General features: G+C 27.8%; 57 protein-coding genes, 1 tRNA gene, 1 pseudogene, 1 riboswitch and 1 other annotated feature. Of the genes and pseudogenes, 48 read left to right on the top strand and 11 right to left on the bottom strand.

Going from position 1 to position 57,671, the window contains the following annotated elements:
* Positions 1-4: 4 nt before the first annotated feature.
* Positions 5-2,455, bottom strand: coding sequence for a leucine--tRNA ligase (gene leuS / locus ACQRD5_RS04880; RefSeq protein WP_294166937.1), 2,451 nt, complete (start codon positions 2,453-2,455; stop codon positions 5-7).
* Positions 2,456-2,512: 57 nt separating this feature from the next.
* Positions 2,513-2,717, bottom strand: a binding site (T-box leader).
* Positions 2,718-2,870: 153 nt separating this feature from the next.
* Here leuS and ACQRD5_RS04875 point away from each other — a divergent pair.
* The 5 genes from ACQRD5_RS04875 (at position 2,871) to ACQRD5_RS04855 (ending at position 5,999) form a co-directional block, all read left to right on the top strand.
* Positions 2,871-3,239 (top strand): CoA-binding protein, encoded by a 369-nt coding sequence (locus ACQRD5_RS04875; protein WP_291627289.1) that lies wholly within the window; start codon positions 2,871-2,873, stop codon positions 3,237-3,239.
* Between the two features lie 31 nt (positions 3,240-3,270).
* Positions 3,271-3,633, top strand: coding sequence for a YccF domain-containing protein (locus ACQRD5_RS04870; RefSeq protein WP_291627291.1), 363 nt, complete (start codon positions 3,271-3,273; stop codon positions 3,631-3,633).
* A gap of 132 nt (positions 3,634-3,765) precedes the next feature.
* Complete coding sequence (locus ACQRD5_RS04865; protein ID WP_291627293.1) at positions 3,766-5,142, top strand: MATE family efflux transporter; 1,377 nt, start codon at positions 3,766-3,768, stop codon at positions 5,140-5,142.
* Positions 5,143-5,172: 30 nt separating this feature from the next.
* Positions 5,173-5,385 carry a hypothetical protein gene (locus ACQRD5_RS04860; protein WP_291627295.1) on the top strand — a complete coding sequence of 71 codons (213 nt, stop codon included), beginning with the start codon at positions 5,173-5,175 and terminating at the stop codon, positions 5,383-5,385.
* 386 nt (positions 5,386-5,771) lie between these two features.
* Positions 5,772-5,999, top strand: coding sequence for a hypothetical protein (locus ACQRD5_RS04855; protein WP_291627297.1), 228 nt, complete (start codon positions 5,772-5,774; stop codon positions 5,997-5,999).
* Here the strand turns inward: ACQRD5_RS04855 and ACQRD5_RS04850 are convergent.
* Positions 5,996-6,595 (bottom strand): J domain-containing protein, encoded by a 600-nt coding sequence (locus ACQRD5_RS04850; RefSeq protein WP_427746540.1) that lies wholly within the window; start codon positions 6,593-6,595, stop codon positions 5,996-5,998. The genes ACQRD5_RS04855 and ACQRD5_RS04850 overlap by 4 nt on opposite strands.
* Positions 6,592-7,491 carry a DUF5685 family protein gene (locus ACQRD5_RS04845; RefSeq protein ID WP_291627300.1) on the bottom strand — a complete coding sequence of 300 codons (900 nt, stop codon included), beginning with the start codon at positions 7,489-7,491 and terminating at the stop codon, positions 6,592-6,594. Before ACQRD5_RS04845 ends, ACQRD5_RS04850 begins: the two co-directional genes overlap by 4 nt.
* 172 nt (positions 7,492-7,663) lie before the next feature.
* On the opposite strand from ACQRD5_RS04845, the gene ACQRD5_RS04840 reads away from it, so the two are divergent.
* From ACQRD5_RS04840 to ACQRD5_RS04780, 13 genes are all read left to right on the top strand, one after another.
* The gene (locus ACQRD5_RS04840; protein WP_291627302.1) at positions 7,664-8,554 is read left to right on the top strand and encodes a polysaccharide deacetylase family protein; all 891 of its coding nucleotides are present in this window, start codon (positions 7,664-7,666) and stop codon (positions 8,552-8,554) included.
* Positions 8,555-8,733: 179 nt separating this feature from the next.
* A complete protein-coding gene (locus ACQRD5_RS04835; protein ID WP_291627304.1) occupies positions 8,734-9,822 on the top strand; it encodes a BMP family lipoprotein in 1,089 nt (362 codons plus the stop codon).
* Positions 9,823-10,130: 308 nt separating this feature from the next.
* Positions 10,131-10,808, top strand: a complete 678-nt coding sequence (locus ACQRD5_RS04830; protein ID WP_291627306.1) for a DUF554 domain-containing protein — start codon at positions 10,131-10,133, stop codon at positions 10,806-10,808.
* Between the two features lie 138 nt (positions 10,809-10,946).
* Positions 10,947-12,035, top strand: a complete 1,089-nt coding sequence (locus ACQRD5_RS04825) for a BMP family lipoprotein (protein WP_291627308.1) — start codon at positions 10,947-10,949, stop codon at positions 12,033-12,035.
* A gap of 131 nt (positions 12,036-12,166) precedes the next feature.
* The gene (locus ACQRD5_RS04820; RefSeq protein ID WP_291627310.1) at positions 12,167-13,687 is read left to right on the top strand and encodes an ABC transporter ATP-binding protein; all 1,521 of its coding nucleotides are present in this window, start codon (positions 12,167-12,169) and stop codon (positions 13,685-13,687) included.
* The gene (locus tag ACQRD5_RS04815) at positions 13,687-14,769 is read left to right on the top strand and encodes an ABC transporter permease (RefSeq protein ID WP_294364865.1); all 1,083 of its coding nucleotides are present in this window, start codon (positions 13,687-13,689) and stop codon (positions 14,767-14,769) included. Before ACQRD5_RS04820 ends, ACQRD5_RS04815 begins: the two co-directional genes overlap by 1 nt.
* Positions 14,769-15,716 carry an ABC transporter permease gene (locus ACQRD5_RS04810; protein ID WP_291627314.1) on the top strand — a complete coding sequence of 316 codons (948 nt, stop codon included), beginning with the start codon at positions 14,769-14,771 and terminating at the stop codon, positions 15,714-15,716. Before ACQRD5_RS04815 ends, ACQRD5_RS04810 begins: the two co-directional genes overlap by 1 nt.
* A gap of 336 nt (positions 15,717-16,052) precedes the next feature.
* A complete protein-coding gene (locus ACQRD5_RS04805) occupies positions 16,053-17,354 on the top strand; it encodes a homoserine dehydrogenase (RefSeq protein WP_291627316.1) in 1,302 nt (433 codons plus the stop codon).
* A 161-nt stretch (positions 17,355-17,515) separates the two neighbouring features.
* A complete protein-coding gene (locus ACQRD5_RS04800; protein ID WP_291627318.1) occupies positions 17,516-17,827 on the top strand; it encodes a rhodanese-like domain-containing protein in 312 nt (103 codons plus the stop codon).
* Positions 17,828-18,126: 299 nt separating this feature from the next.
* Positions 18,127-18,639, top strand: a complete 513-nt coding sequence (gene infC, locus ACQRD5_RS04795) for a translation initiation factor IF-3 (protein WP_291627358.1) — start codon at positions 18,127-18,129, stop codon at positions 18,637-18,639.
* Positions 18,640-18,659: 20 nt separating this feature from the next.
* Entirely contained in the window at positions 18,660-18,857 is a 198-nt protein-coding gene (gene rpmI, locus ACQRD5_RS04790) for a 50S ribosomal protein L35 (protein ID WP_016206790.1), read from the top strand.
* Between the two features lie 26 nt (positions 18,858-18,883).
* Positions 18,884-19,240, top strand: coding sequence for a 50S ribosomal protein L20 (gene rplT, locus ACQRD5_RS04785; RefSeq protein ID WP_291627323.1), 357 nt, complete (start codon positions 18,884-18,886; stop codon positions 19,238-19,240).
* A gap of 175 nt (positions 19,241-19,415) precedes the next feature.
* On the top strand, positions 19,416-20,333 hold the full coding sequence (locus tag ACQRD5_RS04780) for a patatin-like phospholipase family protein (protein ID WP_291627325.1): 918 nt from the start codon (positions 19,416-19,418) through the stop codon (positions 20,331-20,333).
* A 62-nt stretch (positions 20,334-20,395) separates the two neighbouring features.
* Here ACQRD5_RS04780 and ACQRD5_RS04775 read toward each other — a convergent pair whose 3' ends face one another.
* Complete coding sequence (locus ACQRD5_RS04775; RefSeq protein ID WP_291627327.1) at positions 20,396-20,932, bottom strand: hypothetical protein; 537 nt, start codon at positions 20,930-20,932, stop codon at positions 20,396-20,398.
* A 245-nt stretch (positions 20,933-21,177) separates the two neighbouring features.
* Between ACQRD5_RS04775 and ACQRD5_RS04770 the strand changes: the two genes are divergently transcribed.
* The 10 genes from ACQRD5_RS04770 to ACQRD5_RS04725 all read left to right on the top strand — a co-directional run bounded on the left by ACQRD5_RS04770 (position 21,178) and on the right by ACQRD5_RS04725 (position 31,177).
* Complete coding sequence (locus ACQRD5_RS04770; RefSeq protein WP_291627329.1) at positions 21,178-22,935, top strand: helicase-related protein; 1,758 nt, start codon at positions 21,178-21,180, stop codon at positions 22,933-22,935.
* Positions 22,936-22,981: 46 nt separating this feature from the next.
* Complete coding sequence (locus tag ACQRD5_RS04765; RefSeq protein ID WP_291627331.1) at positions 22,982-23,398, top strand: DUF3785 family protein; 417 nt, start codon at positions 22,982-22,984, stop codon at positions 23,396-23,398.
* Positions 23,399-23,459: 61 nt separating this feature from the next.
* Complete coding sequence (locus tag ACQRD5_RS04760) at positions 23,460-23,594, top strand: clostri-philic family protein (RefSeq protein WP_291627333.1); 135 nt, start codon at positions 23,460-23,462, stop codon at positions 23,592-23,594.
* A gap of 247 nt (positions 23,595-23,841) precedes the next feature.
* The gene (locus ACQRD5_RS04755) at positions 23,842-24,228 is read left to right on the top strand and encodes an NUDIX domain-containing protein (protein ID WP_291627335.1); all 387 of its coding nucleotides are present in this window, start codon (positions 23,842-23,844) and stop codon (positions 24,226-24,228) included.
* Positions 24,229-24,661: 433 nt separating this feature from the next.
* Positions 24,662-24,913, top strand: a complete 252-nt coding sequence (locus tag ACQRD5_RS04750) for a TM1266 family iron-only hydrogenase system putative regulator (RefSeq protein WP_291627337.1) — start codon at positions 24,662-24,664, stop codon at positions 24,911-24,913.
* A 54-nt stretch (positions 24,914-24,967) separates the two neighbouring features.
* Positions 24,968-26,077: a [FeFe] hydrogenase H-cluster radical SAM maturase HydE gene (gene hydE, locus ACQRD5_RS04745; RefSeq protein WP_291627339.1), complete on the top strand. Its 1,110-nt coding sequence runs from the start codon at positions 24,968-24,970 to the stop codon at positions 26,075-26,077.
* A 23-nt stretch (positions 26,078-26,100) separates the two neighbouring features.
* Positions 26,101-27,480 carry a [FeFe] hydrogenase H-cluster radical SAM maturase HydG gene (gene hydG, locus ACQRD5_RS04740; protein ID WP_291627340.1) on the top strand — a complete coding sequence of 460 codons (1,380 nt, stop codon included), beginning with the start codon at positions 26,101-26,103 and terminating at the stop codon, positions 27,478-27,480.
* A 12-nt stretch (positions 27,481-27,492) separates the two neighbouring features.
* Positions 27,493-28,701: a [FeFe] hydrogenase H-cluster maturation GTPase HydF gene (hydF, locus tag ACQRD5_RS04735; protein WP_291627342.1), complete on the top strand. Its 1,209-nt coding sequence runs from the start codon at positions 27,493-27,495 to the stop codon at positions 28,699-28,701.
* Between the two features lie 32 nt (positions 28,702-28,733).
* On the top strand, positions 28,734-29,969 hold the full coding sequence (locus tag ACQRD5_RS04730; protein ID WP_291627359.1) for an NAD(P)-dependent oxidoreductase: 1,236 nt from the start codon (positions 28,734-28,736) through the stop codon (positions 29,967-29,969).
* A gap of 296 nt (positions 29,970-30,265) precedes the next feature.
* Complete coding sequence (locus ACQRD5_RS04725; RefSeq protein ID WP_291627344.1) at positions 30,266-31,177, top strand: PucR family transcriptional regulator; 912 nt, start codon at positions 30,266-30,268, stop codon at positions 31,175-31,177.
* A 100-nt stretch (positions 31,178-31,277) separates the two neighbouring features.
* Here the strand turns inward: ACQRD5_RS04725 and ade are convergent.
* Positions 31,278-33,015 (bottom strand): annotated as a pseudogene (gene ade, locus ACQRD5_RS04720) (adenine deaminase).
* Positions 33,016-33,057: 42 nt separating this feature from the next.
* Positions 33,058-33,160, bottom strand: a riboswitch (purine riboswitch).
* A 127-nt stretch (positions 33,161-33,287) separates the two neighbouring features.
* Between ade and metA the strand changes: the two are divergent.
* The 15 genes from metA (at position 33,288) to ACQRD5_RS04645 (ending at position 47,669) form a co-directional block, all read left to right on the top strand.
* Complete coding sequence (metA, locus tag ACQRD5_RS04715; RefSeq protein WP_291627348.1) at positions 33,288-34,205, top strand: homoserine O-acetyltransferase MetA; 918 nt, start codon at positions 33,288-33,290, stop codon at positions 34,203-34,205.
* A gap of 140 nt (positions 34,206-34,345) precedes the next feature.
* Entirely contained in the window at positions 34,346-34,855 is a 510-nt protein-coding gene (locus tag ACQRD5_RS04710; protein WP_291627350.1) for a hypothetical protein, read from the top strand.
* Positions 34,856-35,060: 205 nt separating this feature from the next.
* Positions 35,061-35,459, top strand: coding sequence for a DUF2871 domain-containing protein (locus tag ACQRD5_RS04705; protein ID WP_291627352.1), 399 nt, complete (start codon positions 35,061-35,063; stop codon positions 35,457-35,459).
* A 160-nt stretch (positions 35,460-35,619) separates the two neighbouring features.
* Positions 35,620-36,309, top strand: coding sequence for a Crp/Fnr family transcriptional regulator (locus ACQRD5_RS04700; protein WP_291627360.1), 690 nt, complete (start codon positions 35,620-35,622; stop codon positions 36,307-36,309).
* 213 nt (positions 36,310-36,522) lie between these two features.
* Positions 36,523-37,530 (top strand): anaerobic sulfite reductase subunit AsrA, encoded by a 1,008-nt coding sequence (gene asrA, locus ACQRD5_RS04695; protein WP_291627354.1) that lies wholly within the window; start codon positions 36,523-36,525, stop codon positions 37,528-37,530.
* A 1-nt stretch (position 37,531) separates the two neighbouring features.
* Positions 37,532-38,326: an anaerobic sulfite reductase subunit AsrB gene (gene asrB / locus ACQRD5_RS04690; RefSeq protein WP_291627356.1), complete on the top strand. Its 795-nt coding sequence runs from the start codon at positions 37,532-37,534 to the stop codon at positions 38,324-38,326.
* An 11-nt stretch (positions 38,327-38,337) separates the two neighbouring features.
* Positions 38,338-39,300 (top strand): sulfite reductase subunit C, encoded by a 963-nt coding sequence (gene asrC / locus ACQRD5_RS04685; protein ID WP_291627357.1) that lies wholly within the window; start codon positions 38,338-38,340, stop codon positions 39,298-39,300.
* Between the two features lie 233 nt (positions 39,301-39,533).
* Positions 39,534-40,739: a glutamyl-tRNA reductase gene (hemA, locus tag ACQRD5_RS04680; RefSeq protein WP_294364198.1), complete on the top strand. Its 1,206-nt coding sequence runs from the start codon at positions 39,534-39,536 to the stop codon at positions 40,737-40,739.
* On the top strand, positions 40,697-41,365 hold the full coding sequence (locus ACQRD5_RS04675; protein ID WP_291630292.1) for an NAD(P)-dependent oxidoreductase: 669 nt from the start codon (positions 40,697-40,699) through the stop codon (positions 41,363-41,365). Before hemA ends, ACQRD5_RS04675 begins: the two co-directional genes overlap by 43 nt.
* Positions 41,366-41,374: 9 nt before the next feature.
* Positions 41,375-42,250: a hydroxymethylbilane synthase gene (gene hemC, locus ACQRD5_RS04670; protein ID WP_427746539.1), complete on the top strand. Its 876-nt coding sequence runs from the start codon at positions 41,375-41,377 to the stop codon at positions 42,248-42,250.
* Positions 42,251-42,254: 4 nt separating this feature from the next.
* Positions 42,255-43,742 carry a uroporphyrinogen-III C-methyltransferase gene (cobA, locus tag ACQRD5_RS04665; RefSeq protein ID WP_320901166.1) on the top strand — a complete coding sequence of 496 codons (1,488 nt, stop codon included), beginning with the start codon at positions 42,255-42,257 and terminating at the stop codon, positions 43,740-43,742.
* Position 43,743: 1 nt separating this feature from the next.
* Positions 43,744-44,712 (top strand): porphobilinogen synthase, encoded by a 969-nt coding sequence (gene hemB / locus ACQRD5_RS04660; protein ID WP_291630298.1) that lies wholly within the window; start codon positions 43,744-43,746, stop codon positions 44,710-44,712.
* 3 nt (positions 44,713-44,715) lie between these two features.
* Positions 44,716-45,993: a glutamate-1-semialdehyde 2,1-aminomutase gene (hemL, locus tag ACQRD5_RS04655; protein ID WP_294167591.1), complete on the top strand. Its 1,278-nt coding sequence runs from the start codon at positions 44,716-44,718 to the stop codon at positions 45,991-45,993.
* Between the two features lie 12 nt (positions 45,994-46,005).
* Positions 46,006-46,785: a sirohydrochlorin cobaltochelatase gene (locus tag ACQRD5_RS04650; protein WP_291630301.1), complete on the top strand. Its 780-nt coding sequence runs from the start codon at positions 46,006-46,008 to the stop codon at positions 46,783-46,785.
* 101 nt (positions 46,786-46,886) lie between these two features.
* Positions 46,887-47,669, top strand: a complete 783-nt coding sequence (locus tag ACQRD5_RS04645) for a formate/nitrite transporter family protein (RefSeq protein ID WP_291630303.1) — start codon at positions 46,887-46,889, stop codon at positions 47,667-47,669.
* Between the two features lie 105 nt (positions 47,670-47,774).
* Here ACQRD5_RS04645 and ACQRD5_RS04640 read toward each other — a convergent pair whose 3' ends face one another.
* A complete protein-coding gene (locus ACQRD5_RS04640) occupies positions 47,775-48,797 on the bottom strand; it encodes a branched-chain amino acid aminotransferase (protein ID WP_291630305.1) in 1,023 nt (340 codons plus the stop codon).
* Between the two features lie 202 nt (positions 48,798-48,999).
* On the opposite strand from ACQRD5_RS04640, the gene ACQRD5_RS04635 reads away from it, so the two are divergent.
* Positions 49,000-49,377, top strand: coding sequence for a RidA family protein (locus ACQRD5_RS04635; RefSeq protein WP_320901160.1), 378 nt, complete (start codon positions 49,000-49,002; stop codon positions 49,375-49,377).
* Between the two features lie 221 nt (positions 49,378-49,598).
* On the opposite strand, the gene ACQRD5_RS04630 is transcribed toward ACQRD5_RS04635, so the two are convergent.
* Positions 49,599-50,342: a TIGR03915 family putative DNA repair protein gene (locus tag ACQRD5_RS04630; RefSeq protein ID WP_291630309.1), complete on the bottom strand. Its 744-nt coding sequence runs from the start codon at positions 50,340-50,342 to the stop codon at positions 49,599-49,601.
* Positions 50,343-50,354: 12 nt separating this feature from the next.
* Positions 50,355-51,704, bottom strand: coding sequence for a putative DNA modification/repair radical SAM protein (locus ACQRD5_RS04625; RefSeq protein WP_291630311.1), 1,350 nt, complete (start codon positions 51,702-51,704; stop codon positions 50,355-50,357).
* 201 nt (positions 51,705-51,905) lie between these two features.
* Between ACQRD5_RS04625 and ACQRD5_RS04620 the strand changes: the two genes are divergently transcribed.
* From ACQRD5_RS04620 to ACQRD5_RS04610, 3 genes are all read left to right on the top strand, one after another.
* On the top strand, positions 51,906-52,958 hold the full coding sequence (locus tag ACQRD5_RS04620; RefSeq protein ID WP_291630312.1) for an ABC transporter substrate-binding protein: 1,053 nt from the start codon (positions 51,906-51,908) through the stop codon (positions 52,956-52,958).
* A 113-nt stretch (positions 52,959-53,071) separates the two neighbouring features.
* The gene (locus ACQRD5_RS04615; protein ID WP_291630313.1) at positions 53,072-53,629 is read left to right on the top strand and encodes a DUF3867 domain-containing protein; all 558 of its coding nucleotides are present in this window, start codon (positions 53,072-53,074) and stop codon (positions 53,627-53,629) included.
* 142 nt (positions 53,630-53,771) lie between these two features.
* On the top strand, positions 53,772-55,328 hold the full coding sequence (locus ACQRD5_RS04610; RefSeq protein WP_291630315.1) for an ABC-F family ATP-binding cassette domain-containing protein: 1,557 nt from the start codon (positions 53,772-53,774) through the stop codon (positions 55,326-55,328).
* Positions 55,329-55,467: 139 nt separating this feature from the next.
* On the opposite strand, the gene ACQRD5_RS04605 is transcribed toward ACQRD5_RS04610, so the two are convergent.
* From ACQRD5_RS04605 to ACQRD5_RS04595, 3 genes are all read right to left on the bottom strand, one after another.
* Positions 55,468-55,707, bottom strand: coding sequence for a hypothetical protein (locus tag ACQRD5_RS04605; RefSeq protein WP_291630316.1), 240 nt, complete (start codon positions 55,705-55,707; stop codon positions 55,468-55,470).
* Between the two features lie 97 nt (positions 55,708-55,804).
* On the bottom strand, positions 55,805-56,440 hold the full coding sequence (locus tag ACQRD5_RS04600; protein ID WP_320627669.1) for a hypothetical protein: 636 nt from the start codon (positions 56,438-56,440) through the stop codon (positions 55,805-55,807).
* A gap of 99 nt (positions 56,441-56,539) precedes the next feature.
* Positions 56,540-56,615 (bottom strand) — tRNA-Met (locus ACQRD5_RS04595).
* Between the two features lie 278 nt (positions 56,616-56,893).
* On the opposite strand from ACQRD5_RS04595, the gene ACQRD5_RS04590 reads away from it, so the two are divergent.
* The gene (locus ACQRD5_RS04590) at positions 56,894-57,631 is read left to right on the top strand and encodes an SDR family oxidoreductase (protein WP_427746538.1); all 738 of its coding nucleotides are present in this window, start codon (positions 56,894-56,896) and stop codon (positions 57,629-57,631) included.
* The last annotated feature ends 40 nt before the right edge of the window (positions 57,632-57,671 follow it).

Here is a 57,671-nt window from a genome sequence, read left to right as displayed (position 1 = left end):
TTTATTATTTAACTACTATATTTACTAATCTTCCTTTAATAACTATAACCTTAACTATATTCTTACCTTCAGTTGCAGCTATTACATTTTCATTAGCTAATGAAGCAGCTTTAATTCCTTCTTCATCTAGATCAGTAGGAACATTTATCTTAGCCTTTATTTTTCCATTAACTTGAATTGCAATTTCAACTTCATCTTTAACTAAAGCTTTAGCATCAAACTTTGGCCATTCTTGATTGAAGATTGAATAACCTAATCCGAATAAACTCCATTGTTCTTCAGCAAAGTGAGGAGCAAATGGTGCTAAAATCTTTAAGAAATCAATACAAGTTTTCTTTAAGAAATCTAAGTTCTTAATATCTTCTTGTAAATACTTAGATAAAGCATTTACAAATTCCATCATTCTAGCTATTGCTGTATTAAATTGCATTTTATCAGCATCTTCAGTTACTCCTTTAATTGCATTGTGTAACCAGAAGTTTAGTTCCTTTTCAGTTTTATCTACAGAAGTTTTGTTATTATCACCTTTTTCTATTGCTTCTCTAGCAGCTTCAAGGTATCTTTCAATTCTATCTACAAATCTAGCAACAGACTTAAGTCCATCATCACTCCAAGCTCCACCTTCAACGTAAGCAAAACCAAACATTAGATACATTCTAAACACGTCAGAACCGTATTCTGAAATATAATCATTTGGAGAAATAGTGTTTCCTTTTGATTTACTCATCTTTAATCCATCTGGTCCAAGTATTAAACCTTGGTGAGTTAAAGATTTAAATGGTTCATCGAAGTCTAGGTATCCCATATCTCTTAAAGCTTTAGTAATAAATCTAGCATATAATAAATGCATACAAGCATGTTCTGGTCCACCAACGTATTTATCTACAGGAAGCATTTTATTTACTATGTCTTTATCAAATGCCTTTTCTGTATTATTACTATCTGGATATCTTAATTGATACCAAGATGAGCAAACGAAAGTATCTAAAGTATCCACTTCTCTTTTAGCAGGTTTTCCACACTTTGGACAAGTTGTATTTACAAAAGAATCACATTTTGCAAGAGGTGATTTTCCATCTGGAGCAAACTCAACCTCATATGGAAGTTCTACTGGTAATTGATCTTCTGGTACAGGAACAGTTCCACAATGCTCACAATGAATCATAGGAATTGGAGCACCCCAATATCTTTGTCTAGATACTAACCAATCTCTTAATCTATAATTTACTTTTGCTGAACCAAGATTCATAGAAGCTAACTTTTCAACTATTTTTTCTTTAGCTTCTTCAGTAGTAAGTCCATCAAATTCTCCTGAATTAACTAATTTACCATATTCGCAATATGGAAGCTCATCATTTTCACCATTCTTACTAGTTATCACTCTTTCTATTGGTAAATTAAATTTAGTTGCAAAAGCAAAATCTCTTTCATCATGCGCTGGAACAGCCATAACAGCTCCAGTACCATAAGTTGCTAATACATAATCTCCAACCCAAATAGGTACTTCTTTATTATTAATAGGATTTATTGCATAAGAGCCTGTAAACACTCCAGTTTTTTCTCTAGATAAAGATTGTCTTTCTATATCAGATTGTTTTTTAGCTTCTTCTTTATAATTTTCAACAGATTCTTTATATTCATCAGTAGTTAATTTGTCAACTAATGGATTTTCAGGAGCTAAAACTACATAAGTTACTCCATTTAAAGTATCAACTCTTGTTGTAAATACATCAAATTTAATATCTGAATCTTTAACTTTAAATGTAACTTCAGCACCAGTAGATTTTCCTATCCAATGTTTTTGCATTGCTACTGTTTTTTCAGGCCAATCTAAAGTATCAAGTTTTTCTAATAGCTCATCAGCATAATCAGTAATTTTTAAGAACCATTGAGTTAAGTCCTTTTTAGTTACTTCAGTTGAACATCTTTCGCAAAGACCTTCTACAACTTGCTCATTAGCTAAAACTGTATTACAAGATGGACACCAGTTTACAGGAGCTTTCTTTCTATATGCTAATCCTTTTTCATATAATTTTAAGAATACCCATTGAGTCCATTTATAATAATCAGGATGACAAGTTATAACCTCATTTTCCCAGTTAAACATAGCACCCATTGCTTTTAATTGTTTTTCCATAGTTTCAATGTTCTTATCAGTTGAATCCTTTGGATGAATTCCAGTTTTTATTGCATAATTTTCAGCAGGAAGTCCGAATGCATCAAAGCCCATTGGTTGGAATACATTATATCCTTGCATTTTCTTCATTCTAGCCCATGAATCAACAGGTCCATAGTTAAACCAATGTCCTGCATGCAACTGGCTTCCTGATGGATAAGAGAACATTTCTAAAACATATAATTTTTCTCCATCCTTATTTGGGTCAAACTTATAAAGGTTAGTTTCTTCCCATTTATCTTGCCATTTCTTATCAATGGAAGTTCCGTATTTAGCCATTATTAATCCTCCTCTAAAATAACGATTGTAAAAGAATAAAAAAATCCCTCATCTCAATTAAGAGACGAAGGATATATTCGCGGTACCACTCTTATTAGAAAATATAAATTTTCTCACTCAAAAATATAACGGGTATAACCCGTACTTGCTTTAAACAAGTAAGCTCATAGGCAAGTTCTTATAGTCTATACACTGTTTTTCAGCACCCAACAGCTCTCTTAAGTACAGATTTTATAATACTACTCCTAATCATAGCAACATATATAAAATTTTAATATACACAATTATATATTTTATTATATTATAAGTCAACATTTAGAAAAAAGTTAAATAAAATATATTTATATGATTTTTTGTTGAGGAAAACAGTATATTTGTATATATTATAACTAAAGAATAATTGAGGAGGTTTATTATGGATATAAAAGTATTAATTAAAGAAAAAAATTGGGCTGTTATAGGTGATGTAACTAATGAGTCAAAATATGCATATAAGATTTTAAATAAATTCAAAGAAAAGGGGTACACAGTAAGTGGGGTTCATCCTAAGGGGGGAGAAGGAGTATTTAAGAGTATTAAAGAAGTTCCACATAAGATTGATGCAATAGATTTATGTATTAATTCTAAATTAGGAATAGAATATATAAAAGAAGCTAAATCATTAGGAATTAAGAATGTTTTAGTACAGCCAGGTGCTGAAAGTGAAGAAATATTAACTTACTGCAGAGAAAATAATATAAATGTAATAGAAAACTGTGCTTTAGTTCAATTAAGAAGTTTATAATTAAATAATAATATATAAGGGAGAGATTTTTTTGTCTTGTTTAGGAAACATTATTTGGTTTATTTTTGGTGGATTCTTTAATGCTTTAGGATGGTTCTTTATAGGTTGTTTGTGGTCCATTACTATAATTGGAATACCAATAGGTAGCCAATGCTTTAAAATGGCAAGATTACAATTAGCGCCATTTGGGAAAAAGATAGTGACTACAAATGATAGCAGTATGAGTTTAGTTTTAAATATACTTTGGATAATTTTTGGAGGCTTAGAACTTTGTATAGCAAATTTATTAAGTGCATTGTTCTTATGTATAACAATTGTTGGGATTCCTTTTGCTGTACAATCATTAAAATTAGCTAAATTATCTTTAATGCCATTTGGAAAAGAAATAGTGTAAATAATATTTGAATTTTTCTAGAAAATTATTTAAAGATACTTCTTTTGATAGTAGTATTATTTTCTGATATAAGCATAAATTAATAAGCGTATATTAAAGTTAAAAATACATTACAAAAGGAGATATTAATATATGACTAAAGTTAAGAAGAATCTTGGAGAAGGTTCCATAGGTAGATTATTAGTAAGTTTAGCTTTTCCAGCAATTATTGCTCAACTTGTTAATGTCTTATATAACATAGTTGATAGAATATTTATTGGAAGAATGGATAATGGAGAAATTGCAATGGCAGGAGTAGGTGTTGCTTTTCCAATAATAATGATTATTTCTGCTTTTTCAGCTCTTATTGGAATGGGTGGTGCACCTCTTGCAGCAATAAAAATGGGAGAAAAAGATAACAAAGGTGCCGAAAAAATCATAAGTAATAGTTTTTCTACATTAGTTATTATAGGAATAGTTTGTACAGTTACATTTCTTATTTTTAAAGAAAAGTTATTGTGGGCTTTTGGAGCTAGTGATTCAACTATTAAATATGCAATGGATTATTTAACTATTTATTTATTAGGAACAGTATTTGTTCAAATTGCACTTGGTATGAATCCATTTATTAATACTCAAGGCTTTGCTAAAATAGGAATGATAACTGTTGTTATTGGAGCTATAATAAATATAGTTTTAGATCCAATTCTAATATTTACTTTTAATCTAGGCGTAAAGGGTGCTGCTCTTGCAACTATAATATCTCAGTTTGTATCAGCAGCTTGGGTGTTGTTTTTCCTTTTTGGTAATAAAAGTATATTGAAGATACGAAAAGAGTATTTAATGCCAAAACTTAAGGTTATATTACCTATAACTGCTTTAGGAGTATCTCCTTTTATTATGCAAGCTACAGAAAGCTTAGTATTAATAAGCCTTAATAATAAGCTTCAAATTTATGGAGGAGATTTAGCTGTAGGAGCAATGACTATTATGAGTAGTATAATGCAAATTGTAACATTACCTCTTTTAGGATTGTCACAAGGAGCACAACCTATAATTAGTTATAACTTTGGAGCTAAAAAGATAGATAGGGTTAAAAAAACATTTAAGTTATTATTATCTAGCAGCTTAGCTTATACAGTTTTTATATGGAGTTCATTAATGATATTTCCAAAATTCTTTGTAGCTATATTTAATAATAAACCTGAACTTGTTGAAATAACTTCTTGGAGTATTAGAATATTCTTTGGAGGAATAATAATTTTTGGAGCTCAAATAGCATGTCAGCAAACTTTCTTAGCCTTAGGGCAAGCAAAGATATCACTTGTTATGGCTTTATTAAGAAAGATAGTGTTATTAGTTCCTTTAATATTTATATTACCTAGTATTGTTAGTGAAAGTAATAAATTAGCAGCAGTCTTAGCAGCAGAGCCTATTTCTGATATTATAGCTGCTTTAACGACTATAACTGTGTTTTTTATTTTTTATAAAAAGACTTTTAATAAAAATCTAAGTAAAAAAGTATTATAATTATAAAATTAATGGTTAGGGGAGAGAATTTTGAGTAGTGAGGAAAACAAAATTATTTTTAATGAAATAAAAAGTTATGAAGATGCTTATTATTATAACTCTGATCCCAATGATAGAGTGAAGTACAAAAAGAGCGAAATTAAATTAGAAAAGAAAAAATTTAATTTTGGAAAAGGTTTTTTAGAGTTTATAGGTGAAATAATTGAAGTTGCATTAGAAGTGTTATTTTCAATAATAGATTAAAAAAGACCCTATAGTATAGAGATGGATAAATATCATATGAGGTAACTTGGTGTTTATGAAGTTGCAATAAATATGATATTTATCCATTTATTTATATTTTTGTATGAATTCTTTGTAAGTAAAAAGATATTAGCAATGTTAATGCATAATCAAAAACTAAAAAAACAATTTCAGCTATTATTAAAAATAACCAAATAGGAAGTTTAGTTATTTTAATTGGGATAAAGGCTTTAAACACAAAAAATGATAGAAATAATATTATGTTAAAGAAAACTAGCTTTATAAATATTTCTAATGGTAGCTTGTTTATCATTTCTATATAGAACTTTACTATTCCATAAATACCAAAAAATAATATATATAAAATTATAATATTTATAGGAAGTATGAAAAAACCTATAATAGATGATGCTAGGTATACAAAAATAGCACTTTTCATGGAGCCTCTAATTAAAGCTATTGGAATTAAAAGAGAGGCCAAAGTAAGAATGCTTATAGTACTTATAGGTAATAATAGATTTAAGTATAAAATAACAATTGTTAAAGCAGTTAATACTGCACTTAAAGTAATCTCTTTAGCTTTCAAAGTTCAACCACCACCTAATATTTATTAGCAGCATCCAATAAGGTCTCCACCCATACACTCACAGATTGAGTCTAAGCACCAAAGGTTAATACAACAATCGCATGCATTTGCTGAAGAATTTCCAGTTGTTCTATAGTAGTTACCGCTATATGCTGAAGTTCTTTGATGCAAAGAATTTAATGTTTGCCTATACTCAAAATTATTAGGATCCATATCAACTGCAGTTTGAATATGATTTAAACCAGCATCAAACCAACCTTTGTTAGTTAATATTACTCCATATAAAAAGTTCCATTCAGCATTTCTATTTTGAATAGAGTTCAATCTTCTTTCTGCTTCAGCAAAGTTTCTTGATTGAATTAATCTTCTAATTTCTGATAATGCATATGCATCATTTGAATTATTATTTGAACTGCTATAAGAATTATCATAAGAGCCAGTAGCATTCTTAGTTAACATATCATAAGCAGTATTAATTTCTCTCATTTTCTCTTCTGCTAAATCCTTTAATGGATTATCACCGTATTGATCAGGATGATATTGTTTAATTAAGTTTCTATATGCTTTTTTTATTTCCTCTTGGCTTGCACCAGGTTTTAATCCAAGAACTTCATATGGGTTCATAATTTGTCACTCCTTTTATTTTCTCTAGTATTATTTAAAACTCCTAAGTATTTATCCATCATTCCAAGTTCTAAAATGTTTTTCAATATATCTTCATTTCTTTTTAAAGGTAGCTTTTCTAAGATATCTTTACAATTATAACTACAGTTAAGTATATTAAATTCTATTCTATCTTTAACCAAAGATACTAGTTCTTCAAATGATGCATTAGAATTATTATATAAAAAATTTATTGGATTAAATTTTTTATTTTTCATATCATTTTTTAAATCATCAAAGGCATCAATTAAATATATCCATTTACCTAGTGTATAGCCTAGGCTATATAAATAATTCCTCAATTCATCACCATCATTAATTAATTCATTAGGATAAGCCTTGAGAATATTTCCAACTATATCACTAAATGGATGACATATTTCATCTATAGAAGAAAAGTTTTTATTATTTTCAAGGTCTCTTAAGTTTTTAAGATTACTTTTAATAATAGAGTTTATGTCATCTATAGATTTATTAATTTTCTTTTGATAAGGATATAAAATTTTTTCTAGCACCATACTTTTTATATTATTATCATCTTCTATATCATCTTTAATTTTATGATAATATAGTGTCAAATTCATTGCAGCTGAATATTGAAGAGCATCATTGTTCATGACAACAGGTTTTTTCTCCAGGGGATGAACAATACAACGCTTAAGTTTAAAATCAGGCTCCTTTAATGATAATGAATCTAAAAGTACAGCAAGAAATGTCATATCATAGTTTAAGACCATTCTAGGTATATTGCCCGCACTACTTTTTAGATGGAGGCATAAGCCACAATAATAGCTTCTAAATCTTGTAAAGTCCTTTACTTTTAGCTCTGCTTTTAGAGGAGTTACGTATCCAAACAAAAAAAACACTCCTTAAATAATATTTTAGATTAATTATACAAAAATAAAATATTATAAACAATGATTTAAGAAAAAATAAAGAAATTACAAAGAATCTATGGATTAAAATGGATTGACAAACAAAATATGTAAAGGTATATTTTTCTTATATTATAAAAAAGGGGTAATTTAAATGAGGAATTTTATTAAAATTTTTTCGGTACTAATAGTAATTATATTAATAGCTTTTATCGGGAAATATATTTATGAGAATAAATATAATATAAAAACTAAAGATGTGCATAGCAATGAAGATTTAACAAAGGAAACGAGTGATGATAAGAAGGAAGAAGAATTAGTTGATGAAAAGAATAAATTAGCAGAAAAAGAAAAGGAAAACTATATTAACATAGATAAAAGTTTAGTTAGAATTCCAATACTTATGTATCATTCGATTTCTGATTCTAATCCAAATAATAACTTGTTAGTTCCAGTTAAACAGTTTGAAGCAGAAGTTAAATGGCTAAAGGAAAATGGATTTACTCCAATGTTATTAGATGATGTAGTAAAAGCTTATAATACAGGATATGTTCCTAAAAAACCAGTTGCTATAACCTTTGATGATGGCTATGCAGATAATTATTCAGATGCTTATAGAATACTAAAAGGTAATGGAATGAAAGGAACATTTTTTATAATAACTAATAATACAGATAAAGATGGTTACTATATGAATTCTTCTATGCTCAAAGAAATGCATGATAATGGTATGGGAATAGAAAATCATACTTCAAGACATATTGAATTCACTAATATTTCAAGAGATGATAAAATTACAATTATTAAAGAAGGACGAGAAGCATTAAAAGAAAAAGTTGGAGTAGATAGTAAATTTATTTGCTATCCAGTAGGGAAATATGATGAAGAAACTATTGAGGTAGAAAGGGAAATAGGAATTCAAGCTGCAGTTACAACGGAATATGGAATATCAAGTGCAAATGATGGATTATATTCATTAAAAAGAGTTAGAATATTTCCTATGGAGATAGATTCCTTTAAAAAAATATTTAATGAATTTATGTAATTGTGCATAAAATTAGAATAAATAGTATCGCACTTTAAAATTAAAGTATACACGAATATTAAACAAAATTATCAATAAATTTTAACAAAAATAATTGAAATAACGAATTATTTACTGTATAATCAACCTGAAGATTCGAAGTATTGATGATTAGACACAGAAGACTAGGAGGAGTTTATATGAAGAAAAAAGTAATAGCAATAGTTTTATCAGCTTTGATGGTAACTGGTTTAGTAGGTTGTGGTAATAAATCAGAATCATCACAATCAAAAATTAAAGTAGGTATGGTTACAGATGCAGGAACAATAGATGACAAGTCATTTAATCAAGGTACTTGGGAAGGTATATTAAAAGCTAAGGATGAACTAGGAATTGATAGTAATTATTTAAAACCAGCTGGAACTACAGAAGCTGATTACATGAAGGAAATAGGAAATCTTTATGATACAGGATACAAGTTTATAGTAGCACCAGGATTCAAATTTGAAACTGCAATATTTAATGCACAAGACAAATATTCAGATGCTAAATTTGTAATTATTGATGGTTCTCCTAATAATGGTAAAAATGGAGATGAAAGAGTAGAAAAGGTTGGAGATAATAGTGTAGCTGTTTTCTTTGCGGAGCAAGAAGCTGGATTTTTAGCAGGAGTAGCAACAGCTCTTCAATTAAAAGATGGTGACTTAGGATTTATTGGTGGTATGGAAATACCTTCAGTTCAAAAATTCAACTGGGGATTCCAACAAGGCGTTAACTATGCTAATGAAAATTTAGGAACTAAAATGACTATTAAGGCAGAAAATGTTGTTTATCAAGGATCATTTGATAATGTAGGAGCAGGACAACAATTAGCAGCTACTATGTATGATAATGGTGTAAAAGCTATATTCGTTGCTGCAGGTGGAGTTGGAGTAGGATCAATAAATGAAGCAAAATCTAGAGCTATGTCAGGTAAAGAAGCTTGGATAATTGGTGTTGACGTTGACCAATATGCAGATGGTATATATGAAGATAATAAATCAATTATATTAACATCAGCTATGAAGAAAATAGATAGTGCTACTTTTGACATAATTAAAGATGAGCTAGATGGTAATTTCCCAGGTGGTCAAACTTTAACATTTGATGCTAAAAATGATGGAGTTGGTCTTCCAAGCGAAAATCCAAACTTAAGTGAAGAAACAATAAAAATAGTAGACGAAGTTTATAACAAGATAAAAAATGGTGAAATTGAAGTTAAGGCTGAACAAGGCGATTTAATAAAGTAATCATAAAAAGTTAAATATATAAGATAAAAAAGGCGGTATACCCGTCTTTTTTTATTTTCTAGGAATTTATAAAAATATTACCCTGTGAATAATTTTTTATAAATTCCTTTCCTTCCGTATATGAGGATATAGATATTATATTCTGGCGACTTGGAGCCTGCGACGGAGCAAAGAATATAATATCTATATCCTTTTTTATACAAGAAATTTTTAAAATGGAGAATTAATGTTATATAATATATATATTATATAGCATTAAAAATCTTATTTATGTGAAAATGAAAAATAATAAATTTAAGGAGGGAAATATGTTAGGTACAATAGTAAATAGTTTAGCTATAGTTGTAGGAGCTTTTATAGGATTATTTCTTAAGGGGAGCATAAATAAAAAAGTTAGCGATACTATAATGAATGGACTAGCTTTATGTGTTATTTATATAGGTATATCAGGAGCTATTAAAGGAAATAATACAATCATTATGATAATATCACTTGCCATTGGTGGATTTATTGGTGAGATTATTGATATAGATAGAAAGCTTGAGAATATAGGAAAAAGAATAGAAGAAAGATTTAATAGAAATGGCAGTAGTGTGTCTGTTGCCCAAGGCTTTGTGACATCTACATTATTATTTTGTGTAGGAGCTATGGCTATAGTAGGTTCTTTAGAAAGTGGATTAAGTAGTAATCATAGTACTCTTTATGCTAAATCAATATTAGATGGAATAAGTTCCATAATATTTGCATCAACCTTGGGAGTAGGTGTTATGTTATCGGCCATAGTTGTATTTATATATCAAGGAAGTATTACTTTAGCAGCAAGTTTTATTTCAACTTTTTTAAGCGATGTTGCTATAAATAATATGACTGCAGTTGGAAGTTTATTAATACTTGGATTAGGAGTAAATATGTTAGGAGTTACAAAAATTAAAGTCTCTAATTTATTGCCTTCAATTATAATAGCTGTTTTATTAAGCTTTTTTTAAAATATAAATGTAAAATAAGTGTTATTTTTGTGTAAAAGTGATATATTATTTATTGAAATTATATACTACATATTGTATAATTTCTTTGAAAATTCGAAGGATAAAATAATTATTTACTAAAGATTAGGAGGATTTTATATGAAGAAAAAAGCATTAGCGTTAGTATTATCTGCTTTTATGCTTACTGGATTAGTAGGGTGTGGTAATAGTGCAGAATCAGCACAATCACAACTTAAGGTAGGTATGGTTACTAATTCAGGAACAATAGACGATAAATCCTTTAACCAAGGTACTTGGGAAGGTATTTTAAAGGCTAAGGATGAATTAAAAATTGATAGTAACTATTTAAGACCATCTGGAACTACAGAAGCAGATTACATGAAGGAAATAGGAAATCTTTATGATACAGGATACAAGTTTATCGTAGCACCTGGATTCAAATTTGAAACTGCAATATTTAATGCACAAGATAAATATTCAGATGCTAAATTTGTAATTATTGATGGTTCTCCTAACAACGGTAAAAGTGGAGATGAAAGAGTAGAAAAAGTTGGAGAAAATAGTGTGGCTATCTTCTTTGCAGAGCAAGAAGCAGGATTTATGGCAGGTGTAGCAGCAGCTCTTGAATTAAAAGAAGGGGACTTAGGATTTATAGGTGGTATGGAAATACCTTCAGTTCAAAAATTCAACTGGGGATTCCAACAAGGTGTTAATTACGCTAATGAGAACTTAGGAACTAATATGAGTATTAAGTCAGAAAATGTTGTTTACCAAGGTACATTTGAAGATGTTGCAGCAGGACAACAATTAGCAGCTACTATGTATGATAGTGGAGTTAAAGCTATATTTGTAGCAGCTGGTAATGTAGGTATTGGCGTAATAAATGAAGCAAAGGCAAGAATTGCATCTGGAAAAGAAGCATGGGTAATCGGTTGTGATGTTGACCAATATGAAGATGGTAAATACGAAGGAGATAAGTCAGTAATATTAACTTCAGCTATGAAGAAATTAGATACAGCAGCTTACGATATGGTTAAAGCTGAGCTAGATGAAACTTTCCCAGGTGGAGAGACATTGACATTTGATATTAAAAATGATGGTGTAGGTCTTCCAGAAAACAATCCAAATTTAAGTGCTGATACTACTACAAAAGTAAATGAAGTATATAACAAAATTAAAAATGGTGAAATTGAAATAAAAGCCGAACAAGGTAATTTAATTAAATAATTTTTATATTTAGTAAAATAAAAAAGGCGGAATACCGTCTTTTTCTCATATTAAGAAAAAATTAGATTAATTTTACATAAAAAGATAATCTAACCACAATATATGTAAAAAACGACGTAGGGAGGATGCTTATGAGTTATGTAGTAGAAATGCTTAATATCCGTAAAGAATTTCCAGGAATTGTTGCCAATGATAATGTTACATTGCAACTTAAAAAAGGTGAAATTCATGCTCTTTTAGGAGAAAACGGAGCTGGTAAATCTACATTGATGGGAATGCTTTTTGGAATGTATACTCCAGAAGCTGGAATAATAAAAGTAAATGGTAAAGAAGTTAAAATTTCAAGCCCTAATGTAGCTAATGATTTAGGTATAGGAATGGTTCATCAGCATTTTAAATTAGTTGAGAACTTTACTGTAACAGAAAATATTATTTTAGGTTTAGAACCAAAGAAGTTTTTATCAATAGATATAAAAAGTGCAGCAAAGAAAATTGAAGAATTATCAAAAACTTATGGATTAAATGTTGATCCATATGCAAAAATTGAAGATATATCAGTTGGTATGCAGCAACGTGTTGAAATATTAAAGATGCTTTATAGAAATGCAGAAGTTCTTATTTTTGATGAACCAACAGCAGTTTTAACTCCACAGGAAATAGAAGATTTATTAAAAATTATGAAAAATCTTATTAAAGAAGGAAAGTCAATAATTTTAATTACTCATAAATTAAAGGAAATTAAAGAAGCTGCAAATAGGTGTACTGTAATTAGAAGAGGAAAATATATAGGGACTGTAGATGTTAAAGAAACTTCAGAAGCTGATATGGCTAAAATGATGGTTGGAAGACAAGTATCATTTAAAGTTGATAAAAAGGAAGCTAAGCCAAGTGAAGTGGTATTAAAATTAAATAATGTATCTGTTAAAAATAATAAAAAAGTATTGGGTTTAAAAAACTTTAGCTTAGAAGTTAGAAAAGGCGAAATTGTTGGAATAGCTGGAGTAGAAGGTAATGGTCAAACAGAACTAGTGGAAGCTATTACTGGTATGAGAGCTGTTGAAGAAGGAAGTATATTATTTAATGGAAAAGATATAACAAAAAATTCTATAAGAAAAAGAATTGATGAAGGAATAGCACATATTCCAGAGGATAGACATAAAAGAGGACTTATTTTAGATTATACCATGGAAGATAATATGGTTCTTAAGGCTTATAAGAATGAACCTTTTTCTAAAAAAGGTCTTATAAATAGAGAAGAAATAAAAAAATACTCTGATCATATAATAGAAACCTTTGATGTAAGATCAGGAGAAGGTGGAAATTCTATAGCTAGGTCTTTATCAGGTGGTAATCAACAAAAAGGAATAATAGGACGTGAAATTCTTTCAAATCCTGATTTATTAATTGCTGTTCAGCCAACTAGAGGACTTGACGTAGGATCAATAGAATACATACACAAAAGACTTGTTGAACAAAGAGATAATGGCAAGGCCGTACTTTTAGTATCTCTTGAATTGGATGAAGTTTTAAATGTTTCTGATAGAATTGCCATAGTTAATAATGGAGAACTTATAGGAATAGTTAATGCTTCTGAAACAGATGAAAATGAAGTTGGTTTAATGATGGCAGGAATAAAGAGAGGTGAAGCTTAATGGAAAAAAATCAAGCTATAAAATCCATAATGGCAGTAATACTTGGACTAATTGCTGGTGCCTTATTAATGCTTATTATGGGATTTAACCCTGTTGAAGGATATACATATTTATTTAAAGGTGGATTAATGAACCTAGAAAGAATAGGGAATACAATTGCTACAGCAACACCTTTAATGCTTACAGGACTTTCAGTTGCCTTTGCCTTTAAAACAGGATTATTTAATATAGGTACACCTGGACAAATGTTATTTGGAGGATTTTGTTCAATAGCAGTAGGTTTAAGTTTAGATTTACCTAAGATGATATTAGTTCCAATAGTTGTTGCTGTTGGTATTATTGGAGGAGCTTTATGGGCAATAGTACCCGGAGTATTAAAAGCTAAATTTAACGTACACGAAGTTGTATCATCTATAATGATGAACTGGGTGGCTTATTGGATAGTTTATTATATGGTACCACAATATTTTAAAGGTGAATTCTTAGAAACTGAATCTAGAATGTTACCAGAAGCAGCTACTTTAAGAGTAAATTGGTTATCAGAAATATTTAAAGGCTCATACATAAATTTAGGTATTTTCTTAGCTTTAATAGCAGTTTTAGTAATATGGTTTACTCTAAATAAAACAGTTTTAGGATATGAATTAAAAGCTGTTGGATTTAATAGATTTGGTGCAGAATATGCAGGTATGCCTGTTAATAGAAATATAGTTATATCAATGATGATAGCTGGTGCTTTATCAGGACTTGCAGGAGTTATACAATACACAGGAAATGCAAATATAATGCAAATTGGTGTAATGCCAAGCCAAGGCTTTGATGGTATAGCAGTTGCCTTACTTGGAGCAAGTAGTCCTATTGGGGTTATTTTCTCATCATTATTCTTTGGAATTTTATATGTAGGAAAAGGCTTTATGAATGCAGCTGTAAAAGTACCACCAGAACTTGCAGATACTATAATGGCTACAATAATTTATTTTGCAGCAACTAGTATGGTAATGGATAAAATAATAAAATGGTTTAAAAAGAATAGAAATAAAGGAAAAAAAGATAGTACTTCTGAAAGGGTGGTGGAAAAATAATGTGGAGTATAATTGAACAAGTTTTTCCATATGCAATTTCTTATACAATTCCTTTACTAATAACAGCTTTAGGAGCACTTTATTGTGAAAGAAGTGGAATTGTAAATATAGGATTAGATGGACTTATGATAGTTGGATCTTTTGCTGGAGCATTAACAGTTTCTAAATTACAAGCTAATGGAGTAGCAGGAGCCTTATGGATTGGTTTATTAGTAGCAGTAATAGTTGGTGTATTATTTTCATTACTTCATGCTTTTGCAAGTATTAACTTAAATGCAGACCAAGTTATAAGTGGTACAGCTATAAATATGATAGCAGGTGCTTTAACTGTATTCCTAGCAAGAAATATTACAGGTAGCGGTAATATAAGAATAACTAATGGATTTATTCCAAAGGATATTCCAATACTTTCAGAAATACCTGTAATAGGACCACTTTTCTTCACTAAGACATATGCTACTACTTGGTTAGTATTATTAATTTTAGTGTTAAGCATATTTATACTTTATAAAACTAGTTTTGGCTTAAGATTAAGATCTTGTGGAGAACATCCTCAAGCATCTGCAGCAGCAGGGATAAGTGTATTTAAAATGAGATATATAGGTGTTATGATATCAGGAGGAATGTCAGCTTTAGGTGGAGCTATAATTCTAGTAACATATTCAGGAGAGTTTAATGGAAGTGTTGCAGGACTTGGATTCCTTGCTTTAGCAGCGTTAATTTTTGGACAATGGAGACCTCTTGGAATATTAGGAGCAACTTTCTTCTTTGGATTTGCTTCAACTATAGCAAATGTATCACAAGCTATACCATCACTAGCTCAAATACCAGGAGTTGTATTAAAAACATTCCCATATATAGTAACCTTAATAGCTTTAGTATTATTTTCTAAATCATCACAAGCACCTAAGGCGGCTGGAGAGCCTTTTGATGCAGGAAAGAGATAATATAAGTAATAGGGAATAAGTAAAAGATTATTAGAACTAAATAAGAGATAGATATTATATTAATTGACTTTAAAGGAAAAAGAGTTTTAAGGAATATAATATTTGTCTCTTATTATTATTTAATTAATAAAAGAATTACTATTCTAAATATTTAGCTTTGAAGTATAATTTATAAAACTACTATGATTTTAAATGAGGTAATTTTATAGAGTATACTTTTTTTGCTTGTAAAGTTGTAATAAATAATGGTAAATTATAAAGTAAGTGAGTATAATAAATATATTAGCAGTAAGTAAATATAAAATATTAATAAAAAATTTTTAAGGGGGAAACAACATGAAAAAAGTCAGAATTGCTTTAATGGGGCTAGGCAATGTTGGGCGTGGAGTTTGGATGATATTAAATTCAAACAAAGAAGAAATTATGAAAAGATCAGGCTATGAAGTAGAAGTGGCCAAGATATTAGTTAGAGATATTAATAAAGCTAGAGAAATTGAAGTTCCTAAAAATCTTTTAACTACAGATATCAATGATATTATTAAAGATGATTCAATTAAGATTGTAGTAGAAGTAATGGGCGGAATTGAACCAGCAAGAGAGTATATGTTAGCAGCTATGGACAGAAAGAAACACATAGTTACAGCAAACAAAATGTTACTTGCTACAGGTGGGGATGAGCTTTTTGAAAAAGCTGATAAAGAAGGTGTAATGTTCAATTATGAGGCAAGTGTAGCTGGTGGTATTCCTATAATTAAAGGCATAAATGAAAGTTTGACGGCTAATAAAGTAGAAAGATTATATGGTATAGTAAATGGAACTACAAACTATATATTAACTAAAATGGATTATGATAATTTAGGGTTCAATGAAGCATTAAAGGAAGCTCAAGATAAAGGGTATGCTGAAGCAGATCCAACTTCAGATATTGAAGGATATGATTCACAATATAAATTAGCAATATTATCTTCTTTAGCCTTTGGAACAAAAATTAAAGTTGAAGATGTTTATAGAGAAGGTATTACTAATGTTGAAGCTATAGATATAGAATATGCTAAAGAATTTAAAAAAGTAATAAAGTTATTAGCTATAGTAAAAGATAATGAAGGAAAATTAGAACTTAGAGTTCATCCAACTATGATACCAGAAAATCATCCGTTAGCAAATGTTAATGACTCTTTCAATGCAGTATTAATACGTGGAAATGCTGTTGGTGATTTAATGTTTTACGGTAGAGGAGCAGGAGACTTACCAACAGGAAGTGCTGTTGTTTCTGATATAGTAGCAATATTAAGAAATAATATTGATATAGATAATTTAAATCCAGTAGTAAAAAATAATTTATGGAAAAAAGAAATAAACGATATTAATACAATAAATAGCAAATACTACATTAGATTATCTGTAGAAGATAGAACTGGTGTATTAGGAGAAATAACTTCTGTTTTTGGAAATGAAAATGTAAGTTTGAGATCTGTTATACAAAAAGGGATAGATTCAGTAAATGAAAATAAAGTTACATTGGTTTTAGTAACACATGATTGCAATGAAGGAAATCTTAGAAATGCAATAAATAATGTTTGTAAGCTGAAATCAGTATACAAATTAAATAATTTAATAAGAATAGAAGATTTTAATTAAGATAATTATTAGAGCTGTATTAATAAGAATATTACCAAACTGGTAAATTAGTATTAATATGGCTTATATTATTATAATTCTTTACTTTTTATATGAATAGTTTTTATTGAGAATATAAGATTAAAGTACTATAATATAAAAAAACAATAGGAGAAAGTAAAATGAGTATTAAATCAATAAATAGTAGCCAAGCTGAAAAACTAATTAAAAATAAAGAGAATTTATTAATTTTAGATGTTAGAAGACCTAATGAATTTAAAGAATCGAGAATTGTAAACTCAATAAATATACCAGTAGAAGAAATAGAATGGGAAGTAGATGAATTAGAAAAATATAAAGATAAGCCAATTTTAGTATATTGTAAAGTTGGAGTAAGGAGTAGCGTTGCTTGTAATTTTCTTGAAAGTGAAGGCTTTAATAACTTATATAATTTAAGAGGTGGTATATTAGACTTCAATGGAGAAATTGAATAGATAATATTCTTACATAATTTTTTAGTATAAATTATAGGAAATAGGATAAAATAAAGATGTGAAATAATTGATAGGTCTAAAAAACATGTAAAATAATTGACAGTTCTAAAAATAAATGTTACAATAACAAATGTGTTAAGTAGAAACAGCCGTTTCTCACCTTACGGCATGGCTTAGTAGGGTAATTAGTTTAGTAATAATTACTAGTTATATAACTAGATTTTTATACGCACTAGAGGACGGCATGATATGTCCTCTAGTTTTTGTGTTTTTAGATAATATTTTGGAGGTGACTTGGTATAAGTAAGGATTTTACTTGTAATGAAGCTATAAGAGTTAAGGAAGTTAGATTAATTGATGCAGATGGTGCACAATTAGGAGTTGTTCCTACAAAGGAGGCTCAAAAAATTGCAGAAGAGAAAGAATTAGATTTAGTAATGATTTCTCCAAATGCTAATCCACCAGTATGTAAAGTAATGGATTTAGGAAAATATATTTATGAGCAATCTAAGAAGGAAAAAGAAGCAAAGAAAAAGCAAAAGGTTACTACAATTAAAGAAATAAGATGTAGTTTAACTATTGAAGAAAATGATATTGCAATTAAAGCAAAAAATGCTAGAAAGTTTTTATTAGACGGGGATAAAGTTAAAATCACTGTTAGATTTAAAGGAAGAGAAGCACAATTAGGACATATAGGACAAAGAATTTTAGATAATTTTGTTTCGAAGTTAGAAGATGTTTGTGTAGTTGAAAAACCAGCAAAACATGAAGGCAGAAACATGACAATGGTTTTAGGCCCAAAAAAAGCATAACTTGAGAGGAGATTAGTATAATGCCAAAAATGAAAACCCATAGAGGTGCAGCAAAAAGATTCAAAAAGACTGGAACTGGAAAATTAAAAAGAGCTAAGGCTTTTAAGAGTCATATATTAACTAAGAAAAGTTCAAAGAGAAAGAGAAACTTAAGAAAAGCTGCTTATGTTTCAACTACTCAAGAAAAAGCAATGAAGAAATTATTACCATACCTATAATATAGAGGTTTTTAGGAGGATTAAACATGGCTAGAGTTAAAAGAGCAACCAACGCTCGTAAGAATCATAAAAAAGTATTAAAGCTTGCAAAAGGTTATTACGGTGGAAAAAGTAGATTATTTAAAACTGCTAACGAATCAGTAATAAGAGCTTTAAGAAATGCATATGTTGGAAGAAGATTAAAGAAGAGAGATTTTAGAAGACTTTGGATAGCTAGAATAAATGCAGCTACAAGAATGAATGGACTTTCATATTCAAAGTTTATGAATGGAATTAAATTAGCAGGAATAGATATGAACAGAAAGATGTTATCTGAAATTGCTATAAATGATCCAAAAGCATTTACTGATTTAGTAGAATTAGCAAAGAATTCTTTAAAATAATTTATAAATAAGCTTATAGTGTAGATTTATTATACACTATAAGCTTATTTACTTTTCAAAGACTTTATATAAAATTAATTTTAATATAAAATTAACAAGGATAAATAGAACAAAAGATGTATAATTATAATATAATAAATGATAATTAACAGTGGTATAAAAAGAGGGGAGTTATATGAAGATAGGATTAGTTTTATCTGGAGGGGGAGGAAAAGGTGCTTATGAACTTGGAGTTTGGAAGGCCTTAAAGGAACTAAAAATAGATAAATATATTGATGTATTTTCTGGAACATCAATAGGTGCATTTAATGCAATTCTATTTGCACAAGATAGCATAGAAAAAGCAGAGGCGCTATGGGAAGAAGTAACTATGGACAAAATAGTTCCCATAAGTAAGTTCGACTTATTGAAAAAAGGAATAGGACTAGTTATTGGATCAAAAAACATTAATTTTGCCAAAAAATATATTAATCAAAAAATATATGAAGGTGCTGTTTCTAAAGATGGAGCTAAGGAAATAATAGATAAGTATCTAGACATAGAATGTGTTAAAGCTAAGAATAAAATATGCTATGCTGCTTGCACAGAATTACCTGATTTTAATGTTAAATATTTTAAAGTTAATGATTATACAGAAGATTTAGGAAAAGAAATAATAATTGCGTCAGCATCATTACCTTTAATATATGAAGCAACAGATATTATGGGGAAAAAATATATAGATGGTGGAATGGCGGATAATACACCAATTCAACCTGTATATGGAGAAGGTTGTGATATAATTATAGTAGTACTACTATCAAAAGAATCACGAATAGATAGAGAGTTGTATCCTAATACACATATTATAGAACTTTATCCACGAAATCTAAATGAAAGTGTTATTAATGGGACTTTAAATTTAGATGAAGAAGCTAAAAAAAATAGAATAAAAGAAGGCTATGAGGATACTATGAGGAGTATAGAGCCTATATTAAAAATGGCTGAATATAAGGTTCTTTTAGAAGAAAAAGAGGAGTTTCCAAGATTATTTAAGACATATAATTACTTTAAATCAATATTGAATAAAAATAAGAATAAAAATAATAAATAAAATTATCTTAGAAACTCCTTTCGGAGTTTCTTCTTTAAATTTTCATTGTGATACAGCACATTTTAAATTGCCTTATAATTATAAGTTAAACCTTCATATACAAATTCTTTATCATTAATATTTAATAAATCACTAGGCTTAATTAAGCTAGGAATCTTATCTGAATCATATATTTCGCTTTTTATTAATAGATGTGAAATGAACTCTGAACAAAAATATCTATTATTCCTTTTAATTGGTTTATTAATTACCACACCTATTAAGCCAAGAAGGCTGTATCTATATTTTTTTTGGTCTTGTAAAAAAAGATTTAGTTCATTTCTTAATAATAAGTATTGTTTATTTGTAACTTCAATTTTATAAATAACACATTGACTATTTTGGAATTTTTTATAAACTCCATCTCTTAAGTTTTCTTCAACTAAACCACCTATAAATGGATTACTAGGAAATATTCTTCCAAATGAATACATTTTTTCAAAAGTGTCATCAAAACTTAAGGAAACATGGACATATTTATCTTTCGTGTAATAATTAATGCATTTTGATAGTATTGTTCCTGTATTAGAAAACACTAGATAAATTTTTTTCTTGGTCATTTCTTAAATCATCCCCCGATAATTAGTTAAAGATAAATATATAAGAATTATAATATATAATTCTTAATATATCATTAAGAAAATATAAAAAATAATAAAATTATTATATAAATAGGTAGAGATTAAATTAAGTATAAACTTATAATAATAAAAATTAGGCTTTTAACGAAAAATAGAAATAAATAAATAAAAAATGATATAATTGATTAAGGAAATTATAGGAATGATAATTAAGAGGTGATGATTTGAAAAAAAATGCAATGCAAAGAGAGTTTAAGAAATTAAAATCTCAAATTAATCATATTGAGGAAATAGCACATAATTCAAAAGTAGGTGCATTAATAGAACAAGAATCTTCTCTTAGAAAGAAGATAAGACAACTTATTGATATGGAAGATGAAGGATTTAAAGAATATAAAGATGTTAGAGATAGATATGAAGAATTATTAGAGTATATTTCTAAAAGATTATTAGATGATTATAACCAAAAGCATAATACTGATTTTGATTTTTATCAAGTTATAAGGGGAAATTATAATAGTTTTATTAATTCTGGTTTTATGACAGTATTAACAAAACAGCATATACCTAAAATAATATCTAAAGAATTTGAAGAAAACTTTCCTAAAAATCCTAAAGATGAATATAAATTAGCAAGAAATATAAAAAGAAAAGTATTTATTCATCTTGGAGAAACGAATACAGGAAAAACATATACAGCAATGGAAAGGCTAAAGGAAGCAAAAAATGGAGTTTATTTATCTCCTTTAAGAATACTAGCTTTAGAAAATTTTGAGAAGCTAAACAATAGTAATATAATATGTAACTTATTAACTGGAGAAGAAGAAATACTAAAGGAGGGAGCTACTCATACCTCCTGTACAATTGAGAAGGTAGATTTAAAAAAAGAATATGATATTGCCATTATAGATGAAATACAGATGATAAATGACTCCCAAAGAGGAGCTGCATGGACTAGAGCTTTACTTGGATTAAGAAGTAAAGAAATTCATATATGTGGTGCTTTAAATGCTAAGAAAATAGTAGAAGAAATACTTAGGGATTGTGAAGATGATTATGAATTTAAGGAGTATAAAAGAAGTATTCCTTTAGAAGTAGAAAATAAAAATTTCTCTTATGATAATGCAGAAGAAGGAGATGCTATAGTTGTATTTTCTAAGAAAAAAGTATTACAGATAGCACAGCAATATTCAGAAAAAGGAGTTAGAACTAGTATAATCTATGGAGATCTTCCACCTGAAGTACGAAGAAAGCAATATGATATGTTTATAAATAAAGAAAATAAAATTCTTGTAACTACGGATGCTATAGGAATGGGAGTAAATTTACCTATAAAGCGTATAATTTTCTTGGATATTCAAAAATTTGATGGAGAAGAAATAAGAAGTTTAACGTCTCAAGAAGTAAAACAGGTAGCAGGTAGAGCCGGTAGAAAAGGAATCTATGAAGTAGGATATGTAGCTACAGTTCGTGATAATCAAAAATTTATCAAAGAAAAATTAGATGAAGAGGATAGTATAATAAGAAAAGCAGTTTTAGGTCCTTCAGAAGCTATATTAAATATAAAAAGCCTACCACTAAATGAGAAGTTGGCTTTATGGTCTACTAGAGAAGAAGCTTTAAATTATTATAGAAAGATGGATATAAATGAATATTTAATAATTTTAGATAGGATAAAGAAATATAAATTAAAAGAAGAAATTCAATGGGAATTATTAAAGATCCCCTTTGATATTTCAAAAGAGGAACTTATGGATACATTCTTAGGATATGTTGAGGAATTATTTATATTAAAAAATAAGGTGATAAGTAAGCCTCAATGCTTTAGAGGAAATTTAGATGAACTTGAAGTATATTATCAAAGAATAAATATGTATTATTCTTTCTGCAAGTTATTTAAACTAGAATTTGATTTTAAATGGATATATGAAGAAAGAATAAAGATAAGTGAGGATATTAATGAAATATTAATTAGGTTATAATTAATATGTTATAATAGATTTATTAAATCCTTGAAAGGAAGATATTATGGAATACAAATTTAAATTTGATGAAAAAGAATATATTTTAGGAGAAGATAATTTAGAATACTTTGCTAATGATGAAAATGAAGAACTTAAAGGAATAGATGAAGAAAAAGTATTAGAATTACTATCAAATAGTGATGAAGTAGAGTTTCAAAAAGCTTATTACGAAACTTGCTGCAGTAATTGTAAAGATGGAAAAGAAGAAAAGAAAAAGGTGTTTGACTTCTTAGAATTTTATTTTTATGCATATGGTAAAAATAATAATTATGTAACTAGTAGTATTGATACTAACTATGATAAAAAATCTTTTACTAGACTTAGCAGAGAAGGAATAGTTGATAAAAGTTATATAGTAACAGTTATAGTGTGTAAGAATTGTGGAACTTATGCTATAGAGATAGAAGAATTTGAATTGTAAATAATAGTAATGTATTAAAAATTATTAAGGGTATAAAATACATTTGAAAGGATGTGTTAATATGCCTAAGAATACTAAGACTGAAACACCAAAGCAAAAGGGTACAAGAAGACAAAGATTACATGAAAATCAAAACAATATAGGTAATGATAAGAATAAACCAGAATATACAGACTATGACGGAAATCCAATCTAAGAAAGTGCTTTCATATAATTAATATAGAAAATATTGAAAGTATTAAAAAATTATAAGCCATCTCTAGTAGATAAAAAATCTACTGAGATGGCTTATTGAAATTTAAAAAGGATTTTAAAATAATATTAAGATAAAAACTATAAATATATTAAAGGTAATTTTAAATTTATGTAGAATATAAATATAAGCACTACAAATTAAAATAATGATAAAGATAATATTATATCGACTTTAGGAGGGAAACATAATGGGTAGAATTGCAGAATGTTCTGTAATTATAAAAGATGATTTCAATAATATATTTATTGTTAGGAGAAAAACAAAACGAAATGAGCCAAAATTATGGTATATAGTAGGAAAGAAAATAAGAGGAAAAGAAACTGAAGAAAAGTGTATTGCAAGAGCTATAAAAGATGATTTGAAGTCTATAATTTTTAATTTGGAAAAATTAGGAGAAATTAAAATAAGTGCTGAAAAAGATGAATTATGTGCTGTTTATTTAGGTCAGTTAAAAGAAAAAATAGTATATGGAAATGATATAGTAGAAGGTAAGTGGGTTAGTGCAAAAGAATTAGAAAATTATGATTTAGCTGAATATGAAAAAGAAAAAATTTTGTGTTATATAAATAGATAAGAATTTTTAAATTACTAATTTAAGTCTTAGTTTTTATAGAAATGTTTTTATATAGAGCTGCATGTGCAGTTCTATATATTTTTTTAGGATTGATAAAAAATTAACTATTGACATAAGGAACTATTATATTTATGATGGAAATAAAGAATAATAAATACTCATTTGTTTTATGAATTCTATTCATACTCATTTGTATATTTATTATATAAATTTTAAAAAATATTAATCTGACAAAAAAGAGAAATCTGATTTGAAAGAAAATAGATAAAAGTATATTAATAATAAAGGCTATTATTAGACTAGTTATAGTTTAAGTTTTTTTGTAATAACTTTTATTATTAATATAGATCCTGTTTTCTTTTAAGAAAACAGGATTTTTTTGATTGATTAAAAAAAGAATAAGATAATCTATAAATTTTTTTAGGAGGAAAATATGAAAATCGCTGTTATTAGTGCCATACTTGAAAAACCTAGTAAATGTAATGCTAATTTTAATGAGGTTGTATCTAGCTTTAGAGGAAGTATAAAGGGAAGAATGGGTATTCCCTTAGATGATGAAACTTCCGTTATATCAATAGTAGTAGTTGGAAGTTTAAATGAAATTAATAGTTTAACAGGAAGGCTTGGAAATATAGAAGGTGTAACAGTTAAAACTGCTATTAGTAAAAAAGAGGCTATGTTATAGCATCGCGAAAAATTAATAATTTTATATTCTACATTATAAATTTGGAGGTATAGAATGAATATAAAAAATATAATTGATAAATTATATGAAACTAACAATGCTAGTAGAGAGGAACTTGTATTTTTATTAGATAATTTAACAGAAAATGATAAGACTTATTTAGTAGAAAAAGCCCACCAAACAAGAATGAAAACCTATGGAAATACAGTTTATATGAGAGGTCTTATAGAATTCACTAACATATGTAAAAAAAATTGTGTTTATTGTGGAATAAGAAGAGAAAATAAAAATGCTGATAGATATAGATTAACTTTAGAAGATATTTTAGAATGTGTTGAAATTGGAGATAGATTAGGATACAAGACCTATGTACTTCAAGGTGGAGAAGATGATTATTTTACTGATGAAAGAATGATAGAAATTATAAAGGCTATAAAAAGTAAGTATCCTAATAATGCAATTACATTATCAATAGGGGAAAGAAGTTATGAATCTTATAAAAGGATGTTCGAAGCAGGAGCAGATAGATATCTTTTAAGACATGAAACTGCTACAAAAGAACTTTATGAAGATTTGCATCCAGGAGCAAGTTTTGAAGAGAGAAGAAAGTGTTTAAGAGATTTAAAAGAAATTGGATATCAAGTTGGTGCAGGTTTTATGGTAGGATTACCTAATCAAAGCACTAATGATTTAGTTAATGATTTACTATTTGTAAAAGAATTTGAACCTCATATGTGTGGGATAGGTCCATTTATACCACATAAAGATACTCCATTAAAGGATAAAATAGGTGGAACTGTGGAAATGACAACTACAATATTAGCTTTAGTTAGGTTATTATTACCAAGTGTTCTATTACCTTCAACTACTGCTCTTGGAAGTATAGATCCTATAGGAAGGGAAAAGGGAATTAAAGCAGGTGGAAATGTAGTAATGCCAAATCTTTCTCCAACTAGTGTGAGAGAAAAATATTCTTTATATGATGGGAAAATATGTACAGGAGATGAAGCTGCAGAATGTAGAAAGTGTATAGAAGGAAGGATAAATAAAGCTGGTTTTAAGGTTGAAATTACAAGAGGTGATAATGTAGCTTGGGCAAAAGATAATGGCTATTATAAATCAAGCAAAGGTAATATTCAGCTTGAAAATATAAAATTAATATAAATTAGAGTGTAGGGGTGTATTAAATGTTTATTGATCATGAGTATATTGAAAGAATTTTAGAAGAAGCTAAGGGAGCTACTAGAGAAGATATTAAGAGAGTTTTAGAAAAGGCTAAAAAAAGAAGTGGATTATCATATGAAGATATAGCTGTACTTTTACAAGCTGAAGATAAAGAAGATATGAAAGAAATATACAAGCTAGCAGGAGAAATTAAGGATTCTATATATGGAAAAAGAATAGTAATTTTTGCTCCTTTATATGTTAGTGATTATTGTGTAAATAATTGTGTGTACTGTGGATATAAGAGGACTAATGATTTTTCTAGAAGAAAGTTAACTATGGAAGAGGTAGCAGAAGAGGTTAAAATATTAGAAAAAATGGGTCATAAGAGATTAGCTCTAGAACTTGGAGAAGATCCAGTAAATGCACCAATAGAGTATGTTTTAGAGTGTTTAAAAACTATTTATTCAACTCAAAATGATAATGGTGAAATAAGAAGAGTTAATGTTAATATTGCTGCTACAACTGTAGAAAATTATAGAAAACTTAAAGAAGCTAAAATTGGAACATATATATTATTCCAAGAAACATATCATAAGCCAACTTATGATAATATGCATCCAAAGTCTTTAAAGGGAGATTATAATTATCATTTAACTTCCTTTGATAGAGCTATGGAAGCTGGAATAGATGATGTTGGTGGTGGGGTTTTATTCGGCCTTGCAGATCCTAAATTCGAAGTTTTAGGACTTATGATGCACAATAAGCATTTAGAAGATAAATATGGAGTTGGTTTCCATACAATATCAATGCCAAGATTAAAGCCAGCTTCAGGAGTAACACTTAAAGAGTTCCCTAATTTAGTAGATGATGAAATGTTTAAAAAATTAGTTGCTATTATTAGAATAGCAGTTCCATTTACTGGAATAATAATGTCTACTAGAGAAACAGAAGAAATGAGAAGAGAATTATTAAGATATGGTGTATCACAAATAAGTGCAGGCTCAAGCACTGGTGTTGGAGGATACAAAGAAAGAGAAGAAGGAAAATATGATAGTGTTCAATTTAAAACATCTGATGATAGAACGCCTTTAGATGTAATAAAATCAGTATTAGATGATGGATATATTCCAAGTTATTGCACAGCTTGTTATAGAAGAGGAAGAACTGGAGAAAGATTTATGAAGCTTGCAAAGAGTGGAGAAATCCAAAATGTTTGTGAACCAAATGCAATAACTACTCTTTTAGAATTTGCTATAGATTATGGTGATAAAGAAATATTAGAAAAAGCAGAAGCTGTTATTAATAGAGAAAAAGAAAATATAAAGAGAAAAGATATTAAGGAATTACTAGAGAAAAACTTAGAAAGATTAAGAGCAGGAGAAAGAGATCTATATTTATAGGAGGGTTGTAGTATGAATTCAACACCCAATGCAAATAGAAAACATATAGCTATTTATGGAAAGACAAATGCAGGTAAATCATCATTAATTAATAAGCTTTTAGGTCATGAAGTATCTTTAGTTTCAGAAAAAGAAGGAACTACAACAGATCCAGTTCAAAAGGCTATGGAATTAATACCTGTAGGTCCAGTACTATTTATAGATACAGCTGGATTTAAAGATGAAAGTAGCCTTGGAGAAATAAGGACTAAAAGGACTTTAGATATATTAAAAAGGACAGATATAGCAATTTATCTTTTTGATGCTTTAGATATAGATTTAGAAGAATTTAATAAAATAAAGAGAAATTTTAAAAAATATAATATACCTTATATTGCAGTTATTAATCAAATAGATAAATTAAAAAATGAAGAATTAAACCTATTAAAAGAAAAAAATAAGGATTACTTGTTTATATCTTCATTAACTGGTGAGGGGATTGAAGATTTAAAAGGAAAACTTATAAATATTTTAAAGGAAGAAGAAGAGGAGATTCCAATAGTTGGTGATTTGCTTCCTTATAATAGTAAGGTAATAATGGTAGTACCTATAGATTCAGAAGCTCCAAAGGGGAGAATAATATTACCACAAGTTCAATGTATAAGAGATTGTTTAGATCATGGAATAAAGAGTTATGTAGTAAGAGATACTGAACTTGAAGCTGCTTTAAAAGATATAAAGGATGTTGATTTAGTAATAACTGATTCACAAGCTTTTAAGGAAGTAGACAAAATAGTTCCAAGTCATATAAAACTAACTAGCTTTTCTATGTTATTTGCAAGACAAAAGGGAGATTTTGAAGAGTTTATAAAAGGGGCTTTCAAAATTAATAGTTTAAATAAAAATTCAAAAATCTTAATAGCTGAAAGTTGTACTCATAATGTATCCCATGAGGATATTGGAAGAGTAAAAATACCTAAGCTAATAAATAAATTTGTGGGTGAAGAATTAAGCTATGAATATAGTATTTTTCATGATTTCCCAGAGGATATAGATAAATATGATTTAATTATTCATTGTGGAGCATGTATGATTAATAGAAAAACAGTAATTAATAGAGTTAATGAATGTAAGGAAAAAAATGTTCCTATAACTAATTATGGTATAGTTCTAGCATATTTAAATGGAATATTAGAAAGAAGTTTATCTTTGTTAAATATGCAAATAGATGATATAATATAAATTATAAATTACGAAGGAAAAGGGGAATTATGATGAAAGATTTAGTTTTAGAAGCAAATAGATGTTATATTTGCAAAAATCCAAGGTGTAAGGCTCATTGTCCAATAAGCACTCCAATTCCAGAAATAATAGATTTGTTTAAGGAAGGACAAATAGCAAAGGCTGGAGAAATGTTATTTAATAATAATCCACTTTCTTTAGTTTGCTCCATAGTTTGTCCTCATGAAGATCAATGCAAGGGCAATTGTATTAGAGGAATTAAGGGTGAGCCAGTAAGATTTTGTGATATAGAAAGGCATATATCAAAGTATTATTTAGAAAATGTTAAATTAGAAAAAGAAGCAGAACTAGATGAAAAAATTGCTATAGTAGGAGGGGGACCAGCGGGTATAACAATAGCCTTTATACTTGCACAAAAAGGCTATAAGATTACTTTGTTTGACTCTCATGATAAAATTGGTGGAGTATTAAGATATGGTATTCCAGAATTTAGATTGCCGAAAAGTATCATAGATCATTATGAAGAAAGATTAATTGAATTAGGTGTTAAAATAAGACCAAATACATTAATTGGACCTGTACTTACTTTAGACAAGCTTTTTTACGATGGATATAAAGCAATATTTATTGGAACTGGGGTATGGAATCCTAAAACCTTAGATATAAAGGGAGAAAGCTTAGGAAATGTACATTATGCAATTGACTATTTAAAATCGCCTAATGTTTATAACTTAGGAGATAAAGTATGTGTAATTGGTGCTGGTGATGTAGCGATGGATGCAGCAAGAACTGCAAAGATAAATGGAGCAAAAGAAGTCTATATTTTATACAGAAAGGGAATGGAAAACATACCTGCAACAAAGGTTGAATTAGAAGGAGCAATTTCAGATGGAGTTAAATTTGAATTATTTAAATCTCCTTTAGAATTAACCGAAGAGGGTGTAAAATACATAGAAACAGAAAATGCTATTGGTGATGATGGTAGAGTAAGCACTGTAGCAATAGAAGGAAAAGAAGGATTATTTGAATGTGATTCTATAATAATTGCCGTTAGTCAATCACCTAAAAACAATATTGTTTCAAACACAACAGGACTTGAAACAAATAAATGGGGATTATTATTAACTGATGAGTATGGTCATACAACAAGAGAAGGCGTTTTTGCTTCAGGAGATGTAGTTACTGGAGCTAAGACTGTAGTAAGAGCAGCATCACATGCTAAGGTAGTAGCAGAAGAAATTGAAAAGTATATTTTAAAAAATAAATAAAAATTATTAAAAGAGACCAGTTGTAGTATTAATTATATTGGTCTTTTTTATTTTAATATAAAAAATATATAATAGTGAGTATAAGTTAGTTATTAAAAGAAACTATGGGGTTTGATATTATTATATAATATTAGATAAAGTTCATATGTTAAGGATGAATTATCTATAGAATTTGTAAGAATAAATATTAATAAAGTAATTGAAGAAATAAAACGCTTGTAAATAAATTATTTAATTCTCTGAAAATTCATATATAATATAATTATCAAAGGATTATAAATAAGGTGGAGGATTAAATGGGAGCAATAGTAGAATTATTAAATGAGTTATGCAATGATACTAATATAAAAGTTAGATTATTAGATGTTAATAATAATGAAATATATGATAATTTACCATCAAGAGAATCTAAGATTATGAGAAAGATAACTATAGATAATGAACAATATAAAATTATACTAGAACAAGAAGATATGAGAATAATACCTATAGTTGAATATTTACTAAACAAGTGTATTAAAAAAGAAAATATAGTACAAGAATTATTAGAAGGTAGAAAACAATGGGATGTTTTAAAGGAATCTATTATTACAAAAGCTAATAAAATGCTATTAATTGAAAGTAATAAGGAAGATGAAGTTTTAGAAATAATAAGAGATACATATTTAGATAATGATTTTTATGTTGGTGAAATATACGATAGGATAATAGTAGTAGGAAATTTAGAAGATGAAAAAGATCATGCATTTTCATTAAAAGAAACTATTATACAAATATTAGGGGTAAATGCAAAAATAAGTATAAGTGATTTAGATGGAACTTTCAAGGGCTTTAAGAATTCCTATAAAGCAGCTGTACAAGCCTTGGATATAGGCAGAAGATTTAAAATAAAGCCTGAAATATATTGTTTAAAAGATATGTATTTAGAAAGAGCTATTTATAATTTATCAAATGAATATTCTCAAAATATTAAGGAAGAGTATAAAAATATATTTAAGGGATTTAACTATGAATTAATACAAACCTTAGAGGAAATACTAAAATGTGATTTATCATTAACAAAAGCTGCTAAAAACCTATATATTCATAGAAATACTTTAATGTACAGAATCGAGAAAATAAAGAAAGAAACTGGATTCGATATACGTAATTTTAAGGAAGCTACATTTTTATATATACTTTATATGAATAGTAAAGTAAATTATTAGATAAAAAATAAGCTTTACAAAGCTGATTTAAATAAGAATTTAATAAGATGTAGAAGGTAGAATTTTTTTAATAATCCTACTTTCTACATTATTCATTTTATTAATAAGCATTTTCAATAAATTTGAATTTATTTACATCAAATAAGCCTTTATCAGTTATTTTCAATTCTGGAATAACTGGAAGAGACAAGAAAGATAAAGTTAAAAAAGGATTGAAGTTTATATCAGGAGCTACTTCATTTATAGCTAAGTGAAGTTTATTTAAGTCAGAGATAACATCAGAATATTCTCTAGCAGTTATAAGTCCTGCAATTTCTAGCTGAATGGATGCTAGTACTTTTCTATTTTTAACAACTATAATTCCACCATTAATTTTTTTTAGCTCTTCTATTGCAAATAATATATCTTCATCGCATGTTCCACAGGTAATTAAATTATGAGAATCATGAGCCACTGTTGTAGCTATGGCTCCAAATTTTATATTAAGTCCTTTTATTACACCAAGTCCAATATTACCTGTATTTTTATGTCTTTCAATTACAGCTATTTTTAGTAAATCCAAATTTACATCTGATTTAAAACTATTAGTATCTTTTAAAGTATTTATATTAATTTTCACATGATTACTTTCTAGTTTATTTGGCATGATTTCAATTACATTTAATATTGTTTTTCCTTTTAAATCTATTTCTAAGTCTTTTGAAGTAATACTTTTAGTATTAATATTATTTAAAATAGGAAAATCATACTTTGTTTTAGATATATCACATACTAATTTATTTTCTTGTACTACTAATTTACCATTTTTATAAACTGAATTAATTTTAAAGTTATACAAATCATCTAATATTATAAAATCAGCAGTATAACCAGGTGCTATTGCTCCTTTATATTTTAAGTTATAGCATTCTGAAGGATTTAGTGTACACATTTGTATAGCAGTTTCAGGTGATAAACCATAAGATATAGCCGTTCTTATAGAACTATCCATACTTCCATTTTCTTCTAAATCATCTATATGTTTATCATCTGTACAAAAAACAAATTCTTCTACTATTAGAAATAGAAGCTGATTTTATTAATTCCTTTAAGTTTTTAGCTACAGAGCCTTCCCTAAGGTGAACATACATACCTCTTCTTAGTTTTTCAATAACTTCTTGTGCTAAATGAGATTCATGGTCAGTAGAAATATTAGCTGTAGAATAAACGTTTAACATATCATTAGTAAATCCGGCACAATGACCATCAATAACAAGGCCCCTTGATTTGGCATCCCAAAGCTTATTAATCATATCATCAGAGCAGTTTATAACTTCAGGATAGTTCATAACTTCTGCAAGACCTAAAACATTAGGCTCATTATATAATGGATGTAAATCAGAACTTTCTAATATAGCACCAGAAGTTTCAAAATAAGTAGCTGGTACACAAGAAGGAAGCATAAAGTAATAATCAAATGGAGTATCTTTAGCAAGATCCATAATAAGTTTTATACCTTTATCTCCTAGTACATTAGCAATTTCGTGTGGGTCAATAACAATAGATGTGATTCCGTGTAATAAAGCAGCTTTGTAGTATTCTTTTGGAGTTACTAGTGAAGATTCAATGTGTGCATGAGCATCTATAAGACCAGGACAAATGTATTTACCAGTACCATCAATTTCAACTAGTCCACTATAATTACCGAAGCCTACAATGACCCCATTTTTAATAGCTACATTATCTATAAAAGAATTGTTTTGAAATACATCAACAATAGTTATGTTATTAATAACTAAGTCACATATTTCAACTTTACTTGAAGCCTTAATTTGAGATATAAAATTTTTTTTATTCATAAATCCACCCCTGAGAATATTTAAACATAAAAATAAACAACATCACCTGGATTAAAACTTTTTTGTTATACTATTTACGGTAGTATAAGTATAGATGTCTGAACCATTTTATCAAGCTTATATAAAGTTTTTTGTATATATTATATGTAATTGAAGACAAGCTGTCAAAGGTAAAGTTATATTAATATTCATTATTTTCGCACAAATAAAGAACTTATAACTATAAAAATATCTAATTATATGTTTTAATATTATATAAGGAGGGGGTTATTTTGCCAATAAAAATTCCAGTAGAGCTTCCAGCTTTTAAAGTTTTATCTAATGAAAATATATTTGTAATGAATATTGAAAGGGCGCAAAGGCAAGATATAAGGCCTTTAAAAATAGCAATTCTAAATTTAATGCCAATAAAGATTCAAGCTGAAAATCAATTGCTTAGATATTTATCTAATACTCCTATTCAAATAGAAATAACATTGATACAAACAAAAAGTTATTCATCTCAAAATACTCCTATAGAGCATTTAGAAAAATTCTATAATTATTTTGAAGATGTGAAGAATGATAAATTTGATGGGTTAATAATAACTGGGGCACCTGTCGAGACTATGAACTTTGAGGATGTATTATATTGGGATGAACTTAAGGAAATAATGGAATGGAGTAAGGTAAATGTCTTTTCAACATTACACATCTGTTGGGGAGCACAAGCAGCTTTATATTATCATTATAATATAAAAAAAGTACCTTTAGATAAAAAAATGTTTGGGGTATTTCCTCATAAGGTAAATATAATAAATGAGGACTTAACAAGAGGTTTAGATGATGTTTTTTATGCACCACATTCAAGACATACAACTACATTAATAGATGATATAAATAAAGTTAAAAAGCTTGAAATATTAGCAGAATCAGAGGAAGCTGGAGCATTTATAATTGCAACAAGAGATAAGAGACAAATATTTATAACAGGTCATTTAGAATACGATAGGGATACACTAAAGAATGAGTACTTAAGAGATTATGATAAAGGAATAAAAATAGATATTCCTAAAAATTATTTTCCTAAAGATGATATTAAAGAAGTACCTAATGTAAGATGGAGGGGAAGTGCAAATATAGTTTTTGGCAATTGGATTAATTATTGTATTTATCAAAATACTCCATATAATATTAAAAATATTAGGTAAAGGCGGTTACTATTTAAAATAGTTTAAAATTTAAATAGCATAAATTCTATATTTTTTCTTTTTTAAGCTAAATTGAAAGATAGCACTTTTTTTATATGAAATAGTATAATATAAAAGAAACCATAAATTTTGGAGGAATTATGGAAGAAAGAATAGTAATTTTAGGAGAAATAAACGAATTTTTTATAGCCTTTTGTAAATACCTTATTTCAAAAGAATTAGAAGTATATGTAGCTTTAAGTAAAAATCAAGGATTATCTAAATTAAAGGATATAGAAGGAAAGATTTCTTTAATAAAATATAATGATGAAGTAGATGAAATAAAATTTATATTAACATCAATTGAACCTAAAAGCATATACAACCTATATGGACCTATTAATAACAATGACTTAAAGGGATTAATAGAAAAGTTCTTTTTAAAAAACATACTATTATTAGAAGGATTAAGAGAATCCAATAATTCATTATTGATTAATGTAATAGAAAGAACAGAACGAGATGCTGAAGGAAAGCCATTAAGTATATACACTGAAATTGTAGATTTTTTAGATAAGGTTAATAAGTTTTATAGAGATAATTATAAAGTTGAAGTAAGAACGAAGTATAGAGATGAGTATGAGAATACTATAAAATATAAAATACTATAAAAAATGAAATAAATATATTTTTAGTAATTTCTTTAAAATTACTTAGTTAATTCTATGATTTACATTCTAAATTTTTAATTAGGGGTTGTTTCTACAACTCCTAATTTATTTGTCTTATTATTTAATTAAAAAAATATTAAATTTGTTATATTATTATATATATTTGATATTATATGATAATAATTATTATAATGTGGAGGTAATAATGAAAAAATATTTTAATTTAGCAGCTATTTATTTAGTTTTAGGACTAGCTATGGGAGTTGTTTATAGAGAATTTACTAAAATAAATGGATTTGAAGGAAAAACAGCTTTAGTAGGTGTACATACCCATGCACTAACATTAGGTTTTATGTTCTTTATATTAGTATTGCTTCTAGTTAAGAACTTTAAAATATCACAAATAAAAGGATTTAAATCATGGTGTATTTTTTATAATGTTTCATTAATTTATTTGCTTTCTACCTTAACAGCTAGAGGTATATTACAAGTATTAGGTAATGATTTTGCAGGATTAAACCATATAGCAGGACTTGGCCATGTATTGATTTCTATAGCATTAGTTTGGTTTGTAGTTATTGTAAATAAATCTATAAAAGAATAAAAGTTAATAAAATCTTTAAAGTTTGGTAAACTAAGATTAAAATTAAAAGAAACATTTTATTATTTTAAAATGTTTCTTTTAATATTTATATTTCAAATAGTTACAGTTTTAAAATAATGTTATAATATATTTGAATATATTATAGGGTTGGTATATGAAAATGAAAGATTTAATAAAGTTTCAATTAGAAAATATGGAGTTATTTAATAAAATAGCTAAAGAAACCAAAGAAGCTTTATCTGATTTTGGTGAGGTTAAATGCTTTGTTAAAGGAAGTCATATATTTAGAGACAAGGAAAAAGTTAATAAGATATATATAGTTTATAGTGGAAAAGTTGCATTATATAAATTAAATGAATCTGCTCAAAAAAAAGTAGTATTTATTCTAGGAAAGAATTCAATTATAAATGCAGTGGTTTTAGATGATTTACCTGCTTCTATAAATTGTGAAGTCTTTGAAAAAGCAGAAATATTAGCCTTTGATAAAGTTAGATTTGAAGAAGTAATGAAAAAAGATTTCGAATTAACTAAGATAGTTATTTCATCATTAACTATAAAAGTAAGAAGGTTATATAGGCAATTAAAAAATTCAACACCTATTAAAGTTGAAAAAAGAGTGGCTGCAAAGCTATGGAAGTTATCTAAAGATTATGGTGTTAATGTTTACAACGGTACATTAATAGATTTAAATGTCAGTATAACTTATTTAGCTGATATGTTTGGAGCACCTCGAGAAACTATATCTAGAGCATTAAAACATCTTCAAGAAAAAGGTTTAATAATATTTGAAAAGAAAAAAATAATAATAAAAGATAGAGATGAACTTTCAAGATTTTTTAAGGGTATATAATATAAAAAATAATAGAAAAAACAATTAACTGTGATAATAATCACAGTTTTTATTTTTGTTTAATATTATAATAATCTTACAAATTGTTATTATTGTAACAATCCTAGAGAAGGAAAGTTGATATCTAATTTAGTAATATGGTGTAGTCTATTTTTAGAAATACCATTTTTTATTATGTTAAGAAAGAAAAAAGTAAACTAAGAGGTGTTTTAAATGGGATATAAACTTAAAGTAGAGGAATTTAACAATGCTTTAAAAGAGCTTTCAAAAAAATATAAAATATATGCACCAAAGGTTTTTGAAGGACAAGGAAAATTTTCAGATACTGATATTATAAGATATGGTGAAGTATCAAAGATAGAAGAAGTTGAGTTTAATCAAAAATCTAATTTTTCATATAAGGAAGTATTACTTCCAATTACTCAAACATTATTTTTCTTTACTGAAGATGAAGCTAAAGAACCTAATGTAGATGAAAAATCTATATTAATCTTTTTAAGAAGTTGTGATATGAATTCTTTAAGAAGAATTGATGATATTTATTTAAGAAATGGCTTTGAAGATCCTTATTATAAAAAGCTTAGAGAAAAAGCTAAGTTTGTATTAATAGGATGTGAAAAGAGTTTTGATAATTGCTTCTGTGTAAGTATGGGAACTAATAAAACTGATGAGTATAATGTTTATGTTAAAAAAGTTGATAATGAAGTATATTTAGATATTAAAGACGAAGAGTTTGAACAATTATTTACTAAATTAAATAATGAATCTGCAGAAGTTAGTCCAGATTTTGTTAAAGACAATGATGTTAAAGTAAATATCCCAGATAATATAGATTTAAATATTATAAAGTCTAAAGTTTGGGATGAGTATTCAGAAAGATGTATAGCTTGTGGAAGATGTAATTTTGTATGTCCTACATGTACATGTTTCACTATGCAAGATATATTTTATAAGGATAATGGAAAAGTTGGAGAAAGAAGAAGAGTTTGGGCATCTTGTCAAGTAGATGGATATACAGATATGGCTGGAGGTCATAGCTTTAGAAAAGAAAAAGGACAAAGAATGAGATTTAAGGTACTTCATAAGGTTTATGATTATAAAAAGAGATGGGGATATCATATGTGTGTAGGATGTGGAAGATGTGATGATGCATGTCCTGAATATATTTCATTCTCAAATTGTGTGAATAAATTAGAAAAAGCTATGGATGAGGTGAAGTAATATGACTAAAAATGAATACATACCATTTATTTCAAAAATATTAGAAGTTATTAAGCATACAGAAATTGAATATACTTTTAGAATGGAATTTAAAGGTGATGTTAAGCCAGGTCAATTCTTTGAAGTATCTCTACCAAAGTATGGGGAAGCACCTATATCAGTAAGTGGAATTGGTGAAAATTATGTTGACTTAACAATAAGAAAAGTTGGTAAGGTAACAGATGAAATATTTAATAATTACGTTGGTGATAAGCTATTCTTAAGAGGACCATATGGAAATGGCTTTGATATAAATAATTATAAGGATAAAGAAGTAATAGTAGTAGCAGGTGGTACAGGACTTTCACCAGTTAAAGGAATAGTAGATTATTTCTCAAGCAACATGAATGATTGTAAAAACTTTACTTTAATTTCTGGATTTAAGTCTCCTAAGGATATTCTTTTTAAAGATGATATAAAGGAATGGGAAAAGAATATAAACCTTATATTAACAGTTGATGGAGCAGAAGAAGGATATGAAGGAAAAGTTGGACTTGTTACTAAGTACGTTCCAGAACTTGAAATTAAAGATATGGAAAATGTACAAGTAGTTGTTGTAGGACCACCTATGATGATGAAATTTACAGTTTTAGAATTCTTAAAGCTTGGAATTAAAGAAGAAAATATATGGATATCACAAGAAAGAAAAATGTGTTGTGGAATAGGTAAATGTGGTCACTGTAAAATAGATGATACTTATATATGTTTAGATGGACCTGTATTTAACTATACAAAAGGAAAAGAATTAATAGATTAGGAGGAGACACTATGGATATCAATACTAAAAAGCTGAAAAAAAATGCCTTTAGAGTTACTAAAAGAAGAGGAATAACAGCTTCAAGAATAAGAGTACCAGGTGGATTCTTAAAGGCAGAATACTTAGGATTAATTCAAGAAATTGCAGATAAGTATGGTGATGGTACAGTTCACTTAACTACAAGACAAGGATTTGAAATTCCAGGTATAGATATGGAAGACATTGCAGAAGTTAACATTCTCCTTCAACCTATAATAGAAGGATTAGAAATAAATCAAGAAGTTCCAGGTAAGGGATATACAGCAGCAGGAACAAGAAACGTATCTGCTTGTATAGGAAACAAAGTATGTCCATTTGCCAATTATAATACTACGAATTTTGCTAAAAAAATTGAAAAAGCAATCTTCCCTAACGATTTACATTTTAAAATAGCATTAACAGGTTGCTCTAATGATTGTATAAAAGCAAGAATGCATGATTTTGGTATTATAGGAATGACAGAACCTCAATTTGATAAGGATAAATGTGTTTCTTGTGGAGCTTGCGTTAGAGCTTGTAAGAAAAAGTCAACAGAAGCACTGCACCCAGAAAACTATAGACCAGTTAGAGATCATAGTAAATGTATAGGCTGTGGAGAATGTGTAATTAATTGTCCAACTGGAGCATGGACTAGAAGTAAGGAAAAATATTATAGACTAGCTATAATGGGAAGAACAGGAAAGAAAAATCCTAGATTAGCAGAAGATTTTATAGTATGGGTTGATGAAGAAAGTATAATTAAAATAATTTTAAATACTTATAAATATGTTGAAGAATATATAGATAAAAATGCACCAGGTGGAAAAGAACATATTGGATATATAGTAGATAGAACTGGCTTTATGGAATATAAGAAATGGGCTCTTGAGGGAGTTAAGCTTTCAGATAAAGCTGTAGTTAAAAATAATATTTACTGGAGCGGTATAAGATATTAATATAAGTAAATACCTATTAGTAAGATTATAATTATCTATTAGACAAACAGTATGCTAAATATGTAAAATAATTATATGAAGTTTTAAGACCGCTATAATTAAGTAGCGGTCTTATGTTAATTTAGAGTGATAAAAAATTATCAATAACAGAAAAATGAAAAAAATAATTAATAGTAGTATAATAAGGGGAATATAATAAAAAGACGTAAGTATATTAATTTAGGAGTAAAATTATGATTCAGCTTTTAGGAATTAAGAAAAATACTGGAGTAGAAATAAGAGAAAAGCTAACTTTATCTCCAAAAAAGAAAAGAGAATATACAAAGAAATTACTTCAGTACTTTGATGAAGTAGTTATTTTAAGTACATGTAATAGAACAGAAATTTATTATAATGGATCATTAAAAGGTGAAGAAAGTGTAAAAAGAATATTTGAAGTATTAGAGTGGGATATTGAGCTTAAAGAAAACTGCTTTTATTTAGAAGAAATTGATGCTGTAAAACATCTAATGGAAGTAGTTTGTGGATTCCATTCTAAAATATTAGGAGAGGATCAAATCTTAGGGCAAATAAAAGAAGCATATTCTTTATCAATGGAAGTTTTCTCTATAAACCATGAATTGCAAAGACTTTTCCAAGAAGCAATTACTTGTGGGAAAAAGTTTAGGACAGATGGGAAATTATATGAAATTCCAGTTTCTTCTGCATCTATTTCAGTAAGTGAAGCAATAAAAAAGAATGCTAGAAAAATAATGGTTATCGGATATGGTGAAGTTGGAAGTCTTGTTGTAAAATATGCACTTTCAAATGATATAGAAGCTTTAAATCTTGTAGTTAGGAATATAGATAAGATTGAAGGGGTAGAAGATAAAAGAGTTAAAATTATGACATATGAAGAGGCTAGAAAAATAATAAATAATATGGATTGTGTTATTTCTTGTACATCTGCTCCACATTTAATTATAGAAAAGAAACATATAAATGAAGTAGGTAAAGAAATTATTATATTTGATTTAGCCATGCCTAGAGATATAGATGAAAGAATTAAAGAATTCAGTAGAGTAAAACTTTATGATATAGATGAAATAAGTTCTATAGATGATGAAAATAAAAACTTAAGAAAAGAACGAATGTTAGAGTTTAAGTATATAATCAAAGAACATATAGATAATTATCTTAAATGGAAGGATTTAAGGGAAGTATCTGATATAATTAAAAGTATGAAAAAGAATAGTTTAAAGATTGTTGAAGAAAGACAAAATACATTGCAAAATAAATGCCATAATAAAAAAGATAGAGAGATTGCACAAATCCTTATAAAAAGTACTTCTGATTATTATGTAAATAGAGCTATAGAAGTTTTAAAGGAAGAGCAATTAAAGGGGCAAGGAAAAGAATGTTTAAAGATATTAGAAAAGATATTTTTAAAGAAAATATAGATTACACTTATCTTTCATTAGTTTCTAAAAAAACTAATGTAGGAGTTATAGGTGGAGGTAAGGTTGGGTATATTAAAGCTAAAAATTTTTTGGCTAAAAATTGTAATGTTGAAGTATTATCTTTAGATTTTATTAAAGAATTTAAGGAACTAGAAAACATTAAGCTTATAAAAAATAGCTATTATAAGGATTTTATAAATAACAAGCATATAGTTATAATAGCAACTAATAATAAAGAGTTAAATGAAAAAATTAAAAAAGATTGTGATAAAGCTTATAAGATATATATATATGTAGAAGATTATTTAGAGAGTATGGCAATAGCACCTGTACAAAGAAGTTTAAATAATATAAGCTTTGCTGTAAATACTAATTATGGTAATCCAAAGGGCTCACTAATACTTGCAGAAAAAGTTATTGAAGTTTTAAAGGAATATGATGAATTTATTGGATTTTCTTCATTAGTTAGAAAATCAGCTAAAGCTATAACTGAAAATAAAAGTGATATAATTAATTTTGTATGTAGTGAAGATTTTAAATATATTTATGAAAAGAAAAAAGATAAATTAGTTTTAGAAATGTTTTTTAAAAAAGAAGTTATAAATAAAATATATAGGAATTTATAGGAGATATTTATGGAGATAATAATCGCAACTAGAAAAAGCAATTTAGCTCAAGTTCAAGCTGATAGAGTTATACAACTTATTAAAGAAAAAAATAATATAGATTCTAAAAAATTATTAGTTGTAACTGAAGGAGATAAAAGGTTAGATGTAACCTTAGATAAAATAGGTGGTAAAGGTTTATTTGTTAAAGAAATAGAGTATGCTTTATTAAATAAAGAAGCTCATGCTGCAGTTCACAGTATGAAGGATGTACCTTTTCAGCTACCAAGTGGATTTGAACTTGTTGCAATTCCTGAAAGAGAAGATATAAGAGATGTATTTGTATCTAGAAATAATATTCATTTTGAAGAATTAAAAGAAGGAGCTGTTATAGGAACTAGTAGTATTAGAAGAGCTGCAATGCTTAAAAATTTAAGAAAAGATTTAAATATAGTTCCTATAAGAGGAAATGTTCAAACTAGACTTCAAAAAATGGAAAGTGAAAATATGGATGGAATTATTTTAGCAGCAGCTGGATTAAAAAGATTAAATATGGAAAGCTATATTACAGATTATTTTGATCCTAAAATATTTTTACCTGCCATAGGTCAAGGGGCTTTAGGTATAGAAGCTTTACACAATGGAGAATATAATTCCTGTTTGAAAAAATTAGATAATAAAGAAGTACGAATAGCAGTGGAAGCTGAAAGAGGCTTTATGAAGGAATTAAATGGTGGATGTCATAGCGTAATAGGTGTTTATTCTGAAATTAAAGACAATGATTTATATATGATAGGTACCTTTGATATAGGAAACGGGAAAATAGTAAAGAAAGATATATTAGGAAATAAAGATAAGCATATTGAAATTGGTATTAAGTTAGCAAAGGAAATAATGAAAGGATAATAAAATGAGTAAGGTTTATATTATTGGCACAGGACCAGGAGATGAAGAGTTATTAACTTTAAAAGCGGTAGAATCTTTAAAAAAATGCACAGCAGTTTTATATGATAGATTAGTTTCAAATAATATATTAAATTACTTAAATGAAGATTGTGAAATATATTATTGTGGAAAAGAACCAGGATCTCATTATAAAACTCAAGAGGAGATTAATAATTCTTTAGTTGAATTAGCTAAGAAAGGTCATATAGTTGGTAGGATAAAAGGTGGAGATCCTTATGTTTTTGGAAGAGGTGGAGAAGAGGTATTAGCTTTAATAAATGATAATATTGAATTTGAAGTTATTCCAGGTGTAACATCTCCTATATCTGTTTTAAATTACGCAGGTATTCCAATTACACAAAGAGGAATGGCTCAAAGTTTTCATATAGTTACAGGTATGACTGCTGGAGTACAAAATATAAATTGGGAAGCTCTTGCAAAGGAAAAAGGAACCTTAGTCTTTATGATGGGCCTTAATAACCTTAATGAAATAATCAAAAACTTAATTGATAATGGTAAAGATGAAGATACAAATATTGCTGTTATAATGAGAGGAACTTCTTCAAAACAAAAGAAAGTAGTAGGAACATTAAGGAATATTCAAGAAAAAGTTAAAGAAGCTAAATTAAAATCCCCATGTATTATAGCTATTGGAGAAGTTATTACTTTAAATGATAAACTTAATTGGTATGAGAAAAAGCCATTATTTGGTTTAAATGTTTGTGTAACACGATCAAGGGAACAATCATCTAATTTAAAAAAGAAATTGAGAGAATTAGGAGCTGAAGTTACAGAGATTAATTCAATAAAAATAGAATCTACTAAAGAGAATTTAGATGAAATAAAAGATAAACTTTCATATTATGACCATATTATATTAACTTCAGTTAATGGTGTTAATATGTTCTTTGATTACTTAATAGAAAACAAAATAGATATAAGAATATTAAAAGCTAAATTTTCAGTAGTTGGTAAGGCTACAAGAAAAGCTCTTGAAAAAAGAGGAGTTCAAGCCTTTATTATGGGAAGAGAGTTTATTGGAGAAGGCTTATTTAAAGCCTTAAAACCACATTTAATAGAAGGGGAAAAAGTATTACTTCCTTGTTCTTCAGAAAGTAGAAGTTATTTAAAAGATGAAATAGAAAAATTAGGGCTAGTAGTGGATAGAATTCATGCATATAACACAGTTTGTGGAAAAGTAAAAAATGAAAAAGCCTTTGAAGAGGTTGATTATATTCTATATACTAGTCCAAGTACAGTAAATAATATGATAAATTTATTTGGAATTGAAAAGATTAAAGAAAAGTACAGTATAGCTATAGGGCCACAAACCTTTAAAGCATTAAAAGAAAATGATATTAATGGCTATACTTGCAGAAAACATTCTGAAGATGGTTTCTTAGAGGAAATAGTAGAGATATATAAAGCAAATAAAGAAAGTAAAGGTGAATAAAATGATAAATAGGGGAAGAAGATTAAGAGCAACAGCAGCTATTAGAGATTTAGTAAGAGAAAATATATTAACTTCAAATGATTTTATATTCCCAATATTTGTTATTGAAGGTGATAATAAAAAAGAAGAAATATCATCTATGAAAGGAAATTATCATTGGTCAATTGATAGACTTCCAGAAATAATTAATGAAGTTGAAAAAAATAATATTAAAGGGATAATTCTGTTCGGAATTCCAGATCATAAGGATGATTGTGGTTCAGAAAGTTATAATGATAATGGAATTGTACAAAAAGCCATAAGAAAAGTAAGAGAAATTTCTAAAGATTTATATATAATTGCTGATGTTTGTATGTGTCAATATACTAGTCATGGACATTGTGGAATATTAAATGGAAATGAAGTAGATAATGATAAAACTCTTGAAGTATTAGGAAAGATATCTTTATCTTATGCAAGGGCAGGTGCAAATATGGTAGCACCTTCTGACATGATGGATGGAAGAATAGGATATATAAGAGAAGCTTTAGATAAACATAATTATGAAAATGTAGCTATAATGAGTTATGCTGCTAAGTATTCTTCTGCTTTTTATGGACCTTTTAGAGAAGCAGCTCATTCTGCTCCTCAATTTGGTGATAGAAAAACTTATCAAATGGATCCAGCAAATTCTGAAGAAGCCATAAAAGAAATAGAGTGGGATATTAAAGAAGGTGCAGATATAATTATGGTTAAGCCTGCAATGTCTTATTTAGATATTATTAGAAGGGCGAAGGAAAAAGTAAATGTACCTATTTGTGCATATAACGTTAGTGGAGAATTTGCAATGGTTAAGGCAGCTGCAGAAGCAGGATTAATAAATGAAAAATCAGTTGCCTTAGAGATGTTACTTTCTATGAAAAGAGCTGGAGCTGATATGATAATAACATACTTTGCTTTAGATGCTGTAAGATGGTTAAAGGAGAATTAAGCTATGAGAAATGATGTAATATTCCATGAATCTAAGAAATATATGCCTGGCGGAGTTAATTCTCCAGTTAGATCTTATAAAAATACTGGAATGACACCACCAATTATAAAAAGTGGTAAGGGAGCAATAATAGTAGATGAAGAAGGTAAAGAATATATAGATTTTGTATTGGCATGGGGTCCTATGATATTAGGTCATTGTGATAAAGATGTAATAAAAGCAATTAAAGAAACATCTGAAAGTGCAATAGCTTTTGGAGCACCAACAGAATTAGAGCTTATTATGTCTAAATTTTTATGTAAAAACTTAGAGAATATTGATATGGTAAGAATGGTTAATTCAGGAACAGAAGCAACAATGAGCGCTATAAAGCTTGCAAGAGGTTATACTAAAAAGAATAAAATAATAAAATTTGCTGGATGTTATCATGGGCATTTTGATGGATTTTTAGTAGAGGCAGGCTCAGGAGTGCTTACTAATGGGATACCAGGCTCTTTAGGAGTACCAGAAGATAGTATAAAAAACACTTTAATTGGAGTTTACAATGATAATGAAAGTATAAAAAGTTTATTTGATAATTATGGGGATGACATAGCAGGAGTAATTATAGAGCCAGTAGCAGGTAATATGGGAGTAATTAAAGCAGAAGAGGAATTTATGAATCTTTTAAGGGAGCTATGTGATAAATATGGTGCTTTATTAATTTTTGATGAAGTAATGAGTGGCTTTAGAGTTTCCTTTGAAGGTGCACAAAAATTATTTAGTGTTAAGCCAGATTTAGTTACATATGCTAAGATAATTGGTGGAGGTCTTCCATGTGGTGCCTATGGTGGTAAAAAAGAAATAATGGAAGGTTTATCACCCTTAGGAGAAGTCTATCAAGCTGGAACTATGTCAGGAAATCCAATAGTTATGGCTGCTGGAATAGCAACCTTAAATAAAATAAAAAAGAATAAAGAAGAATACTATGAAAAGATTAATTACTTAGGCAAGTTATTAGAAGATGGAATAATAGAAATAGCAAAGGAAAAGAAAATCCCCCTTACTATTAATAGAGAAGGTGGAATGCTTACTATTTTCTTTACAAATTTAAAAGAAATAAAAAAATATGATGATGTTAAGACTTGTAATGAAGAAATATTTAAAAAGTATTTTAAACATATGATAAAAAATGGAATTAATATACCACCTTCACAATATGAAGCACTATTCTTAAGTGTTGTTCATACCGAAGAGCATATTAATAAATTCTTAGAAGCCTTCAGAAGTTTTAACATATAAAAGAGAGGTTTTATGGCAAAAGCAATTATAATTGTTTCTTTTGGAACAACTAATTTAGATGGCTTAAAAGTAATGGAAGACTTTGAAGATGAAATAAGGGAATATTTTAATGGAAGGTATAAGGTATGTAAAGCCTTTACTTCTAGAAGTATAGCAAATATTTTATTTAATAAACATGGGAAAATAGTACCTAGATTAGAAGAGGTACTATTTAATTTAAGTAATGACGGATACAGAGAAGTATATATCCAGCCTTTACATATAATTGAAGGTAGGGAGTATTTATCTATTTTAAATACTATAAAAGAATACAGTTACTCCTTTTTAAAACTAACTTTAGGAAATGTTATTATGGGGAATAATGAAAATGAAATTATAGAAGGATGTAATTTAATAGTTGATTCAATGGAAAAAGAATTAGATAAAAATCAAAATCTAGTTTTAGTAGGACATGGTTCTAAAACTATAAATACAGAAAGCTATAATTACTTAAGAAATATTTTTATGGAAAGAGGATTTAAAAATGTTTTCTTAGGAACTTTGGAAGGTGAAAAGAAAAAAGATGAAATATTAAAAGAACTTATAAAAAATGAAATTACTGATATTTCATTATTGCCTATACTTATGCTTCCAGGAAATCATATTGTAAGAGATATTTTTGGAGATAAGAATTCTTGGCAAAGCATATTTCTAGAAAATAATATTTCAGTAAATCCTATAAAGAAATCTCTTTTAGAGTATACTATTATAAGAGAGTTTTATCTTTGTTTAATAAGTAGTAATATTAGATAAAATAAACTTTTAATTGCAAAACTTTATTTTTCGTAATAAAATGTTTTAGGTAAAAAATAAGTAACCTATGAAAATATAAGGATGATGTAGTGGGGTGTATCATGTACAGTAAAGAAATTAGCAGCTTAGCCCATTCAGCTGAGGTTAAAAGTAATTTATTAAAAAGTAGTAAAGCAAAGTACATTATAAGTGCAATGCTTGGAAGCTTATTTGTAAGCTTAGGTATTATGCTTATTTATTCAATTGGTGGAATAATGCATCATAATGAAGTAAATACATATAAAATTCTTATGGGAGCATCTTTTGGAGTAGCACTTAGTTTAGTTTTAATGGCAGGAGGAGATTTATTTACTAGTAATGCCATGATTATGACTATGGGTGCTTTAGAAAAAACTGTAACTTGGATAGATGCAATTAAGATTTGGTTTGCAAGTTGGATTGGTAATATACTAGGAGGTATACTTGGAGCAGTCTTATTTATTAGTGCAGGTCTAACAAGTGGAAAAAGTGAATATATAGGAGAGTTTATTGTTAGTAACGCTTTGGCTAAGATAAATACTCCAGCAGAACAATTAATAATAAAGGGAATATTATGTAATATATTAGTTTGCTTGGCAGTGTGGATGTGTTATAAATTAAAAGAAGAGACAGCTAAAATCTTAATGATATTTTGGTGTTTATTTACTTTTATAACAGCAGGCTTTGAACATAGTGTCGCAAATATGAGCTTTTTAGCTATGGGATATTTAATAGATCCTTCAACAATAACCTTAGGAGGATATGCATACAATATTATTTTAGTTTCCATTGGTAACTTTATTGGTGGAGTGTTATTCTTAGCTTTACCATATTATTTTATTACAAGTGGACATAAAGAAGAATAGAAAGAATAAATTATAAATTAAAAAACTCAATATAAACTTGTTATTGCAAGTTTATATTGAGTTTTTACATTAATTCTACATTTTACATTGTGCAAAAGCACCATCCTATACTTCAAATACCCAGCCTTCTGGTCCTTCAATATCACCAAATTGAATTCCACAAAGAATTCTATAAAGCTCTTTTGTTATAGGGCCTACTTCTTTTTCGCTATAGAAAACATGAAGTTTATCTTTATATTCTATTCCGCCAATTGGAGTTATTACAGCAGCTGTACCACAAGCCCCAGCTTCTTTAAACTCATCAAGATTATCAACATAAACATCTCTTTCATAAACAGGCATTTTTAAATAATCTCTAGCTATATCCATTAGAGAGTATTTAGTTATACTTGGTAAAATTGATGGTGATTTTGGTGTAACAAATTCATTGTTTTTAGTTATACCAAAGAAATTAGCAGCACCAACTTCTTCTATTTTAGTATGAGTTGCAGGATCTAAATAAATACAATCTGCAAAACCTCTTTCAGCAGCTAATAGATGAGGATGTAATGAAGCAGCATAGTTTCCACCAACTTTTTGTCCACCTGTACCTTGTGGAGCTGCTCTATCATAATCAGCAATCATAAAGTTACATGGTGATAAACCTTCTTTAAAATATGGACCAACTGGAACAGCAAATACTGAAAATATGTATTCAGGTGCAGGCTTAACTCCAATATTATCTCCAACTCCTATCATAAATGGTCTTAAATAAAGTGTTGCTCCAGTACCATATGGTGGAACATAATGCTCATTAGCTTTTACAACTTGCATACAAGCATCTATAAATTTTTCTACGGGTATTTCTGGCATAAGAAGTTTTCTTGTGCTTTCATTCATTCTATTAGCGTTTCTATCAACTCTAAATAATTGAATTTTACCATCTTTTCTTCTATAAGCTTTTAACCCTTCAAAACATTGTTGACCATAATGTAAAGCAGTAGATGCTTCACTTATTTTTAACATATTGTCTTCTGTAAGTTTACCTTCGTCCCATTTTCCATCTTTCCAAACTGATATATATCTATAGTCAGTTTTAATATAACTAAAACCAAGGTTATTCCAATCGATATTAACACTTTTATTCATAAATTTTACCTCCAGTTTGTGATTTTATATATTATTTTACCACTTGTTAACAAAATAATAAACTTTTTAATAAAAAAATATAAAATTTATTTTATATTGAAGTTTTTAATGAAAAAATATATATTGTAGTTAGGTAAAATATTATGTTAATGAAATTTAATATAATTAAAAATTTTTTAGATAGAAAGGGAGTGTATTAAATATGAAAAAAGAAATTATTTCAACAAGCAATGCTCCATCAGCAATTGGACCTTATTCACAAGGAATCAAAATAGGAGATATGATATTTACATCAGGACAAATACCAGTTAATCCATCTACAGGAGAAGTTGTTACAGAAATTAAAGAAGCTACAAAGCAATCCTTAGAAAATGTTAAGGCCATTTTAGAAGCAGCTGGTAGTAGCTTAGAAAAAGTAGTAAAGGTAGTAGTATTTATTAAAGATATGAATGATTTTGCTCAAGTTAATGAGGTTTACGGAGAATATTTTATAGAAAATCCACCAGCAAGAAGTTGTGTAGAAGTTGCTAGACTACCAAAAGACTGTGTAATTGAAATAGAAGCAATAGCTACTTTATAGGTAATAGTGAATAGTGAATAGTGAATAGTGAATAGGGAATATGTAATAGGGAAGAGGGAATAGTTAAGAGTTAATTGTTGGAAGGTTGTTAATAAAAGTTAATTTTTATTAAGCCCATTTTTAATTTATTAATGGTTTTGCCAAGCAAAACAACCAAATCTCTTACTTATTACCTATTCACTCTTACTTAATAGAAACTCTTACTTCTTACCTTTTAACTATTACTTATTTTTAGTTTCAGTTAAGTTTTTCCAATATCTTTTCGGCATCATTCTTTTTTGAAGTTTTGGATTAGTTCTTTCTTTTATAGCAGTAGATTTAAAGTAATTTTTCCAAAGGTCTTCAAATTCATCATTGTAATTTTTTAGAGAATTATAAATCTCTTCATTCATCTCTATTATTTCCCAGGAAACTTTATTGTAAATAGAGGCTATATTTCTTTTAGTATCATGTATAATCCAATATTCATTAGAAAATCTTCTTTCAAAGTGAGGAGAAATAAGCTCCAGTATATTATTATCAGGTTCAATAGATGAATATAAAAATTTATTGTTAATTAAAGAAAATCTAACAAAGCCAGTAAATCTATGAGATTCTAGTGTTACTTTTCTTTCAATTAAATTAACTTCACGAACAACATCTAAATATAGGTGTTTATGAATATCGCTTCCAAGATTAAAAGCAGTTTTTAAATACTTGTAACATATCATACCTTTATTTATATTATTTGATAAGTAAAGGGTATATATTTTCTTTAAAGCAAGAGGATCAATTTTTATTACAATAGCATCTTTAACTTTTTCATACTTTTCCATATCAGTTTCTAAATATTTTACTGTAGTTAGCATATCAACATTAGTATAATTATCCGTATCTATTGAAGTTACTTGATTTTTTGAATAAAAAGCATAATAAATTGCAGTTAAAAAACCTTGAAAAGAATCTTCATATATTAATTTCAACATTTTCTCACCACCTTATATTTCACCAGTTATAGAAGTATTTTTATCCTTAGGTAGAACTATAGGCTTACTATCAGGAAGAAAAATATTATTTTTAGATTTACTGTAGATATTATCAAAGAAAGACATTTGCTCTGAATTATCATCATCAATCTTTGGCTTATCCATATAAAGTAATCTTGTTCTTATGTTTTCATCATTAAAGGATACATCTCCGTAATACTTACCTCTACATGTAATAAAATACTTGGCTCTTTTTAAGACTACACCGATTTTTTTTAAGTCCTCAAAGGAAAGAGAGTGAACTCTTCTAGCAATGAGTATTTTTCTTGCTGAGCGAAGTCCTATACCAGGAATTCTAAGTAGTTCATCATAGGATACCTTATTTACTTCCATAGGGAAATTATTAATATTATTTAAAGCCCATGAAGTCTTAGGATCAAAATTTAAATCAAAATTTTCATTTTCATCTTTTAGCAATTCCTTTGCTTTAAAACCATAAAATCTTAATAACCAATCTGCTTGATAAAGTCTATGTTCTCTAACTAGGGGTGGATGTATTATGTCAGGTAAAGCCTTTTCATTTTTAACAACAGGAACATAGGCAGAGTAATAAACTCTTTTTAAATCAAATTTATTATATAAGTTTTCTGATAAATTTAATATTTTATAATCGCTTTCTGGGGTAGCACCTACAATAAGTTGTGTACTTTGACCACCAGGAACAAATAATGGAGTAGATCTTATATTTCTTTTTAAATCTTTATTTTCAATTATAGAATTTTTAATAATACCCATTGGAGCTAAAATGTTTTCTTTAGTTTTTTGTGGTGCAAGGAGCTTTAAGCTTGAAGCTGAAGGAAGCTCTATATTTACACTCATTCTATCTACATACTTTCCAGCTTCTTTTATTAAGGTTTCATCTGCACCAGGTATAGCTTTTAAATGAATATATCCATTAAAATTTTCATCTATACGAAGTTTTTTAACTACAGAAAGTAAAAGTTCCATAGTGTAATTAGGATTTTTAAAAATTGCAGAACTTAAGAAAAGTCCTTCAATATAATTTCTTTTATAAAAATTAATAGTTAATTCTACAACTTCTTCAGGAGTAAAGGCAGCTCTTGGAACATCTTTAGACGAAGCATTAATACAATATTTACAGTTATAAATACAGTAATTAGTCAATAAGATTTTTAAAAGAGAAATACATCTCCCATCTGCAGCAAAGCTATGACATATACCACTACTTTCAGCATTTCCTAAGCCATTATTAGTATTTTTTCTGTTAGATCCTGAAGAAGAGCAGGAAACATCATATTTAGCAGCTGCTGAAAGGATATTAAGTTTTTCTTTTATATTCATAAAACCACCTACCTAAAGTACTTTATTTAATTATATCGAACAAATGTTCTCAAATCAATATAAATATGTAATATTGAATTAAGTATAATAAAGGTGTATATTAATATTTCTATAATTATTTTTACATTTTGCTTGAAATATGTATAATGTATTTTATAATAATTATTGCTAAAGAATTATTGGAATGAAAGGAAGATTAATATGAAAAAATCTATTAAGATTACTGCTTTAGTTTGTAGCTTAATATTAGTTTGTGGTCTTTTTGCAGGATGTAAGAAAAGTGATAAGAAAACTATAAATGTATTAAACTACGGTGAAAACATAGCAGATGGAATAATAAAAGAATTTGAAGAAAAGTATAATGTAAAAGTTAACTATAAAACCTTTGATGATATGGAAACAATGTACATAGAAGTTGCTTCAGGTAAGACAAAATGGGATGCTGTTTTAGTAGCTGATTATATGGCTGATAGAATGATACAAGAAGGGTTACTTCAAAAAATAGATAAGGATAAAATTCCTAATTTAGAACAAATGAATGAAAGTGACATGGGGCAGCCTTTTGATCCAAATAACGAATATACTGTACCATATATGAATGGAACTATAGGAATTATATATAATAAGGATTTAGTAGATGAGCCAGTTAACAGTTGGGATATAATGTGGAATGAAAAATATAAAAAACAAATTTTCGTTTTAGATGCTCAAAGAGATGCTATTGGAATGGCATTAAAAAAGCTAGGATATTCATTAAATTCAACTGATGAAAAAGAGTTAGAAGAAGCAAAAGAATTATTAATCAAACAAAAACCATTAGTTTTAAAATATGGTGCTGATGAAGTTAAAGATTTAATGACTTCAGGAGAAGCAGCTATTGCTATGATATGGTCAGGTGAAGGATTAACTCTAGCTGATGAATATGAAAATTTAGAATATGTAATTCCTAAAGAAGGAGCTAACTATTGGTTAGATTCTTGGGCAATACCTGCAAATGCTAATGATAAGGCAACAGCTGAAGAATTTATTAATTTTGTAAGTGATAAAGATAATGCTTATAAAATTGCTGAAGAAATAGGATACACCACTCCTAATAAATTAGCTATGGAAGAGCAACCAGAAGAAGTAAGAAATAATAAGGGGGCATATATGCCTAAAGATGTAATGGATAGATGTGAAATTTATCAATATTTACCACAAGATAAGCTTAAACTATATGAAGAAGTTTGGAATACAGTAAAAACAGCTGATTAATTAATTTTTAATAAAAAATTTAATTAATATTAAGTAAAGTTAATGGAATATTAAAGCTAATAATAGTATAATATTAATAACATCTATTAAGAATATAGGAGCTGATTAATACTATGGATAGAATTATAGATTTTAATGAGATAAAGAATAGAGTAAATGATAAAGATGTAGATAAATTTGAATCATATATTTATAACTTGTATTATGATATGTCTTCTGGAAAGTTAAATATGTCAGACTTTACAAAAAAAATGATGGAATATATGGAAGAAAACAACATATCTCAAGATAAGTTCCTAAAGATGCAAACTAAGCTTATGGAAAGGTATGGATTTGATGCCTCAGGTTTAGAAGAACAACTTAAGACATTAGGATTAAATAATGTTATTCCAGGTGCAGAAGATGTTGAAAAAATAAGAAAGAATATGAGCTTTCAAGAAAAATATAAGGATAGGTTAAGAGTTTCAACAGTCAATAATTATTATATTTCTAATGAAAAAAATAACTTAAAAATCTTAACAGAAAACGAAGAAGTTATATTAACAAGTGAAGGTAAAATAGACTTAACTGATATCGAGTTAAATGAATTTTTATGTTCTTATAAGAAGGTAGTAAATGATAAAAACTTAGTTATTACTATCTGTGAAAATGTTAAAGAATATGAATACTAAAATTGCTAAAAAATATATTTATTTTCTTAGATTATAGTTTATAATAAATAAGGTATGAAATTAATCATGCCTTATTTTTATGATTAAATAGAACAAATTTAGAAAAAAATTATTAAATAGATACAAATGTAGGAGGATATAAATGAGTGTATTAACAGTTAAAGATATGAGCCATGGCTTTGGAGATAGAGCTATTTTTGAAGATGTGTCCTTTAGATTATTAAAGGGAGAACATGTTGGTTTAATTGGAGCAAATGGTGAAGGTAAATCAACTTTTATGAATATAGTTACAGATAAACTTATGCCAGATGAAGGTAAAGTTATTTGGTCAAATAACGTTAGAGTTGGATATATGGATCAACATGCAGCTTTAGAAAAAGGACAAAGCATTAGAGATGCATTAAGAGATGCCTTTAAATATCTTTTTGATTTAGAAACAGAAATGAATTCTCTTTATGAAAAAATGGGAGATTGTACACCAGAAGAATTAGAAAAAATGTTAGATAGAACTGCAGTTATTCAAGATTTATTAGATCATAATGGATTTTATATTATAGATGCAAAGGTAGAAGAAGTTGCTAAAGGACTTGGACTGTTAGATTTAGGTTTAGAAAGAGATGTAGATGATTTATCAGGTGGACAAAGAACTAAGATACTTTTAGGTAAGTTATTGCTTCAAAATCCAGATATATTACTTCTAGATGAGCCTACTAACTATTTAGATGAAGAACATATTGAATGGCTTAAGAGATATCTTCAAAATTACGAAAATGCATTTATTTTAATTTCTCACGATATACCATTCTTAAATTCAGTAGTTAACTTAATTTACCATGTAGAAGAAAGAAAACTAACAAGATATGTTGGAGATTATTATGAGTTTAAGAGATTATATGATGAAAATAAAAAGAGGTTAGAAGCAGCTTATGAAAAGCAACAAAAGGAAATAGCTAGATTAGAAGACTTCGTTGCAAGAAATAAGGCAAATGTTGCAACAGCTAATATGGCTAAGTCTAGACAAAAGAAATTAGATAAGATGGAAGTTATAGAACTTTCAAAAGAAAAACCAAAGCCAGAGTTTAACTTTAAAATTGCAAGAACTTCAGGAAAGACTATATTTGAAACTAAGGATTTAGTTATAGGATATGATTCACCTCTTACAAAGCCATTAAATCTATATATGGAAAGAGGACAAAAAATAGCTTTAGTTGGAGCAAATGGACTTGGTAAATCTACATTATTAAAAAGCTTACTTGGAAAGATACAACCTTTAAGTGGAGAAGTTCATTTAGGAGATTATCAACACATTGGATACTTTGAACAAGAAGATAGAGAAAAAAATACAAATACTTGTATAGAAGAAGTGTGGCAGGAGTTTCCAAGCAAAACTCAATATGAAATAAGAGCAGCTCTTGCTAAATGTGGATTAACTAATAAGCAATTAGAATCAAAGATAATGGTATTATCAGGTGGAGAAGCGGCAAAGGTAAGACTATGTAAGATATTAAATACAGAAACAAATATATTAATCCTTGATGAGCCTACAAATCACTTAGATGTAGATGCAAAAGAAGAATTAAAGAGAGCATTAAAAGAATATAAGGGATCAATATTACTAGTATCCCACGAACCAGAATTCTACAGAGATGTAGTAACAGAAGTATGGAATTGTGAGGATTGGACTACAAAAATCGTGTAAGGATTTAGTGAATAACTAAGAAGTAAATTTAATTAATAACTAAGAAGTAAAAGTGAAGAGTTGTGGAGAAATTCAATCTGAATTTCTTTTGACTGTTGAAGGGGCTATCGCACTAAAAATTAGTGTGATAGCCCCTTAATTAATAATTAATACCTGCTTCTTTTATATTATTTATATCATTTTGAGAACATGGAGTAATTGCATAAGTCATTTTACAATTTGGACAAACAGTTACAAAAGTCTCAATTGTAACACTTTCTCCACATGTACATTTTATTGAATAAGGAGTATCTAGCTTTAAATTTGCTTTTCCTTTTTCTCTTAATCTATCAACAATTGCTTTTCCATCTTTGTTACTTGTTCCACAACCACAACTCATATTTTTTATCCTCCTAAAGTCTTAATTAATAGTATTCTTATTAGTAATTATACACAAAAATTTTTAATTAGTATGTAACAATAGTTACCAACGAATATTATTCAATTATTTTCTTTTCTAAGTTACTACGTCTACAATCTAGAGGATTTAAGTTGATGTGATGCACAATTTCAGATTCATTAGGATTCATTATAAGCTTATCTAAATGAATTCTACCTTTTGGAGTATTGGCAATAACAGTAATAACTCCATTTTTCTTATATTCAACCCAACTAAATTCATCAGTTATAATGGCATTTAAATCTTCAGAAGAAATTAATGCCTTAGAATGTTGGATGCCGTATTTATTAGTTAGAATTATAGAAATAGTGTTATCATCAACTTTTTCATATTGATTTTTTTGGTTCCTTTGGATTATTTCTAAATTATCTTTTCTGTTATCTAGCATATTTCCATTAATATGTTTAATAGGAGCTTTTGGGCTAGTATTTAAAACAACAGTTTGAAGACTTTGCTTTAAAGGCTTAGGTTCGCTTGACTTACTTATGTTTTGAATTGTATAAGCATTAAAGTCTTTATGCCATTCAGCAAACCAAGTTCCCATGGATTGTATTTTTTCAACATCATCAGCATCTATTTGAAAAACTAATTCACTTCCATCTTTCTTTAAAGCAGTGCCATAAGCAATGGGACCTTTAATTTCAAATTTATTTTTAAAAGTTTTATAATTCATTAAATATTTCCTTCTTTCATAATGATCTAAATGATTAAAAATTTTAATAGAGTTTTTTTTAATAATAAAAAACCTTACAGTAAGAGTAAGGTTTGGTTTTGGTTGCGGGAGCAGGACTTGAACCTACGACCTTTGGGTTATGAGCCCAACGAGCTACCAACTGCTCCATCCCGCGATATTAAGTTTACATGTCGGCTTAGCTAACTTGTATCCTTAGTATATGACTAGTAAACATTAATGTCAAAATCATATAACATCATATTAGGGCATAGGAGAACAAGAGGTATCTTAGAGTGTCATATCATGTTAAATGCTATAAAATAAGAAATTTAACTTAAAGCGAATATCTGTAAGTCTACTTAATAAGTGTATAATAATATTATAAATAAGTTTTTAAAGTAAAACTTATTTATAATTTTAAAATAACTTAAGGAGAATGAGAGGAGAGAAAATATGCAAAAAGGAGTTATAGTAACTGGTGGAGCACATGGAATTGGAAAACAAATATGTTTAGATTTTTTATCTGCTGGATATAACGTATGCTTTATGGATATTGATGAAAAGCTATCAAGTGAATTTGCAAATGAACATTCAAATTTATTTTATTACTGTGGTGATGTAGCAAACAAAAATAGTTTAAAGGAATTTGTTGAATTTTCAATGAAGAAGCTACAAAGAATTGATGTTCTTGTAAATAATGCTTGTAGGGGTAATAATGGTATCTTATCTAATTTAGATTATGATGGCTTCGATTATGTACTTTCAGTAGGGTTAAAAGCTCCATATGAATTAAGTCGTCTATGTAAGGATGAGCTGATAAAGAATAAAGGAAGAATTATAAATATTGCTTCATCAAGAGCTTTTCAATCAGAACCTGATAGTGAAGCTTATGCAAGTGCAAAGGGGGGCATAGTTGCTTTGACACATGCCTTAGCTATTTCCTTAGGACCACATGTGTTAGTTAATTGTATAGCACCTGGTTGGATTAATGTTAGTGATTATGAAAATTATACTGAGACTGATAAAGCTGCAATTCCAGCAGGAAAGGTTGGAAATACAAAGGATATTTCAAGTATGGTAATGTATCTTTGTAATCAAGATTTTATTACAGGAGAAACAATAACAATTGATGGTGGCATGAATAAAAGAATGATATATCATGGTGATTGGAATTGGCAATATAATAAATAATGATAACTATAAGAGTTAGCAGAGGCTAGCTCTTTTTATA

This window comes from Clostridium sp. SGI.024 (assembly GCF_050315195.1).
GTDB lineage: Bacteria > Bacillota > Clostridia > Clostridiales > Clostridiaceae > Clostridium.
The sequence above is the reverse complement of the archived record's forward strand: the minus strand, read 5'-3'. Positions and strand labels throughout refer to the sequence as shown.

What these genes read in the sequence shown, in the direction of transcription:
- ACQRD5_RS04760 (WP_291627333.1), top strand. Translation starts at nt 23,460, where the DNA reads ATGCCTAAGAATACTAAGACTGAAACACCAAAGCAAAAGGGTACAAGA.
- ACQRD5_RS04605 (WP_291630316.1), bottom strand. Translation starts at nt 55,707, where the DNA reads ATGAGTTGTGGTTGTGGAACAAGTAACAAAGATGGAAAAGCAATTGTT.
- ACQRD5_RS04640 (WP_291630305.1), bottom strand. Translation starts at nt 48,797, where the DNA reads ATGAATAAAAGTGTTAATATCGATTGGAATAACCTTGGTTTTAGTTAT.
- ACQRD5_RS04875 (WP_291627289.1), top strand. Translation starts at nt 2,871, where the DNA reads ATGGATATAAAAGTATTAATTAAAGAAAAAAATTGGGCTGTTATAGGT.
- ACQRD5_RS04855 (WP_291627297.1), top strand. Translation starts at nt 5,772, where the DNA reads ATGAAAAAACCTATAATAGATGATGCTAGGTATACAAAAATAGCACTT.
- ACQRD5_RS04840 (WP_291627302.1), top strand. Translation starts at nt 7,664, where the DNA reads ATGAGGAATTTTATTAAAATTTTTTCGGTACTAATAGTAATTATATTA.
- ACQRD5_RS04825 (WP_291627308.1), top strand. Translation starts at nt 10,947, where the DNA reads ATGAAGAAAAAAGCATTAGCGTTAGTATTATCTGCTTTTATGCTTACT.
- ACQRD5_RS04775 (WP_291627327.1), bottom strand. Translation starts at nt 20,932, where the DNA reads ATGACCAAGAAAAAAATTTATCTAGTGTTTTCTAATACAGGAACAATA.
- ACQRD5_RS04635 (WP_320901160.1), top strand. Translation starts at nt 49,000, where the DNA reads ATGAAAAAAGAAATTATTTCAACAAGCAATGCTCCATCAGCAATTGGA.
- ACQRD5_RS04600 (WP_320627669.1), bottom strand. Translation starts at nt 56,440, where the DNA reads ATGAATTATAAAACTTTTAAAAATAAATTTGAAATTAAAGGTCCCATT.
- hydG (WP_291627340.1), top strand. Translation starts at nt 26,101, where the DNA reads ATGTTTATTGATCATGAGTATATTGAAAGAATTTTAGAAGAAGCTAAG.
- ACQRD5_RS04835 (WP_291627304.1), top strand. Translation starts at nt 8,734, where the DNA reads ATGAAGAAAAAAGTAATAGCAATAGTTTTATCAGCTTTGATGGTAACT.
- hydF (WP_291627342.1), top strand. Translation starts at nt 27,493, where the DNA reads ATGAATTCAACACCCAATGCAAATAGAAAACATATAGCTATTTATGGA.
- rplT (WP_291627323.1), top strand. Translation starts at nt 18,884, where the DNA reads ATGGCTAGAGTTAAAAGAGCAACCAACGCTCGTAAGAATCATAAAAAA.
- leuS (WP_294166937.1), bottom strand. Translation starts at nt 2,455, where the DNA reads ATGGCTAAATACGGAACTTCCATTGATAAGAAATGGCAAGATAAATGG.
- ACQRD5_RS04610 (WP_291630315.1), top strand. Translation starts at nt 53,772, where the DNA reads ATGAGTGTATTAACAGTTAAAGATATGAGCCATGGCTTTGGAGATAGA.
- cobA (WP_320901166.1), top strand. Translation starts at nt 42,255, where the DNA reads ATGAGTAAGGTTTATATTATTGGCACAGGACCAGGAGATGAAGAGTTA.
- ACQRD5_RS04780 (WP_291627325.1), top strand. Translation starts at nt 19,416, where the DNA reads ATGAAGATAGGATTAGTTTTATCTGGAGGGGGAGGAAAAGGTGCTTAT.
- ACQRD5_RS04710 (WP_291627350.1), top strand. Translation starts at nt 34,346, where the DNA reads ATGGAAGAAAGAATAGTAATTTTAGGAGAAATAAACGAATTTTTTATA.
- ACQRD5_RS04620 (WP_291630312.1), top strand. Translation starts at nt 51,906, where the DNA reads ATGAAAAAATCTATTAAGATTACTGCTTTAGTTTGTAGCTTAATATTA.
- ACQRD5_RS04850 (WP_427746540.1), bottom strand. Translation starts at nt 6,595, where the DNA reads ATGAACCCATATGAAGTTCTTGGATTAAAACCTGGTGCAAGCCAAGAG.
- ACQRD5_RS04815 (WP_294364865.1), top strand. Translation starts at nt 13,687, where the DNA reads ATGGAAAAAAATCAAGCTATAAAATCCATAATGGCAGTAATACTTGGA.
- rpmI (WP_016206790.1), top strand. Translation starts at nt 18,660, where the DNA reads ATGCCAAAAATGAAAACCCATAGAGGTGCAGCAAAAAGATTCAAAAAG.
- ACQRD5_RS04625 (WP_291630311.1), bottom strand. Translation starts at nt 51,704, where the DNA reads ATGAATATAAAAGAAAAACTTAATATCCTTTCAGCAGCTGCTAAATAT.
- ACQRD5_RS04805 (WP_291627316.1), top strand. Translation starts at nt 16,053, where the DNA reads ATGAAAAAAGTCAGAATTGCTTTAATGGGGCTAGGCAATGTTGGGCGT.
- ACQRD5_RS04700 (WP_291627360.1), top strand. Translation starts at nt 35,620, where the DNA reads ATGAAAGATTTAATAAAGTTTCAATTAGAAAATATGGAGTTATTTAAT.
- hemC (WP_427746539.1), top strand. Translation starts at nt 41,375, where the DNA reads ATGGAGATAATAATCGCAACTAGAAAAAGCAATTTAGCTCAAGTTCAA.
- ACQRD5_RS04650 (WP_291630301.1), top strand. Translation starts at nt 46,006, where the DNA reads ATGGCAAAAGCAATTATAATTGTTTCTTTTGGAACAACTAATTTAGAT.
- asrC (WP_291627357.1), top strand. Translation starts at nt 38,338, where the DNA reads ATGGATATCAATACTAAAAAGCTGAAAAAAAATGCCTTTAGAGTTACT.
- ACQRD5_RS04705 (WP_291627352.1), top strand. Translation starts at nt 35,061, where the DNA reads ATGAAAAAATATTTTAATTTAGCAGCTATTTATTTAGTTTTAGGACTA.
- asrB (WP_291627356.1), top strand. Translation starts at nt 37,532, where the DNA reads ATGACTAAAAATGAATACATACCATTTATTTCAAAAATATTAGAAGTT.
- ACQRD5_RS04820 (WP_291627310.1), top strand. Translation starts at nt 12,167, where the DNA reads ATGAGTTATGTAGTAGAAATGCTTAATATCCGTAAAGAATTTCCAGGA.
- ACQRD5_RS04765 (WP_291627331.1), top strand. Translation starts at nt 22,982, where the DNA reads ATGGAATACAAATTTAAATTTGATGAAAAAGAATATATTTTAGGAGAA.
- ACQRD5_RS04675 (WP_291630292.1), top strand. Translation starts at nt 40,697, where the DNA reads ATGTTTAAAGATATTAGAAAAGATATTTTTAAAGAAAATATAGATTAC.
- ACQRD5_RS04725 (WP_291627344.1), top strand. Translation starts at nt 30,266, where the DNA reads ATGGGAGCAATAGTAGAATTATTAAATGAGTTATGCAATGATACTAAT.
- ACQRD5_RS04645 (WP_291630303.1), top strand. Translation starts at nt 46,887, where the DNA reads ATGTACAGTAAAGAAATTAGCAGCTTAGCCCATTCAGCTGAGGTTAAA.
- ACQRD5_RS04730 (WP_291627359.1), top strand. Translation starts at nt 28,734, where the DNA reads ATGAAAGATTTAGTTTTAGAAGCAAATAGATGTTATATTTGCAAAAAT.
- ACQRD5_RS04755 (WP_291627335.1), top strand. Translation starts at nt 23,842, where the DNA reads ATGGGTAGAATTGCAGAATGTTCTGTAATTATAAAAGATGATTTCAAT.
- ACQRD5_RS04590 (WP_427746538.1), top strand. Translation starts at nt 56,894, where the DNA reads ATGCAAAAAGGAGTTATAGTAACTGGTGGAGCACATGGAATTGGAAAA.
- ACQRD5_RS04630 (WP_291630309.1), bottom strand. Translation starts at nt 50,342, where the DNA reads ATGTTGAAATTAATATATGAAGATTCTTTTCAAGGTTTTTTAACTGCA.
- asrA (WP_291627354.1), top strand. Translation starts at nt 36,523, where the DNA reads ATGGGATATAAACTTAAAGTAGAGGAATTTAACAATGCTTTAAAAGAG.
- ACQRD5_RS04830 (WP_291627306.1), top strand. Translation starts at nt 10,131, where the DNA reads ATGTTAGGTACAATAGTAAATAGTTTAGCTATAGTTGTAGGAGCTTTT.
- ACQRD5_RS04800 (WP_291627318.1), top strand. Translation starts at nt 17,516, where the DNA reads ATGAGTATTAAATCAATAAATAGTAGCCAAGCTGAAAAACTAATTAAA.
- hemL (WP_294167591.1), top strand. Translation starts at nt 44,716, where the DNA reads ATGAGAAATGATGTAATATTCCATGAATCTAAGAAATATATGCCTGGC.
- ACQRD5_RS04750 (WP_291627337.1), top strand. Translation starts at nt 24,662, where the DNA reads ATGAAAATCGCTGTTATTAGTGCCATACTTGAAAAACCTAGTAAATGT.
- ACQRD5_RS04810 (WP_291627314.1), top strand. Translation starts at nt 14,769, where the DNA reads ATGTGGAGTATAATTGAACAAGTTTTTCCATATGCAATTTCTTATACA.
- hydE (WP_291627339.1), top strand. Translation starts at nt 24,968, where the DNA reads ATGAATATAAAAAATATAATTGATAAATTATATGAAACTAACAATGCT.
- hemB (WP_291630298.1), top strand. Translation starts at nt 43,744, where the DNA reads ATGATAAATAGGGGAAGAAGATTAAGAGCAACAGCAGCTATTAGAGAT.
- ACQRD5_RS04865 (WP_291627293.1), top strand. Translation starts at nt 3,766, where the DNA reads ATGACTAAAGTTAAGAAGAATCTTGGAGAAGGTTCCATAGGTAGATTA.
- hemA (WP_294364198.1), top strand. Translation starts at nt 39,534, where the DNA reads ATGATTCAGCTTTTAGGAATTAAGAAAAATACTGGAGTAGAAATAAGA.
- ACQRD5_RS04615 (WP_291630313.1), top strand. Translation starts at nt 53,072, where the DNA reads ATGGATAGAATTATAGATTTTAATGAGATAAAGAATAGAGTAAATGAT.